Origin of the sequence: Curtobacterium sp. MCSS17_011, assembly GCF_003224275.1 — a bacterium.
GTDB lineage: Bacteria > Actinomycetota > Actinomycetes > Actinomycetales > Microbacteriaceae > Curtobacterium.
This window is the reverse complement of sequence record NZ_QKLE01000020.1, coordinates 1-55,405: the sequence shown is the minus strand read 5'-3', so window position 1 is coordinate 55,405 and position 55,405 is coordinate 1. Positions and strand designations below refer to the sequence as shown.

Genomic DNA, 55,405 nt, shown 5'->3' with positions numbered 1-55,405 from the left:
TCGGATGGGGTGGAGAACCAGCGATGTGCGGCTGGTGAGCGCTCCGGGTGTTTCCCGGTCGTTGCAGGTGATTCGGCACCCTGCGGCGAAGGGTTTGGACCGATCTGCCGTCGTTACCGCTCTGTGACCTTCGCACATCCGGACAGCGGTCACGCCCGCAAGCACTCGCCCGTCCGCTCGGGTCAGAACGCCTTGCCAGGGTTCAGGGTCCCCGCCGGGTCGAGCGCGTCCTTGACGGATCGGTGCATCGCGAGCACGCGGTCGCCGAGCTCGACCCGCAGACCCGGCAGCTTCAGCAGGCCGACGCCGTGCTCACCCGTCACGGTCCCACCGAGCGTCAGGCAGTCCGCGACGATCTGGTCGAACGCGGTCTTCGCCCGGGCCTTCGCGGCGTCGTCACCCTCGGGCGCGATGATCAGCGGGTGCAGGTTGCCGTCGCCGGCGTGCGCGATGTTGGCGATCGTGACGTCCTGCGCGTCCGCGGTCACCTGGATGCGCCGGAGCATCTCGGGCACCGCGCTCCGCGGCACGCAGATGTCCTCGGTCAGCACCGGACCGAGCCGTTCGAGTGCCGGGTAGGCGAGTCGGCGGGCCTGGAACAGTCGGTCGATGTCCTGGGGATCGGTGGCCCGCTCGACGTCCGTGCCGCCGGCCCGCGCGAAGACGTCGGCGACGTGGTCGGCGATCCCGTCGCCGGCCGCACCGCGCTCGTCGACCCGTGCGAGCAGCAGGGTGTCGACGTCCGCCGGCAGCCCGAGGTGCATCCAGGCGTCGACGGCTCGCAGGCAGGTGCGGTCGACGATCTCGAGTGCCGCGGGGATGATGCCCGCGCGCGAGATCGCGGCCACGGCGTCGCCCGCTGCGGTCAGCGAGGGGAAGTATCCGATCACCGCCCGCTCGTCACGGCCGGCCAGGGGGAGCAGCTTCACGGTGACCGACACGACGATGCCGAGCGTGCCCTCGGAACCGACCATCAGCCCGGTGAGGTCGTACCCGGCGACGCCCTTCGCCGTCCGGCGACCGAGCTCGACCACCGATCCGTCGGCCAGCACGACGGTCATGCCGAGCACGTAGTCGCGGGTGACCCCGTACTTGACGCAGCAGATGCCGCCGGCGTTCGTCGCGACGTTGCCGCCGATCGTCGAGATGGCCGAGCTCGCCGGGTCCGGCGGGTACCAGAGGCCGTGCTCGGCGACCGCGGCGCGGAGTGCGTCGTTGATGACGCCGGGTTCGGTGACCGCGTAGCGCTCGTCGGTGTTCACCTCGAGCACCCGGTTCATCCGCTCGAGCGACACGACGATCGAGTCGGCCATCGCGTTGGCGCCGCCGGACAGACCGGTGCCGGCACCGCGGGGGACGACCCGGAGACCGGCGGCGGCTGCCCAGCGGACGGCGGTGACGACGTCGTCGGTGCTGCGTGCGAGGACCACGGCGAGCGGTGCCGTGGAGTCGGCCCACTCGGCGTCGTCGTGGCGGTAGCGCTCGAGGGACTCCGGGTCGCGGAGGACCTGGTCTGACCCCAGCAGGTGTTCGAGGGCGGTGGCGTCGGCTGCGGTGTCGGATGCGGTGGTGACGGTCATTCGGGGTGGGGGCCCTTCCGTGGCGCGGCGGTGCGGTTCGGGTCCGTCGACGATACGCCGGTCAGTCCAGGCAGAACTCGTTGCCCTCGACGTCCTGCATGACGATGCACGACTCGTTGACCTGGTCCGCGGTCATGCGGCGGACCTGGGTGGCGCCGAGTCCGACCAGTCGGGCGCTCTCGGCGTCGAGGGCCGCGAGCCGTTCGGCGCCGACCATCCCGGTGCCGACCCGGACGTCCAGGTGCACCCGGTTCTTCACCGTCTTGCCCTCGGGGACGCGCTGGAAGAACAGCCGCGGCCCGGCGCCGGTCGGGTCGACGCACGCGAAGGCCGAGCCCTGGTGCTCCGGCGGCAGCGACCGGTCGAACGCGTCCCAGTCGGCGAACCCCGGTGGGGGCGGTGGCACCACGTAGCCGAGGACCTCGCACCAGAACCGGGCGACACGCTCCGGCTCGGCGCAGTCGAACGTCACCTGGACCTGTCGCACCGTTGCCATGGCGCCGAGGATACGTCGATGCGCGACCGGCGTCCGCCTCGCGTCCGCTCAGCCGAGCTGGGCCGCCGCCGCTCGCAGTTCGGCGAGCGCGGCCGCGGCGTGGTCGGCCAACCGGTCGTCGTCGGCGCGCCCCACACCGGACCACCGCTCGAAGCCCTGCTTGAACGCCAGGACGCCCATCTCGGCGGCCAGCCGAGCGGGCGCGTCGGGGACGCCCCGGCCGACCAGGGCGTCGGTCATGGCGGCGGCCATCCCGACGCTCTTCAGGGCGTCGCGCTCCTGCAGCTCGGCGCTGGCGGCGACGGCCGCTCGCAGGCGTGGCCCGAGCTCGCGGTTGAGCGGCCCCATCTCGTCCGACGCCCGTTCCAGTCCGGCGGCGACGGCGTCGAGCGGGGTGGCGGCGACCGGTGCGTCGGTGATCCCTTCGGCGAGCAGTCGGCTCAGGGTCTCCTGCCCGGCGACGAGCAGTTCGCGCTTGTCCGGGAAGTGCCGGAAGAAGGTGCTCTTCGTGACCCCGGCCCGTTCGGTGATCTGCGCGACGGTCGTCTCGTCGTAGCCCTGCTCGGAGAACAGGTCGACCGCGGCCAGGACCAGTCGTTCCCGGGCCCCGGGTTGCCATCGCACCATGAGACGATCATACGCGATGGGACAATTGTCCCATCGCGGGTGTAGGGTGACGGCACAAAGGTCCCATCACTTCTGAGGAGCACCACATGCACGTCTTCGTCACCGGCGGCACCGGCACCATCGGCACCGCAGTCGTCACCGAACTCATCACCGCCGGGCACGTCGTCACGGCCCTGGCGCGGTCGGACCGTTCCGCCGCCGCCCTCGTCGCCGCCGGGGCGACCCCGGCTCGCGGCGCGCTCACCGACCTCCACGTGCTTCGTGACGGTGCCCGCGCTGCCGACGGTGTCATCAGCCTCGCGTTCTCGAACGACTTCAGCTCGGCTGAGGCACTCGAGCGCGGCATCGCGGAAGAGGGCGCGGCGATGGCCGCACTCGGCGAAGCCCTGGTGGGCACCGACCGCCCGTTCGTCGTCGTCTCCGGCACGCCCTGGGAGCCCGGCAGGGCATCCGTCGAGACCGATCCGCTCCCGCTCGAGGGGCCGGTGGCGGGTCGTGCCCGCTCGGTCCTCGCCGCCCTCGACCTGGCGGCACAGGGTGTCCGGGTCTCGGCGATCCGGCTGCCGCGCACCGTGCACGCAGACGGCACGGGCGGGTTCGCCGGCATCCTGACGGAGACGGCCAGACAGGCGGGGGTCTCGGGCTACCCCGGTGACGGCGAGCAGCGGTGGCCCGCCGTGCACGCCGCGGACGCCGCGGTGCTGTTCCGGCTCGCGCTCGAAGGTGCTCCGGCAGGGACCGTCTGGCACGCGGTCGCCGACGAGGGGGACCGGGTCCGCGACCTGGCCGAGGTCATCGGGCGCCGGCTCGGCCTGCCCGTGGAACGGGTGGCCGACGAGACGTTCGGGGCGTTCGCACCGATCTTCGCGATGGATCAGCCGGCGTCGAGTACCCACACGCGCGAAGCGCTCGGCTGGGTCCCGACGCACCCGAGCCTGCTCGAGGACCTGGAGAACGTGCAGCGCTGAGCGCTGAGCGTGCACGGTGCGGCGTGCGCAATGCGGTGCGGCGTTGGTGGCGTGGTGCGCGCCTGTGGCGCGTCACGGGGCGGTCAGGCTCGCACCGGTCGGCGTTGGGCGCATGGTGCGCCGGACGGGAGGCGCGGTGCCGGGCCGCCCCGGGCCTCCAGGCTGTGCGGTGGGCGCTTCCAGTGCACGGTGCGGCGTGCGCGATGCGGTGCGGAATTGGCGGCGTGATGCGCGCCTGTGGCGCGTCACGGGGCGATCAGGCGCGCACCGGTCGGCGTTGAGCGCACGGTGCGCCGTGCAGCCGCGTCAGTGCTGCTTGCCGCGCAGGCGGCCGATGCCCAGCACGATGCGGACGACGACCATGCCCAGCACGAGGCCGGCCACGGCCGACACGGCCGTGTCGGCGACCCAGACGATCACGGGGCCTGCGGCCTCGAGCGCGTGCTCGATCACGTGCAGCAGGTCGTACGGCCCGTGCCAGACGGTCTCGGCGAGGTTCGCGATGACCAGGTGTCCACCGACCCAGAGCATCGCGACCGTGCCGATCACGCTGATGACGCGGAAGACCATCGGCATCGCGCGCACGATGCGGGCACCGAGCCGGCGGGTGCGGCGGACGGAGTTCTTCATCATCTGCAGGCCGATGTCGTCGACCTTCACGAGCAGTGCCACGGCGCCGTAGACGACGGCCGTCATGACCAGACCGATCACGATCAGGGCGCCGAGTGTCGGCCAGAGCCCCAGGTCGGGGTCGAGGCCGGCCAGCGCGATGAGCATGATCTCGGTGCTCAGGATGAGGTCGGTGCGGATGGCGCCGAAGACGAGCTTCGGTTCGGTGACGGTCTCGTCGGACCCGCCCTCGTGGTGGACACCGAACCACTCGGTGACCTTCTCGGCGCCCTCGAAGCACAGGTACGTCCCGCCGAGTAGCAGCAGCCACGGCAGCACCCCGGGGGCGAAGGCCGTGAGGAGCAACGCCAGCGGGATGATGATGATGAACTTGTTGAACAGGCTGCCGAGGGCGATGCGCCCGACGACCGGGAGTTCACGAGCGGGCTCGAGGCCCTGGACGTACTGGGGCGTGACGGCGGCGTCGTCGATGACGACCCCGGCGGTCTTCGCGCTGGCCTTGAGGGCTGCGGAGAGGATGTCGTCCACCACGGCGAGCAATCCGACTGACAATTCGTTCTCCACTCGTCTGACCTGTGACCGTGCACAGCGTAGTGGCCGCGGAGCATCCTGAACGCCCGCCCGCGGGCGTCCGTAGGCTCGCGGCATGGCTGACTTCACCGCATCCCAGGCCGCCGTCGTCCGGATCGAGCGTGCCGAGCAGGGGCGCTGGGACCTGTCCGTGATCAGCGACGCCGGCGTCGCGATGGGGCACGGCGTGTACCTGTTCGACGCGGACCACGACGATGCCGAGGACGAGCAGGCCGCGGCCCTCGACTTCGTGCGCGACTACGGGTTCCGGTTCGAGCGCGACGCCGTGCAGGCCGACGGTCCCGACGCCTTCTGGGCGCCGCTGCTGCCGTCCGACCAGCAGTAGGCGCTGCGGCGCGCGGGACTCAGCGCGCCGAGTCCTCGAACCCGATCAACCAGGTGACCCCGAACGCGTCCCTGACGGTGCCGTCCCAGTCGCCCCACGGGCGCTGCTGCAGCGGGTCGACGACCGTGCCGCCCTCGGCGAGCTGGTCGAACCACCGACGCAGGACGTCCGGTTCCGAGGCGCCGAGCAGTGAGAAGAGCAGCCCCGTCGCCGAGAACGGGGTGTCGCTCTCGCTCGCGTCCGCCGCGAACAGCTGCAGTTCGCCGGTGAGCTGGCCGTGGGCGACGGCGTCGGCGGGGCCGTCCGCGCGGGAGAAGTCCGCGTAGGTCGCGATCTGCACCTCGCCACCGAACACCCGCTGCCAGTGCTCGAGGGCCTGCCTGGCGGTGCCGGCGAACTGGAAGTACGGCGCGGGTCCGGTTGCGTGCATGCCCGGCAAGGTACTCCGGCGTGCGGAGTGGGGGAACCCCGGGGCTCGTCAGTCGAGCAGCGCCAGTGCGCGCTCCACGACGTCCTCCGGCCGTCCGTCGCCGTGCAGGGCCCACCAGGTGAGTGCGGCGCTCGCGGCGGCGGCCAGCGTGTGGGCGCGCACGGCGGCGGCGAGATCGTCGGCGGTGACCCCGTCCCGCTCGGCCACGTACCGCAGGATCTCGTCGGTCAGGGCCGTGACCGTGGCGGCGCCGACGTGCTCGAGCGACGGGTTCGCGCGGATGACCCGGAGTCGGTGTCGGGTGACCTCGACCGCGTCGTCCGGGAACGTCGCTCCGATCCGGTACGCCGCCCGGAGCGCCACCGCCGAGGGTTCGTCAGCAGGCCGGGACCGCAGGGCTTCGCGGAACCGTGCGGCGAACTCGTCGAGACCGCCCCACACCAGCGCCGCCTTGCTCGGGAACAGCCGGAAGAGCGACCGACGGCTCACCCCGGCCACCGCGGCGACGTCGTCCATCGACACCGCGTCGAAGCCCTGCTCGTCGAACAGCCGGAGCGCGACGAGGGACACGGCGTCCGGGTCGATGGTGCGCGGGCGCCCCGTCGGACGGTCGTTCGTCAAGCTCATGGAGACCTTTCGGCACTGAGTGCTATAACCGGTGTGGCGCAGCGAGCGCCTCTCATCGAGGAGACGACATGACCGACACCACCGCCGGACGGTTCACCGGCAGGACCATCATCGTCACCGGAGCGGGTTCCGGCATCGGACGCGCCACGGCGACGCGCATCGCGAACGAGGGCGGGCGCGTCATCGCGACCGACGTCGTGGGCGAGCGACTCGACGCACTCCGCTCGGAGCTCGAGGGCTTCGCCGTGGAGACCGTCGTCGGCGACGTCGCCGCGAGCGAGACCATCGACGCACTCATCGCCGCCGCCGGCGACCGGTTGGACGGGCTCGCCAACGTGGCCGGCATCATGGACGCGTTCCTGCCGCCGGACGAGGTCGACGACGCCACGTGGGAGCGTGTCTTCAGCGTCAACGTCACCGGCCCGATGCGCCTGACGCGTGCGGTGCTGCCGCTCATGATCGCCGCAGGCAAGGGCTCGGTCGTGAACGTCGCGTCCGAGGCGGCGCTGAAGGCCTCGGCCGCCGGTGCTGCCTACACCTCGTCGAAGCACGCCATCGCCGGGTACACCAAGAGCGTCGCGTTCTTCCACGGGCCGCAGGGCATCCGGGCGAACGCCGTCGCGCCGGGTGCGGTCGCGACGAACATCGAGGCACCGATGCGCAGCGAGTACGCGGCCCGCCGGGTCGGTCCGATCATGCAGACCACCATCCCGCCGGTCGCCCAGCCCGAGCAGCTCGCCGCCGCCATCACCTGGCTGCTGAGCGACGACTCGGCGAACGTCAACGGTGCGGTGCTGCCGAGCGACGGTGGCTGGTCCGTCGTCTGACCCGTTGCTGCGGCACGAGACGCCGTCGTCACGTCGAGACGCCTCCGGGAACGGGGGCGTCTCGACGACTTCGCGGCGTCGGGCAGACACGACGGCGTGTTCGCCACCCGGACACCTGACGGACGGGAGGCCCGTGGCGACACCGCCACGGGCCTCCCGTCCGGTACCGGGGCACGCGCACGGCGCGACGTTCCTTCCCAGAACGGGTGCACTGGAAAGCGGAATCGGGCGTACCGGGCAGGAACTTCTTGCCAGGTACGCCCGATTCGACAGGGTGACCCTGCCGGCCGGCCGTCGGGCCCGCCTCAGGAGACGAGCGCGGCCATCTCGCGCACCACGGCACGGAGCCGATCCGCGAGCTCGTCGTTGCTCTGCACGGTCTCGCGGTGTGCGACCTCGCTGAGCGCCGACATCACCAGGGTCACGGCGGTCCGGGCGGTCTGCGCGTCGGTCCGGGTACCGACGACGCTGAGCAGGGACTGGCGCGACTGGGCCATCCACTGCATCACCATCGAGGACATTTCCGGCCGCAGCACGAGCAGCTCCTTCATGCGCCGGCGGTCCTGCGAGAGCGGGACGGTGGCCGCGACCAGGGTGCACAGGTCGTCGACCAGGGCGCCGTCGGCCTCGGCGAACCAGGCGGCGGAGCGCTCCGGGACCTCGACCGAGTCGAGCCCGAGTGCGGCGTGCGCCTTCGACGAGAAGTAGTTGAAGAAGGTGCGGGGGGAGACGTCGGCGTCGGTGCAGATCTGTTCGACCGTGACGCCGTCGAGCCCGTGCGCGGACACGAGGGTCAGCGCTGCGTCGTGCAGGGCCTGCCGGGTCTGCTGCTTCTTCCGTTCACGCAGCGTGCACGGCTCCGTTGCCGTCGCCGCTGCCGGGGTGGTGATCACGTGGACTCCTGCTGGGTTGGTGTGTGTGGGAGGGGCGCCCGCCCGGAAAGGGGGCACGGACGGACGCCCCGGTCGGTCACCGACGGTGCGTCGGCGTGGATCCGGTGGAACCCGATCCGGTCGAACCCGATCCGGTCGGGACGGACCCGGTCATCGGTCCCGTGAACGAGCCGGCCTCGGCTGCGGCGGCGCCCGCCTCGGCCTCGAGCTGCGCCTCGGCGGACATGTCGGCCCGCTCCTGCAAGGCGGAACGCTGACGCAGCGGCGGCACCCGGAAGAACCAGGTGAGCACGAACGCGAGCAGGATGACGCCGAGACCGACCCAGTAGATCGTCACGGACGAGGCGTTGAAGCCCGCCATGAACGGCCGGGTCAGGCGGCTGTCCGCACCGGTCAGGAACGACGTGTCGTTCGTGCTGGTGGCGCTGTCGCTCGTGGAGTTGCCGTCGTCGATCTTCTTCGCCAGCTCCGGGGTGAGCTCGTCGACCCAGTAGGAGCGCTGTTCGGCGTTCGACCAGTCGACGGACACGGTGCCGTCCTGCACGCTGGCGTGCGCCTGGTCGGCGACCTGTTCGAGTGCGGACTGTTCGGCGGCCGGCGTTGCCGCGGCGACCTGCTGGTCGATGACGGTCTGCGCTGCTGCGGCGGGCACGGCACCGGCCGTGACCTGCTGCTGCACGGCCGCGGTGACCTGCTCGGTGACCGCGGCATCGGCGGCCTGCTTCGCCTTCGCCGAGGCGGCGTCGAGCTGCGACTGCACGGTCCTCGTCAGCGGGGTGACGACGGGCGTCCAGATCTTGTCCATGGCGCCCTGGTTCGCCTTCGCGCTGGCGACGGTCGGGTTGAGCGCGGCGTCGAGCGCCGGACCGAGGTCCTTCTGGTTCGCGGTCGCGGTCAGGATGTTCGCCGGCATCACCGAGAACAGGATGGACAGCAGCACGGCGGTGCCGAGCGTGCCACCGATCTGACGGAAGAACGTGGCCGACGACGTGGCGACGCCCATGTCACGGGCCTCGACGGAGCCCTGCGACGCCAGGGTCAGCGACTGCATGACCGAGCCGAGGCCGAGACCGATGAGGAACATGCCGATCATCAGGAACCAGAGCGGCTTGTCGATCGACATGAAGGTCAGGACGACGTAGCCGGCGGAGACGAGCGCGGTGCCGATGACCGGGAAGATCCGGTACCGGCCGACGCGGGCGACGATCTGACCCGAGGTGATCGAGGCGATCATCAGACCACCGACGAGCGGCAGCGTCGCGAAGCCGGACTCGGTCGGGGTCAGTCCGACGACGATCTGCAGGTAGAGCGGGATGGTGAGCATCGCGCCGAACATCGCGAAGCCGACCAGGAACCCGATGACGGTCGCCATCGAGAACGTGCCCGAGCGGAACAGCTTGAGCGGGATGATCGCCGCGTCGCCCATCTTCGACTCGATGAGCAGCAGACCGATCAGGCCGACGACACCGACGACGTAGCAGGCGATGGCGGCGGGGGATCCCCAGCCCCAGATGCGGCCCTGTTCGGCGACGAGCAGGAGCGGCACGAGGGTGACGATGACCGCGGTCGCGCCCCACCAGTCGACCTTCGGCTTCGCGTCGTCGGCACCGTGCACCTTGGGCAGGTGCAGGAACACGATGACCATGAGGAGCGCCGCGACGCCGATCGGCACGTTGATCAGGAGCACCCAGCGCCACCCCGTGATCCACAGGATCTCGGAGGAACCGGCGAGCAGACCGCCGATGAGCGGGCCGATGACGGACGAGATGCCGAACACGGCGAGGAAGTACCCCTGGTACTTGGCACGCTCACGCGGGGCGAGGATGTCGCCCATGATCGCCAGCGGCAGCGACATCAGCGCGCCGGCGCCGATGCCCTGCACCGCGCGGAAGGCGGCGAGCATGAGCATCGAGGTGGACATCGACGACAGGACGGCGCCGAGGATGAAGACGACGATGCCGAAGATGTACAGCGGGCGGCGACCGAAGATGTCGGAGAGCTTGCCGTAGATCGGCGTCGCGATCGTCGAGGTGATGAGGTACGCGGTCGTCACCCAGGCCTGCTGGTCGAGCCCGTGCAGGTCGTCGCCGATCGTGCGGATCGCCGTGCCGAACACCGTCTGGCCGAGCGAGGACAGGAACATGCCCGCCATCAGGCCGTAGATCACCAGGAGGATCTGACGGTGGGTCATCAGCGGCTGCTGGCCGGCGCCCCCGGAGGCCGCGGGGGCCTCGGCGGTGTGCCGACCGTGCTGCACCGGGACGGGTGCGGTGGCGGTCATCGAACTCCTTTTTCTGGCTGTGAAACTTTGCAGACCGCGCAACGATACATCTGTTGCTTCCGACAAGCAACTAAATGTGCCCGCTACGCTGAGCGCGTGACCGACGACCGGCCTGCTGCCGAGCGACTCCTGCGATCCCAGCTCGACCGGCTGTGGGTCCGGCAGACCCTGCGCTCCTCGCTCATCGAGTCCCGGGGTGGCCTCGACCCGACGGCCCGCGTGATCCTGCGTGCCGTCGCCGGGCACGGCCCGGTCCGGGCGACCGCGATCGCCGACGCGACCGGGTTGTCCCGACCGGTGATCAGCCGCCGGGTCGCCTCGCTGATCGAGGCCGAGCACCTGATCGGGTCGCCGGACCCCGCGGACGGCCGCGCCACGCTCGTCACGCTCGCGCCGTCCGGCCGACGACTGCTCGACGAGCTGGACGCCGCCGGGGCCGAGGTCTTCGACGACCTGACGGGGGAGTTCGCCTCGGACGAACTGCGCTCGCTCGCCGAGATGCTGACGCGCCTGAACGACCGGGCCGACGCGGTCCTGGGGATCGGCACCACGCGCTCCTGACGTGACCGAGGGCAGGGACGGGAGGTCCGTGGCGGCGTCGCCACGGGCCTCCCGTCCCTGCGGGGTGCGCATTCGAGATACCGTTGGTGTATGAGCACGGACACCGCCACCACCACCGAGACCACCGACGACGGGCCCGTGGTGACGTTCGCCGACCTCGGCCTGAGCGATGCTGTGCTCAAGGCCGTCAAGGACATCGGCTACGAGACCCCTTCCGCCATCCAGGAAGCCACCATCCCCACGCTGCTCGACGGCCGTGACGTCGTCGGTCTCGCGCAGACCGGAACCGGCAAGACCGCGGCCTTCGCGCTGCCGATCCTGTCCCGCATGGAGTCCGGCAGCAAGAAGCCCCAGGCGCTCGTGCTGTCCCCGACGCGGGAGCTCGCCCTGCAGGTGTGCGAGGCGTTCGAGCAGTTCGCGTCCCACATGAAGCACGTCCACGTCCTGCCCGTCTACGGCGGCCAGGCGTACGGCGTGCAGCTCTCCGCCCTGCGCCGCGGCGTCGACGTCGTCGTCGGGACCCCCGGTCGCATCATGGACCACCTGGCGAAGGGCACGCTCGACCTGTCCGAGCTGAAGTACCTGGTGCTCGACGAGGCCGACGAGATGCTCAAGATGGGCTTCGCCGAGGACGTCGAGACGATCCTCGCGGACACCCCGGACGACAAGCAGGTCGCGCTCTTCTCGGCGACCATGCCCGCGCAGATCCGCCGCATCTCGCAGCAGTACCTGACCGACCCGGCCGAGATCACCGTCAAGACCAAGACGAAGACCGCCGCGAACATCACGCAGCGCTACCTGATGGTCTCGTACCCGCAGAAGGTCGACGCGCTGACCCGCATCCTCGAGGTCGAGGACTTCGAGGGCATGATCATCTTCGTCCGCACCAAGAGCGAGACCGAGACCCTGGCCGAGAAGCTCCGTGCCCGCGGGTACGCCGCCGCCGCGATCAGCGGTGACGTCGCCCAGGCCCAGCGCGAGCGCACGGTCAACCAGCTGAAGTCGGGCAAGCTCGACATCCTGGTCGCCACCGACGTTGCCGCCCGTGGCCTCGACGTCGACCGCATCACGCACGTCGTGAACTTCGACATCCCGGTCGACATCGAGTCCTACGTGCACCGCATCGGTCGTACCGGTCGCGCCGGCCGCTCGGGTGACTCGATCAGCTTCGTCACCCCGCGCGAGCGTCGCCTGCTGTCCGCGATCGAGCGCCACACCAAGCAGCCGCTCACGCAGATGCAGCTGCCGACGATCGACGACGTCAACGAGACGCGCCTGACCCGCTTCGACGACGCCATCACCGCGGCGCTCGAGGACCAGGGCCGGATCGCGGCCTTCCGCGACGTCATCGCGCACTACGTCGAGCACCACGACGTCCCCTCGGACGACGTCGCCGCTGCCCTGGCCGTCGTGGCGCAGGGTGACTCGCCGCTGCTCCTCACCGCAGCCGACGACGCACTCCGCAGCCAGATGGAGCGCGACGCCCGTCGCAGCGAGCGCGACGAGCGCGGTGCCCGCGACGACCGTGGCGGCCGCAACGACCGCGGCGACCGTGGTGGCGACCGCGACCGTGGTGACCGTGGCGACCGTGGCGACCGCGGCCCGCGCCGTTCGCAGCCGATGTCCCCGTACCGCATCGAGGTCGGCCGTCGTCACCGCGTCGAGCCGCGCCAGATCGTCGGTGCCCTCGCGAACGAGGGCGGCCTGCGCCGCGACGACTTCGGTGCGATCCAGATCCGTCCGGACTTCTCGATCGTCGAACTGCCGGCCGACATGGACCCCGGTGTGCTCGACCGCCTGACCGACACCCGGATCAGCGGCAAGCTCATCGAGATCCGTGCGGACCGCCGTGGTGGTGGCCGCCGCGACGACCGCGACGACCGTCCGGAGCGCAGGCCGCGCTACTGAGACGCGCCGCGTCCGAGACGCGACCCCCTCCGGACGGGAGGTGGGCCCCACCAGCCGGTACCGGCGCACCGCGCCAGCGGGGTGTCGGCCGTGCCTGGAGGGACGGTGCCAGCTGGCACCGGGCCTCCCGTCCGTCGTCGGTGCGCGTCCCGGGCCCCGCGAGACGCCGTCGTGTCGGCTCCACGCCGCCGAGTCGGCGAGACGCCGCCGCATTCGGCGGCGTCTCGAGAAGACGACGGCGTGTGCGGGATCACCAGGCGGCATCTTGCGGTGCGGGGAACCGCAGATCCCGCCCGCAGCAGTTCCCCTGGAGTCCGCACGGTGCTGTGATACCGGGAGCCGTGACGCAGGGAGCCGCGGGGAAGGCAGGGGAACGATCGTGTACCGAGCACTCATCACCGCGGTGGCCGCCGCGGCGCTCGTCTTCGGAGGTGCGGTGCCGGCGACGGCGCACACCTCCTGGTCGTCGGTGCCGGGAGCACCGACCGCCGTCCGCGTCACCGGCGACGCGGACAGTGCCACGCTGACGTGGCGCGGCCCGAAGCACGGCGCGAAGGTGACCGGTTGGAAGGTCGCCGTCGCCGCCGTCGCGAACCGGCACGACCGCCAGGTCGACCGACTCCACCCGCGCGCGCGCTCCGACCGCTTCGACGAGCTCTCACCCGCGACCACGTACCGGTTCTCCGTCCGTGCCCTCGGCCACCGGGGGACCGGCCGCACGATCACGCTGCGCTGGACGGCGCCGCCCGCGCCCGCGCCCGAGCCGGAGACGACGCAGTCGCTGTTCGCCCTCGACGGCAACGGTGACGTCGTGCGGTTCCCGACTTCGGGCACGGACGCTCCCGCCACGGTCGTGACCGACGGCGCCGGCTTCACCGCGAACGCCGACGGCGACGTCTTCACCCCCTCGGCGGACCACACCGCGATCCTGCTGCACCCCGCCGACGGCGGCGTGACCGAGACCATCGCGTCCGGCCTGCACCTGACCCCGGACCTGCGCTCCGACGCCGAGGGCAACCTGTACTGGGTGGACTCCGTGACCCGGGCGGTGCAGAAGCTGTCCGTGCGCGGCGGTGCTGCTGCCAGCGTGGTCGCCTTCGCGCCGCCCGAGAGCTCGGCGACGCGCACGCTGTGGGCGGTCGGCCGTGACGGCACGGTGTCGACGTTCTCGAGCACGAGCCGCGGTGGCGTGGTGAACACCGCCAGCCCGGCAGGCACCGTCACCAAGCGGACGGTCGTCGCGCCGAACGGCAGCGGCCTCGGGTACCTGAACGGCCTGCTCGCCGACGGCCAGGGCACCCTCTACGTCAGCTTCCAGGCGTTCGGCGGGTCCGGGTACTCCGGCTGGTACGCGATCGCCGCGGCATCGACGACGATCACGCTGTTCGAACCCCGCACCGCGTTCCAGTACGCCGCGGTGAACTCGACCCACCTCACGCAGCTGCAGTCGGCGGAGTGGTGCCCGTCGGCCAGCGAGGGGAGCCCGAAGGGCTGCCACGTCGACCAGACCCTGACACACCTGGTCGCCCGCGACGCCGCGGGGACGCTCAGCGAGCACACGATGAGCGGTCCGACCGCGAACGGTCGTGGTGCGTTCGTGGGCGCCGCCGACGAGGACGGCGACGTGTTCGTCGTGATCGACGGCGGTCCGACGCCCGGGCTCTGGCGGGTGGGCGCCGACGGCGGTGCCGCCGAGCAGCTCTCGTCGGCGCAGTACTCGCGGCTCCAGGTGTCCTGAGCCGCGGCACGAGCAGGGCGGGGCGGGACACAACGGCGCGTCCCGCCCCGCCCTCATGCGGTCATCCCGGCGACCGTCCGCCGACACACCTCGTCCCACGGGGTGGGCTCGAGTCCGAAGCGGGTCCGGGTCTCGGTGTCGTCGACCACGTACGGGGCCGACCACTGGTAGCCCAGGTCGGCGAGTTCGCGCAGCATCGGTGACACCAGCCCGAGGGCACGGACTGCGCCGGCCGGCAGGCGTCGAACCCGCACCGGGGGCTTCCCGGCCGCCGACAGCACCTCGGTCAGCGCCTGCTGCTGCGTCCGTGGCGGGTTGCTCGGCACCATCCACGTCCGGCCGAGCGCGGAGTCGTCGGCCGCCGTCGTGACGAGGGTGCGGGCGACGTCGAGAACGTCGGTGAACGTGTGCGGCAGGTCGGTCCGGCCGATCATCGTCACGGGCTTCCCACGCAGAGCCGCCGGGAGCACCCGGGTGACGTGGCCGTTCGCGCCGATGCCCGGGCCGACGTAGTCCGAACCGCGGACCTCGACCGTGCGGATCCGACCAGCACGGTGGGCAGCCAGGGCGTCCGCCCACACCCGGGCACGGAGGACGCCCTTGTGGTCGGTCGCGGCATCGGGCAGGCCCGGGTGCATCGGCCCGGTGACCGGACCGTACGGGTACAGGTTGCCGGTGATCGCGTACACGGCACCGGTCCGTTCGGCTGCGGTGAGCAGCGACGCGGCGAGTGGTGGCCACGCCCGCTCCCACTCCGGGTAGGCGCCGGGGTTCGCGCAGTTGTAGAGGACGGCGGCGCCGTCGGCGGCCCGGGTGAGGGCGTCGGGGTCCGATGCGTCGAGGGCGACGTGACCCACTGCCTCCAGGCCGGTGTCGCGACCCGAGCGGGTGGCGACCGTGACCCGGTCGCCGCGCTCCGTGAGCAGGGCAGCGACGTGACGGCCCACCGGGCCTGCGCCGATCACGAGGTGGTGTGACATGGTGTCCCGCTTCCGTCGGTCGGGCCCAGCGACCGCGGTGCCCCTCAGCAGCATGCCCTGCCGGTGACCGGAAGGCGAGCGCTGCGTGCCGTGCGGCCTCCGTCCGTCCCCAGATCGGGGCAGGGGACTGACAGGAGGCCCGTGGCTGGGGTAGACAGGTCCCTACGCCGAGGTCGACACCGACGACCGGAGCGGGACCGGCACGGTGGATCAGGAGGAACGCTTGCGACGCAGCACGTCCGGCGACGCCATGGACGGGGAGACCCGATGACCGCGCTCGACGTCAGCCGACAGGACCGCCGTCGACTCACCACCGGCACGGCCCGGCGACGCCTGGTCACCGTGCGGACGGTGGCGCTCCTGGCGTCCCTCGCCGGTGTGAACTACATCGTGTGGCGCTGGGCGGCCTCGGTGAACTGGCACTCGTGGTGGATCGCGGTGCCGTTGATCCTCGCCGAGACCTACAGCGTCATCGACTCCCTGCTCTTCGCCCTCGGGGCCTGGCGGCTCCGGGAGCGCGGCGAACCACCGGCGAAACCCTCCACCGACGTCACCGTCGACGTCTTCATCACCACCTACAACGAGCCGATCGACCTGGTCGAGCGCACCGCCCGGGCGGCCAAGGCGATCACGCACCCGCACACCACCTGGATCCTCGACGACGGCAACCGCCCCGAGATGCGTGCGGCGGCCGAGGCGCTCGGCATCGGCGTCATCACGCGCGGCGCCGACTGGGTGGACCGGCCCCGGCACGCCAAGGCCGGCAACCTCAACAACGCCCTGCTCGCGACCCAGGGCGAGTTCCTGCTCATCCTCGACGCCGACCAGGTGCCCGACCCGGCGATCCTCGACCGCACCCTCGGGTACTTCAAGGACCCGCGGATGGCGCTCGTGCAGACGCCGCAGTGGTTCGAGAACGTGCCGGACGACGACCCCCTCGGCAGCCAGGCGCCGCTGTTCTACGGTCCGATCCAGCAGTCGAAGGACGGCTGGAACGCCGCGTTCTTCTGCGGGTCGAACGCCATCCTGCGGCGCGAAGCACTCATGCAGCTCGGCATCTCGCGCTACGTCGCCGAGGTCGAGGCGTCCGTGCAGCGCACCCTCGCCACCTCCCGCAAGCTCCTCGCCCGCTCGCGTGAGACCGAGACCGACCCGCGCGTGCTCGCCGCCCTCGACGACGCCGAGGTCGTGGTGGACCAGGCGCGCGACCAGGTGCGCGCCGGAGAACCCCTCGGTGACGTGACGTACGCGTTCCAGCGGGGGATCGACGCCATCGCGTTCCGGTTCGCGGCCGCCGACCTCGAGTCGGTGCGGAACGACCTGCAGGAGCTGGCGGCGATGTCCACCGACGCGAACACCTTCGCCGGTCTCGACGACGCCGCGCTCGACGTGCTCGGCCGGCGCGAGGCCTCGCCGGTCGCCGCCATCGAGTCGATCGCCGTGCTCGCCCGTGCCCTCGACGTCAACCGCGACGACGAGGCGCAGCCGATCATGCCGCTGGCGACGATCTCGGTGACCGAGGACATGGCCACCGCGATGCGTCTGCACGGGCTGGGCTGGAAGTCGGCCTACCACGACGAGATCCTGGCGAAGGGCCTGGCCCCCGAGGACCTGCCGACGATGCTCGTGCAGCGACTCCGCTGGGCGCAGGGCACCATGCAGGTGTTCTTCCGCGAGAACCCCCTGGTGCAGAAGGGGCTGTCGTGGGGGCAGCGGCTCATGTACTTCTCGACGATGTGGAGTTACCTGTCGGGGTTCGCCGCGATCGTCTACATCGCCGCCCCGGTGCTCTGCCTGTCGTTCGGGGTCATCCCCGTACAGGCCTACAGCGTCGACTTCTTCGCCCGGCTCATCCCGTTCCTGGTGTTGAACCAGCTGCTGTTCTGGGTGGTGGCCGCCGGCAGACCGACCTGGCGTGGGCAGCAGTACTCGCTCGCCCTGTTCCCGGTCTGGATCGAGTCGGTGACCAGCGCGTTCGAGAACGTCTTCCGGGGCAAGCCGCTCGGGTTCCGCGTCACCCCGAAGGTGCGCGACGAGACCGAGCAGAAGCCGCGGTGGGACCTGGTCAAGCCGCAGCTGTACGCGATGGGCGCCCTGGTCGCCGCCCTGGTCATGATCGGCATCCGCTACCTGGCCGGCCAGGCCGAGGGGGTCGCGCCGCTCGTGAACACCGCGTGGGTCGTCTTCGACCTGTTCATCTTCAGCATCGTGATCCGGGCCGTCCGGTACCGCGGCCCGGCCACCCCAGTCCAGTCCGAACACGAGTCGAGCACCGCCGGAGGACCCCTGTGAGCACCGAGACCACGTTCGAGGTCGCCGCGACGCCCGACTCGCTCGACGAGGTGCAGGACCGCTTCGCCGCGTGGTGGGACGGCCTCGGCATCGACGACGTTCGGCTCCGCTTCGCGCTCGAGACCGCCCTGGCCGAGGTCGCCGCGAACATCGTCGAGCACACCGTCCGCGCCGACCGGGGGACCGGGCGCCGGTACACCGTGCGCCTCGAGGCGACCGACCGTGCCCTGACCGCGGTGCTGACCGACAACGGGATGCCCGCCGACATCGACCTGAGTGCCGTCACCATGGCCGACGTCGAGCAGGAGAGCGGGCGCGGTCTCGCACTCGCCATCGCGGCACTCGACCGGTTGGAGCACCGGCACGAACCCGGCCACAACGTCTGGACGCTTGCGTGCGACCGGTGAAGAAGCCGGTGGCCCGCGCGGTCGCCCTCCTCGTCACGTTCGCCACCCTCCTGCTCGGTGGTGCACTGCCGGCGTCCGCAGCGTCCGTGCAGACTGCTGCCGCCGTGCAGCCGGCCGAGGGCTCGACCTGGTTCGGCCCGGACCTCGACTGGGCCAGCGACTCGCCCGAAGGGTACGAGGGGCGGCTCGGCGCGACACCGTCGATGTACGGGGTGTCCGTCGACTACCCGCTCGACCGCACGGCGAAGCAGGAGCTCCTCCGCTCGGCGCGTGCGGCGGCGACGCAGGGCGCGGTGCTCGTCGTGAGCCTCGAACCCGATCGCGAACTCAAGTCGCTCGACACCGCGGACACCCGTGCCGTCAACACCGTGTTCGAGGACCTGCACGACCAGTACGACACCCAGGTGCTCGTCCGGTTCGCACCGCAGATGAACGGCACGTGGGTCCGCTGGGGCCAGCAGCCCACGGAGTTCGTCCGGGTGTTCCGGGGGCTCGCCACGACCGTGCACGCGGGCACGTCGGATGCGCTCATGGTCTGGTCGCCGGGGTACGGCGCCGGCTACCCGTTCGGCGAGTCCGCCGGGCGGCTGCGGAACCTGTCCCCGGTCGACGTCGCGAAGGCGGACACGAACGGCGACGGACAGCTCACCGGCGCTGACGACCCGTACGGGCCGTACTGGCCGGGGGCCGAGGCCGTCGACTGGGTCGGGCTCTCGATGTTCTCGTACGGCAAGGGCGACCCGACCGAGGCTGCCGGTCGCGCCGTGCCGCTCACCCGCAGCGGTGAGGTCGAGTCGCGGTTCGACGAGGACTGGGGCTACGACCAGCCGCAGTCGGGCTCGTTCTACGACCGGTTCGCGGTGGCCGACGACCGTCCGATGCTGCTCGACACCGGTGCCCTGTACAACCGTGAGCTGCAGGGCGACGCCGAGCTCCAGGTCAAGCGGAGCTGGTGGCGGCAGGTGCTCGCGGCCGTGCAGGAGCGTCCGCTGATCCGGGGCATGACCGTGCTCGAGGCGGAGCGACGCGAGCCCGAGGCCGGCAACCGCGTGGCCGACTGGCGGCTCACCGCGGACCCGGGTGTCGCGGGGTCCTTCCGCACCGACCTCGAGCGGTCCGGAGACTTCGCCTTCGGGCCGGTCACCGACCGCGTGACCGTGCAGCAGGGCAACGCCGCGATCTCCCAGGAGTACGAGACCGGCGGCGACCAGATGGCGTGGATCGTCTGGCTGGCCGCCGGCCTGGCGATCGTGTTCCTGCTGAGCGGGGTGTTCGGTCGGCTGCTGCCGAGCTGGCGCTACCCCGACGAAGGCAAGCCCGGCCGTGACCTGCGACTCGACCTGTTCCGAGGGTTCATCATCCTCGCCGTGGTGATCACCCACATCGAGATCGGCGGGCCGTACTCGTACCTCACGCTGCACGCCGTCGGCGCGATCACCGGCGCCGAGATGTTCGTGTTCCTGTCCGGCATGGTCCTCGGCATGACGTACCCGTTCGCCGTGAAGAAGTTCGGCGAGTGGGCGGCCGCCATCGGGGCGTGGAAGCGCGCGCGCAAGCAGTACGTCGTCACGCTCGTGGTGATCCTGGTGGTCTTCGCGCTGAGCTTCGTCCCGTTCCTGAACACCGACGCCATCACCACGTTCACCGACCGCGGGACGGGCACCGGCGGTGTCGAGGCCGAGGGCCGGGTCTACGACCTGTACCCGAACGCGATGCAGCTGCTCGCCTACCCGCCGCCCTGGTACGCGATCCGGCAGTTCCTGCTGCTCGAGATGGGGCCGTGGCCGTTCAACATCATGGGCCTGTTCGTGGTGCTGAGCCTGTTCATCCCGGTGTTCATCTGGGTGATCCGCCGCGGGTTCTGGTGGGCGCTCCTCGCCGCCAGCTGGGCGCTGTACGTGTTCCAGGCGCTCAACCCCGACTTCCGTCCGCTGAACTCGCAGTTCGAGGCGGTGTTCCCCCTGTTCACCTGGCAGGTGGTGTTCACCCACGGGCTCGTGCTCGGGTACTACCGGCGGCAGATCGTCGGCGCGCTCACCGGGCGTCTCGGCAAGGTCCTGGTCGGCGTCGCCGTCGGCGGGTACGCGGCGTTCCTGGTCTACGTGTGGGCGGGCGACCACTTCGGGTTCACCCCGGTGCCGTTCCCGGCGACGATGTACGAGTCCCTGTACAACACGGCGTACCAGCGGGTGGACCTGCAGTGGGGCCGGCTGGTGGACATCGCGTTCTTCGCGATCGTGTCCTACGCGATCCTCACGGTGTTCTGGAAGCCCATCGCCGCCGCCATCGGTTGGCTCTGGATCCCGCTCGGGCAGGCCAGCCTGTACGTGTTCGTCTGGCAGGTGTTCTTCGCCCTGGCGATCGCGTCGATCCCCGGTGTGCCGTGGGGGAACTTCTGGATCGGGTTCGTGGTGCACACGGCGCTGATCCTGCTGGCCTGGTACATGGTCCGCAAGAAGTTCCTGTTCTCCGTCATCCCGCGCTGAGCGGGTGCACACCGCGCACCGCGCAGCGCGCAGCACATGGTGAGCAGGAATGGTCGGGTCCGACGTGCGGACCCGACCATTCCTGCTCACGAAGCGAGGGCAGACGGACGGGAGGCCCGTGGCGACGCCGCCACGGGCCTCCCGTCCGTCACGAACTCACGCGGTCCGCGTGACGCCCAGCGGCGTGGGGTCCACGGGGTCCGGCGGGACCGGGAGCGACCCGCGGATCTGGTTCTGTGCCTGGCAGTCGCTGGTGCAGTTCGTCGCACCCTGTGACAGCTCGACGGCGTCCTCGCCGAGCACGCCGCCCAGTCGCCCGCCGGGCTGGACCGTCCACGTGGTCGTCGTCGTGGTCTGCGAGGTCTTCGTGGCGACCTGCGGGCTGTCCTTGCCGAGGAGCATCTGGTGGGCGCCGCTGCCCGACGACACCGCGGCCGTCCCGTCGCCGAAGTTGATCTTGCCCGTGTACGGGTTCGTGAAGTAGAACAGCCCGGCCCCGAGGGTGTGGGTGAACGTCACGGGCCCGGAGAACTCCGTCTCCATCTGGAAGATGCCGCCCTGGGCGCCGTCCTTCGCCTGGATCTTGTACTTGCCGAGTCCGGTCGAGAAGATCGCGACGAGGGTGTCGTCCTTGACCTCGAGCGATGACAGCTTCGTGCTGGCGAGCTGCGCGGCGGTGAGCGACGGGACCTTCGACGCGAACACCACGGTCGGCTTCGTCACCATCCGCTGCGTGTCCGGAGCGCCGGTCAGCGTGTAGTCGTACACGCCGAGGTCGGCGATCCGGATGTCGAAGCCGTTGTGCTTGCCCCGGACCGCGATCGTGCCGGCGACCGCGGTGTCGCGCACCTTGAGTTCCTTGCCCTGGGCGGGGTTCGTGGTGACCCCGTTCACGGTGACGGCGTAGTCGCCGCCGGTCGAGGTCTTGCCGGACGCGTTCGCGGGGGAGACCCCGACGAGGGCAGCGGCGGCGACGGTGCCGAGGGCGATCGCGGCGGCGATGCCGGTGCCGCGTCGGCGTGAGCGCTGGGTGTGCATGGGTGCCTCCTGGTGGGCCTGTCTGGCCGGTACGACGATCGTCGCCGCTGGCCGGGCGCCGCACCATCGGACCTTGGTACTAGTACCCGCTCACCAACCGTGGTCGCGGGCCCAGAGTGCGGCGCTGGTCCGGTCGGCGACGCCGATCCGTCGGAACAGCGACCCCACGTGCGCCTTCACGGTGCGCTCCGCGATGCCGAGCTCCGTGCCGATCTGCCGGTTGGACATGCCCCGGGCGATGCGGACGAGCACGTCGCGCTCCCGCGGCGGCAGCTCCGGGCCGCGGTCCGCGACGGCGACGGCGACGGCGACGGCGACGGCGACGGCGACGGGCCCGGCGGCTGCTCCGGGCAGGAGCGCCCGGGCCACCCGGGGGTCGATCGGCGTCTCGTCGCGCGCTGCGGCACGGACCGCCGCGACCACGTCGTCGGGCGCGGCGTCCTTGAGCAGGTAGCCCGTGGCGCCGGCCGCCAACGCGGCCCGCACCCGGTGGTCGTCCGAGAACGTCGTGACGACGAGGACCCGGACCGACGGCAGGAGCGCCCGCACCTGCCGGGTCGCCTCCACACCGCCGGCACCGGGCATCGACAGGTCCATCACGACGACGTCGGGCCGGAGCGTCGGCACGAGCGACACCGCTGCTTCGCCGGTGGCTGCCTCGCCGACGACCTCGCAGTCGTCCGTCGTCCCGAGCACCGCGCGCAGCCCGCTCCGGACCAGCGCGTGGTCGTCGACCAGCAGGACCCTCATCGCAGGGCCTCCGCTTCGACGGGGACCTCGAGGTCCCAGGTGGTGCCGGCACCCGGAGCGGTCCGGAGCAGCAGGGAGCCGCCGGTGTCCTCGGCGACCTCGCGCAGCAGGGTCGTACCGAGGTGTCCGGTGCGGCCGCCCTCGACGACCACGGCGGGGTCGAAGCCCGCCCCGTCGTCGTGCACGACCACCCGGACCGAGCCGCCGGCCCGCGTCACCGTGACGTCCACCCGGGTCGCTTCGGCGTGCTTGACGACGTTCCAGACGGCCTCACGGACGAAGCGCACGACCGCGAGCAGCGCGGCGGGGGAGGCGTCGACGGCGGCCGGCACCCGCACGGTGGTCGCGAGCCCCGCTGCACGCGCGCGGGCACAGGCGTCGTCGAGGGCGGCACCGAGTCCCTCGGGCGTCGGAGCCGCCGGCCGGATCGTCGCCATCGAGGTCCGCAGCGACGACACCGCACCCCGGAGCACGGTGGCGGCGTCGCGCGTGGCGGGATCGGCACCGAGGGACAGTGCGAGTCCGGCGACGTCCTGCACCGGTCCGTCGTGCAGTTCGGCGGCCATCCGACGGCGTTCGGCAGCCTCGGCGTCGAGGGCGCGACCGAGCAGCCGCTCCCGCAGGCGCTGCCCGGAACGGATCCGCAGCAGCAACCCGAGCAGCAGCGGCACCAGGAGCGCGAGCACCACGGCCACCGTGCCGAACGCCAGGACTGCGAACGACCGTCGCAGGTCCGCGGCACGCGCGAGCACCTGGTCGTACGGCTGGTACGCCTCGAACAGCAGCGCCTCGCCGGACGGCGTGTGCACCGCCTGGTAGGCCTCGAGCAGCGGCCCGTGCCCGCGCTCGTAGCGGTTCTCCGGCTCGGTCAGGTCGGACACCTCGGCGTCGGACCGGTCCGACTCCAGCGCCTCCAGGTCCTCGTCGGACAGCGGGAAGCGCTCGCCGAACAGCCGACGTTCGTCCGACCAGAGCACCGTGCCGTCGGCCGCCCAGAGCTTCATCCGGACCGCCGACCCGGCACGCAGCTCACCGGCCACCGCATCGTCCAGGCGCGTCCGTGCATCGGATCGGTCGGCGTCGGACCGGGACGGGTCGGCGACCGCGTCGAGCAGCGCGGGTTCGACCACGACACGGGCGAGCGCCGCGGTGTCGCTGGTGGCGTCACGGACGGCGAACGACTCCGCGATGCGCTGCGCCACGAGGGTGCCGGCCGTCGCGACGGCGGCCCCGCCGACGACCGCGGCGAGCACGACGCCCACCAGGACCAGCCGCCAGGGCGTCCGTCCGGTCCGCCGACGCGGGTCGGCGGCGACGAGCACGACCGGCTCTGCCGCCGTGCCACTGTCCGACGACCGTTGTCCGTGCACCCGGACACCGTAACCGGCGGTGTCCCCGCCGGACGCGCGTGGGGTCCGGATCGCCGCAGAACGCAGCCCGTCCGTCACGGGGTGCGTCACACCGCACATGGTGAGCAGGAATGGTCGGGTCCGACGTGCGGACCCGACCATTCCTGCTCACGAAGCGAGGGCAGACGGACGGGAGGCCCGTGGCGGTGTCGACACGGGCCTCCCGTCCGTCCTGCGGTCGCGTCTCAGGACGCGGGCAGGCGCTCGCTCAGGGCACCGCGGACCGAGCTCCACCCGGCCAAGCGGTCCCGGATCGCGTCGTCCTGCTCGGCGGCCAGGGCGTCCCGGTGCGCCTGTTCGAGCACCTCGTCGATGACGACCCGTCGCCCGCTGCGGGCCGACGTGATCGCCGCGTCGACCATGGTCAGGCTCATCACGTTGCCGTGCACCTCGCCGTCCGGCACCCCGCCGGAGCGGACGGCCCGGACGAAGGACGCCAGCGACCCGGCGATCTCGTGCCCGACCGACGGTGCTGCGGCCGGGGACCCCGGGGTGCCGTCGAGGTCGCTCGACGGGTCGTGGTCGCCGTCCCAGAGCGCCGTGCCGGCCGCGCCGGAGGCACGCCAGTCGCCGTTCCACGAGGTCTCCGCACCCGGCGCGCACCACGAGCCGTCGTAGACGAAGCGGACGTCGTCCTCGAACGTGAAGACGGCTGCGGCAGCGGCGTCGCCCCGGTACCAGGACCACGACGGGTTCCACGACTCGCAGTACACCGACACCGGGTCGCGTTCGAGCACGTACCGGGCGGAGTCGAAGGCGTGGATGGCCATGTCGAGCAACAGGACGTCGTCCATCTCCTCACGGAAACCGCCGAAGTGCGGCGCCTTCGCGAACCGGGTGCTCAGCCCGCCCACGGCACCGAGGTCGCGGACGTGCTGCCGGAACGCGACGAGCTGGTCGTTGTAGCGGCGGGACTGCGACACCATGAACAGCTTGCCGGTGGCCTCGGCGGCGGCGGCGAGCGACAGCGCCTCGGCGACGGTCTGCGCGGCGGGCTTCTCGCCGAGCACGGGCAGTCCGGCGCGCAGCGCCTGCAGGGTGACCGGGTGGTGCGCGACCGGCACGGTGATGTCGAGGACGGCCTCGGCACCGGTCTCTGCGGCCAGGACGGTCAGGTCCGTGCCCACCGGGATCGACGGGTCACCGGCGTGCTCGGCCCCGGCGCGGGCGGCGTCGAGGTCGAGGTCCACGATGCCGACGAGTTCGACCTCCGGGTCGGCGGCGACGGTGGCGAGCCAGGCCCGTCCCATCCCGCCGGCGCCGACCTGCAGGACGCGCAGCGGGCTCACGCGTCGACCGCTTCCGGCTCGGCGTCGTCGAACGGGCCGCGGTAGTGCTGCCCGTCGAAGTACTCGCCCAGGTCGTAGCGGCGGAGCGTCGGGATCTCCCGCTCCCGCTCGGGCCGGGCCCACTCGGCACCGTTCGCGATCACGCGGCGGACGTCCGGGTGGTGGTAGACCGGGAAGTCCTGGTCACCGGGGGAGAAGTAGAAGATCTTCCCGAGGCCGCGGCGGTACGTCATGCCGCTCCGGAACACCTCGCCGCCCGTGAAGCCCGAGATGAACACGAGCTCGTCGGGCGTCGGGACGTCGAAGTACTCGCCGTACATCTCCTGCTCGGGGATGACGATCGGGTTCGGCACCCCGCGGGTGATCGGGTGCTGCGGGTTGACGGTCCAGACGAGCTCCTGGTCGTGCTCGCTGCGCCAGCGGAGGGTGCAGGTCGTGCCCATCAGCTTGCCGAAGATCTTCGACCAGTGGCCGGAGTGCAGCACGAGCAGCCCCATGCCGGAGAGCACGTGCTTGTGCACCCGGTCCACGACGGCGTCGTCGACGTCCTGGTGTGCCGCGTGCCCCCACCAGGTGAGGACGTCGGTGTTCGCGAGGACCTCTTCGGTGAGGCCGTGCTCGGGCTCCTGCATGGTGGCGGTCCGGACGACGGCCTCGGGCAGGTGCTCGCGGATGCCGTCCGCGATCGCGCCGTGCATGCCGTCGGGGTAGCGCTCGGCGACGTGCTGCTCGACCTGTTCGTGGACGTTCTCGCCCCAGACGGTGATGCGGAGCGGGGTGGTGGTCATGGTGTGCGCCTTTCGGGGGTGGTGGGACCCGGTCACTTGACTGCGCCGCCGGTGGCCCCGGCGGCGATGAACTTCTGCGCCACGAGCAGCAGCACGATGGCGGGGATCGATGCCATCACCGCAGCGGCCATGACGGTCGACCAGTCGGCGGTGAAGGTGCCGATGTAGTTGTAGATGCCGAGCGTGATCGGCCGGACGTCCTCGGTGGTGGTGAGGGTCAGGGCGAACAGGAAGTCGCTCCAGGTGAACAGGAACGTGAACAACCCGGCGGTGATCAGGGCATTGGCGCTGATCGGCACGACGACCGAGCGGAAGGCCCGGAAGTTGCCGGCGCCGTCGACCTTCGCGGCCTCGATGATGGACGGCGGGATGTTCTGCATGAACGCCCGCATGATCAGGATCGCGAACGGCACACCGGCGGTGCTGTCGGCCAGGATCAGCCCCGGCACGGTGTTGAGCAGGCCGAGGTCGTTGTACGCCGCGTACAGGGCGTTCGCGACGACGATGCCCGGGATCATCTGGGAGATGAGGATGCCGAACAGCACCGCGTTGATGCCCTTGACCTTGAACTGGGCGAGCGCGTACGACGCCGGTGTCGCGATGAGCAGGCTGACGACGACGCTGCCCAGGGCGATCACCAGGCTCGTGACCAGGGCGCCGCCCTGGTCGGCGATCGCCTGCGCGTAGCCGCCGAGCTGCGCGTTGATCGGGAACCAGGCCGCTTCGATGGCGGAGCCGGCCGGCTGCAGCGAGATGTTGATCATCCAGTAGACGGGGAACAACATCACGGCGAGGATCAGGATCCCGACGCCGGAGAGCACCCACTGCTTCGCGCTCGTGGGACGGACGGGACGCCGGGCACCTCGGGTGACCACCGCACGGGTCCGGAGGACGTCGTTCGTGGACGCTGCGTCAGTCATCGACGGCCTTCCTGTTGAGACGGAGGTAGACGATCGCGAACAGGGCGGAGATCACGATGAGGATGTTGCTCAGCGCGGCGCCCTGCCCGAAGTCGAACTGCTTGAACGACAGGTCGTAGGACTGGGTCGCGATGGTCTGGGTGGCGTTCGCCGGCCCGCCGTTCGTCAACCCGAGGATGATGTCGAGCACCTTGATCGTGTAGACGACGCCGAGCACGAGCGTGACGCTCACGACGGGTCGCAGCATCGGCCAGGTGATCGCCCAGAAGGCCTTCCACCCGGTCGCGCCGTCGAGTGCCGCTGCCTCGTACAGCTCGGTGGGGATGTCCTGCAGCCCGCCGTACAGGATCGTGGTGTTGAACGGGATCCCGATCCAGATGTTCACCGCGATGACGGTGATGAGCGCGACGGCCGGACTCGTCAGCCACGGGACCGACGGGATGCCGAAGGTGCCGAGGAACTGGTTGACGACGCCCGAGTCCTGGTCGAGCATCCACTTCCAGACCGCGCTCGAGACGATGAGCGGCAGCAGCCAGGGGAGCAGGAGCAGGGAGCGCAGGAGCCCCGACAGCGGGAAGTTCCGGCGGAAGAACAGGGCGAGCAGCAGGCCGAGGACGAACTGGCCGACGATCGACCCGATCGTGAACAGTGCCGTGTTGAGCATCGCCGTGCCGAACAGCTGGGACGACACGACCGAGGCGTAGTTCGCCAGGCCGACCCACGGTGCCTCGCCCGTGTAGAACGTCGACGTCGTGTACGCCTGGAAGCTCATGACGATGTTCTTGACCACGGGGTAGCCGAAGAACAGCAGCAGGAACAGGACGGCCGGCAGCAGGAACAGCAGCTGCGCGATCCGTTCGAAGCGCAGCGAGCGGCCCGGGCGGGGCCGCCGGGACGGAGCGGCTGCTCCGTCGCCGGCGGCCCGCCGTGGGGCGACGGGGGTCGCGGTGCTCGTCATGCTCAGTTGCTCGACTGCGCGTTCTTCAGGGCGTCGGCCGGGGAGTCCTGTCCGGTCAGCGCCGACTGCACGGCCGTGTAGATCTTCGTCGCGGCCTTGGGCCAGTCGGCGCCGAGTTCGCCGGTGCGGGCGCGGGCGTCGGCGACGAGGTCGACGAACACCTGCTCCTCGGGGACGTCCTTGCCGAACTGCTGCGCGACGTCGGTCTTCGAGGGGATCGTGTAGCGGAGCTTCGCCATCGCCAGCTGGTTCGCGTCGCTGTTCATGCAGTCGACGATCTTCGCGGCGACGGCCTGCTTCGCCTTGTCACCGGTGTTCGGGACGGTCCAGACCTCGCCACCGAGCGGGGCGACGGCCTTGTCGCTGGCGGACTGCACGGGGATCTGGGCGATCCCGTAGTCGACCTTCGAGTCCTTCAGGCCGGGGATCTGCCACGGGCCGTTGATCATCATCGCGGCCTTGCCGGCCATGAACTGGTCGTTCACGTCGGCCTGGGTCCAGTTGACGACGCTCTTCGACATCGAGCCGTCGTCGACCAGGCCCTTCCAGAGCGACAAGGCCTCTTCGGTCTCCGGGGTCGCGATGTCCTTCTCGTCGCCGCCGTTCGACCACATGAACGGCAGGAACTGCCAGGTGCCCTCGTACGTGGCGTTGGCGTCGACGGCGAAGCCGTACTGGTCGCCCTTCGTCAGCTTCGCCGCGGCGGACTGCAGCTCGTCCCACGTCTTCGGCGGGGTGACACCGGCCTCGGACAGCACCTTCTTGTTGTAGAAGAGCGCGATGGTGTTGACGGTCGGGGCGAGGCCGTAGACCTCGTCCTCGTAGGTGCCCGCCTGCAGCACGCCCTTGGCGTAGCCGTCGGTCGAGATGTCGTAGTCGGACAGCGGCGAGAGCGCACCGGTCTCGGCGATCTGCTGCAGGTCCGGGTTGTCGAGCATCAGGACGTCCGGCAGGGTCTTCGACGACGCCTGCTGCAGGACCTTCTGGATGAGCGACGAGCCGGGCACCAGGCTGCGCTTGATGGTGACGTCGTTCTCGGCCCCGCACTTGTCGAGGTACTCGCCGATGACCTTCTTGTCGTTGCCCTGGTTGTAGTAGTCGAGCACGGTGATGGAGTCCACCTTGCCGCCGGAGCTCGCGGACGAGCCGCCGGAACAGCCGGCGAGGACGAGGGGGACGGCCGCCAGCATGGCGACCGCGCTGAGGACCTGAGGCGTCCTGCGGTGTCGAGGCTTCATTGCTTCGCTCTTCTCTGGATGGTTGCCGGACACGAGTCGAACGTGTCGCTCGTGGATCGGGGACGACCGGACCAGAACCGCTCCGTCGCGTCCCGAGTGGGGTCGAAGCTAGCATCGAAGCGCTTCGATGGTAAAGCGCTTAGACAAACTTTTTCCGGCAGCGCCCCCGCTACAGTGAGCGCAACAGGGTGAGGGAGCGGCATGGCGACGATGCAGCAGGTCGCCGACCGGGCGGGCGTCTCGATCGCGACGGTGTCCTTCGTCGTGAACGGCAACAAGCGCGTGTCCGCCGACACCCGTGCCCGGGTCACGGCGGCGATGCGCGAGCTCGGCTACCGGAACAACGTGGTCGCCCGGGCGCTGGCGTCGCGCCGCACCCGGATCCTCGCGCTCGTGTTCCCGGTGCTCGAGCACCGGCTCGGCCAGACCGCGCTGCAGTTCTTCACGAGTGCCGCGAGCCGCGCCTCGGAGCTCGGGTACCACCTGGTGCTCTGGCCGGCGGTGACGACGGCGGACGACGTGCAGGACCTCATCTCCGGTGGCCTCGCCGACGGGGTCGTGGTGATGGAGGTCACGATGCACGACCCCCGGATCGGACGCCTGACCGAACTGGAGGTCCCCTTCGTCGCGATCGGCCGCACCGCCGACCCCTCGGGTATCTCGTTCGTGGACATCGACTTCGAGCGCACCGTCGAGGACGCCCTCGACCACCTCACCGGCCTCGGGCACCGTCGGATCGGCCTCGTGGTCGAGGACCTCGACGGCACGTCGATGGCCGACTACGGGCCGAAGGTCCGCTCCGAGGCGGCGTTCCGCGCCGGCATCGAGCGCCGTGGCCTGACCGGCACCGTGGTCGCCGCCGGTGCCTCCGCCGAGGGCGGGCGCCGTGCGGCGGCGGACCTGCTGGTGCACGACCCCGAGGTCACGGCCGCGGTCATCATGAAGGACGACTCGAACTTCGGGCTCGTCAGCGGGCTGCGGGCCGGCGGGCGCCGGGTGCCCGAGGACGTCTCGGTCATCGCGATCGTGTCCTCCGACGGCGCCGGGGCCGCGACCGAACCGGTGCTCACGACGCTGAACGCCCCCGGCCCGGAGCTCGGCCGCCTGGCGGTCGAGTCGCTGGTCGACCGCCTCGAGGGCGGCAGCACCGAGCGCACGCACACGCTCATCCCGTGCGCCCTGCACCTGGCCGACTCCACGGCCCCCGCCCCGGCCTGACCCCCTGTCGGTCCGGAGGCGCGGGACGGCCCCGCCACGCGCCTCCAGGCCGCCGGATGGTGAGCCGAGTCTCGGCTGGCCGGACGGGATGCGCCGCCGTGCCCCCGTGGGATGTCCGCGGAACCGAGACTCGGCTCAGCCCCCGCCGCCGCCTGCCGGACAGACCAGGCTCCGCCTGGTTGTGTGGACGTACAGGTTCGCAGCACCACACGTCGAGGAGGACGGATGGCAATCGACCGGAGGACGTTCATGCTCGGGGGAGCGGGGGTACTGCTGCTCGCCGGCTGCTCCACCCGCCCCGAGCGCACTCGGGTCGAGGACTGGCCCACCGAACCGCCCGAGGGCGAAGCGACGATCAGCTGGTGGGCCGGCCAGGTCGCCTCGAAGGACGGCGGTGACCTGCGGCGCCGGCTCATCGCGGAGTTCCAGAAGGAGCACCCGAACATCCGCGTCCGGATCGTCAGCGCCCCGAGCGACACCGACACGAACCGCACCAGCCTGACGACCCAGATCGCGGCGGGCAGCAGCACGCCGGACGTCTACCTCGGTGACGTCGCGTTGCCCGGGCAGTTCGCGAAGAACAAGCTCGCGACCCCCGTGAACCAGCTCGTCGGCGAGGACTTCTTCGACCAGTTCCCCGAGGGGCTCCGGTTGGCTGCGAGCGTCGACGGCACCTACTACATGTTCCCGCTCTACATCGACGAGTCGTTCTTCCTGTACCGGAAGGACCTGCTCGCGAAGCACTCCCTGCAGGTGCCGGGGTCGTGGGAGGAAGTGCGCGAGACCTCGGCGAAGCTCGTCGAGACCGGCGACGTTTCGTACGGGTTCGCGTTCCAGGGCGACGTGTACGAGGGGTTGACCTGCAACGTCACCGAGTTCGTCGCGGACGCGGGCGGGTCGCTGCTCAACGACGACCTGACGGCGCCTGCGACCACGAGCTCGGAGACGAAGCGCGCGTTCGAGTTCCTGCGCTCCCTGGTGACGGAGGGTGCGTCCCCGCGGGCCACGCTGACGTACCAGGAGCAGGACACCAACGACGCCTTCTCGGGTGGCCGCGCGGCGTTCCTCCGCAACTGGTCGTACGCGTGGGGGATCGCGAACGGCCCGGACAGCCGGGTCCCCGGCAAGGTCGGGCTCGCCGCCCGGCCGACGTTCGACGGCATGGACGAGCACCACTCGACGATCGGCGGGTGGGGGAACTACATCAACCCGCACACCCAGGAGCCCGCGGCTGCGCTGACCTTCGCACGCTGGATGTCGAGCGAGACCGCGCAGCAGTTCCTGACCCGAGAGGGCGGCGTCCTGCCGGCACGCAGCGCCTCGCTCGTCAGCGAGGACGCGAAGCGGCAGAAGCGCCCCACGTACGACACGGCGGCCGGCATCACGCTCGTGCCCCGCCCGACGTCGACCGCCTACTACCCGAAGGTGTCGCAGGGCGTCTACCAGAACGGCAACAGCATCCTCGGCGGACAGGCGTCCGTCGACGGTGGCACCAGCGCGATGGCCTCCGCCATCTCGCTGGCCCTGCAGGGAGCAGCGCTGTGAGCGCCGGCACGGCGACACGACCGACACGGCCTGGAGGCACGGGTCGCGTCGACCCGCCACCGCGGCCGACCGGACGGTCACGTCTCGACCGCATCCGCTCGCGGGGCGCGTGGGGCTTCGCGGCCCCGGCGCTCCTGGTGGTCGCGGCGGTGACGATCTTCCCGGTCGTGTACTCGGTCGTCCTGAGCTTCGCGGACGTCGAGGTCGGCTACGAGGGCTTCACGATCCAGTCGTTCGGGTTCGGCAACTACGCGGCCCTGCTGCAGAGCGCGGACTGGTACCGGGCGCTCGGGTTCACGGTGCTCTACACGGTGGTGACGGTCTCGGTCGAGCTCGTGCTCGGCATGCTCGTCGCCCTGGTGCTCGAGCGGCTCGGGGCCACCCGCGGCTGGATGCTCGCGCTCATGCTCATCCCGTGGTCGCTCGTCACCATCGTGAACGCGCAGCTGTGGAAGTACATCTACGACAGCACCTACGGCGTCGCGACGTGGTTCTTCGGCCTGTTCGGGGACGCCCCGGTGATCCTCGGCGAACCGGTGCCCGCGATCACCGGGCTGATGGTCGCGGACATCTGGAAGACCACGCCGTTCGTCGCGATCATCCTGCTCGCCGGGCTCGTGCAGATCTCCGAGGACCACTACGAGGCCGCCGAGCTCGACGGTGCGAGCACCTGGCAGACGTTCTGGCGCGTGGTCCTGCCGCAGCTCACGCCGACCCTGACGATCGCGGTGCTGTTCCGCATCCTGCAGGCGTTCGGCGTCTTCGACCTGCCGTTCGTGCTGACGAACGGCGGACCGGGCACCGCCACCCAGTCGCTCGCGATCATGGGGTACAAGGTGCTCTTCCAGGACATCAACATCGGACCGGGCGCGGCGATCGCGACCTCCACCGCGGTCATCGTCGCGGCCGGGTGTCTGCTGTTCCTCCGGGCGTTCCGGAACCAGGCGAAGGGAGGGGACGACTGATGCCCCGTCAACGTGTGCGCAAGGGCTGGCGCAAGTGGGTCAACACGGTCAACGTCAGCGGTGTCGTCATCGCGGTGCTCACCGCGCTGCCGCTCTACTGGCTCGTCACGACGTCGCTCAAGCCGGCGTCCGAGATCGGGCAGTCGCCGCCGACCGCGTGGCCGCACGCGATCACGTTCGACAACTTCGTGGTGGCCTTCCGCGACAACGCGCTCGGCCAGTACATGGTGAACAGCGTCATCGTGTCGGTGTCGACCACGGTGATCGTGCTCGCGCTGGCGTTCCTCGCCGGGTACGCCCTGGCCGGCCGGTTCATCCGGGGTCGCACGGCGATCATGACCTCGCTGCTCATGCTGTCGGTGTTCCCGGCGATCGCGGTGCTGACGCCGCTGTACCTGCTCGAGCGCAACCTCGGGTTGCTCAACTCGTACCCGGGCCTGATCGTGCCGTACGTGGCGTTCAACCTGCCGTTCGCCATCTGGATCATGCGGAACTACCTGCAGGGGATCCCGTCGACGATCGAGGAGGCGTCCGAGATCGACGGCGCCGGGGCATGGCGGACCGTGCTGTCGGTGATCCTGCCGATGGCGAAGCCGGGCCTGTTCACGGTCGGCGTCTTCACCTTCACGGCGTCGTGGAGCGAGTTCCTGATGGCGCTGACCTTCAACAGCGAGAACTCGTTCCGGACGATCCCGGTCGGCATCGCGCTCTTCGGGACGCAGTTCACGGTGCCGTTCGCGCAGATCTTCGCCGCGAGCGTCGCTGCGACGGTGCCGATCGTGATCCTGGTGCTGGTGTTCCGTCGCTCGATCGTCTCCGGTCTGACCTCTGGTGCCGTCAAGGGGTGACGAGTGTCCGGCATGCGGAGATAGGTAGAGAACTGACCTAGCTGCGCATGCTGGACATTCGTCAGAGCGTCGTCCTGACCGCCCGTAACCTGCCGTCAGGGGCTCGGTGCGCCGAGATCGACGGCTGCGACGATGCGGTCGATGATCCGCACGAACCTGGCCCGCTCCCGTTCCGACAAGGAGGCCATCAGGTCGTGCAGGTGCTTGTTCGTGCCGTCCATCGCGTGCGTGTAGTCGCGGCGGGCAGCATCGGTCAGCTCGATGTGTCGGCTGCGGCCGTCGTCGGGGTTCGGGACGCGACTGAGGTGTCCGCTGTGCTCGAGTCGGTCCACCATGCCGGTGACCGCCGGTCCGGTGAGCCCCAGGTGCTTCGACAGGTCCTTCACGCGCACCGTCCGGCCGGCTTCCTCGGCGCGCGAGACGAACTGCAGCAGCGTGAGGTCGCCGCCGGAGACGCCGAGCTCGTCGCGCAGACGCCCGCGCAGTTCGGCCACCGCGGCCTCGAGCCGGGTCAGCGCCGCATCGAGGTCGACATCGCTCACCACAACGCCCCCTCTGCACGGGTCTCGTCCGGGTCACGATACGCCGCACTCACAGCCCCAGCGTATCCACTTAGCGCGAAGCGTGGAACGGTGCAGGTGGCGATGACGGATTCGGGGCACCGTGGCTGACCCCGTCCCGACTCCGCAGTCCGCTTCCCGCGCCGGTGAACCCGTCCGTTTCGAGGTCTCCGGCGGGGACCCCGACTCGGCCGAGCGCGACCTCGCCGCCGTCCACGGTGCCGATCGGTGGTCCGTCCGGCGCATCGACGACGACTTCTCGTACCGGTACACGGCCGTCGGGGACTCCGACGTGAGCATCCGGCGCTCGCAGCTGCGCGGTGCCGTGCGCGGCTCGGTGCCGGTCGGTGCCGACTACGTGGTGACGTGGATCACCAGCGGGACCGCGCACCTGGACTCCGGGCGCGTCCGGATGGAGCTGCACCGGGACGTCCCCGTGCTCCTGCCGCCCGAGGACGACTTCGTGTTCAGCGCCGAGGACCACGACCAGCGGTTGGTGCACTTCGGGCGGGAGTACGTGCACCGCGTCGCGTTCGAACACCTGGAGGTCGACGCCGCACCACTGCGGTTCGACCCCACCCGCGCGCCGGAGCCCGACACGGCGGAGCGCTGGCAGGGGGCGCTCCTGGCGCTGTCCCGGGCGCTGCGCGCCGAGGGGCCCGACTCCGCCGCCTGGCACGAGGCCAAGCGGTCGGCGGCCACCGCGTTCCTGGACACCTTCCCGCCGCAGGCCGACGACCTGCCCGCGGTGCTCGGCCTGCCCCGGAACGCCCGGCTGCGGGCAGCAGTGGAGTACATCCACGCGCACGCCGCCGAGCCGGTCACCGTCCAGGAGCTGTCCGAGGTCGCCGGCCTGAGCGTGCGGTCGGTCCAGGAGTCGTTCCGCCGGGTCTTCGACGTGTCGCCGCTGACCTACCTGCGCGAGGTCCGGCTCGACCGGGTGCGCGGGGAACTGCTCGAGCTCGACCCGCAGGCCGGGGTCGTCGGCGACGTCGCCCGACGGTGGGGGTTCGCCCACCTCGGCCGGTTCTCGGCGGCCTACGCGGCCCGGTTCGGCGAGTACCCGAAGCAGACCCTGCGACGCTGACCGCCCGCGCTCAGTGGCCGGACGTGGGCCGCGGGGCCGGGCCGGTGCTCGCCCGCACCCGGAGGGTCGTGGGCAGCCGGACGTGGTCGGTGGTCGGCTCACCGCGGAGCATCGTCAGGAGCATCTGCACGGCGTGCGACCCGAGCTCGGCGAGTGGCTGGGACACCGTCGTGAGCGGCGGGGTCGTGGTGGAGGCCTGCGGGACGTCGTCGAAGCCCACGACGGACAGGTCCTGGGGCACGCGGAGCCCGACCTCGGCCGCGGCGCGGAGCACACCGATCGCCGACGAGTCGTTCGCAGCGAACACCGCGGTGGGGTGGTCGGCGAGGGTCAGGAGCTCGCGGGCGACGGCCGCGGACTGGTCCTCCTGGTAGCCGCCGTCACGCAACAGGCACTCGTCGACCGTGATGCCCGCGGCCGTCAGCGCCGAGCGGTACCCGGCGGCGCGCAGCTGGGCGGAGGCCAGGTCGGCGCGGCCCTGCAGGTGCGCGATGCGCGTGTGTCCGAGTGCGAGCAGGTGTTCGACGGCCTGCACCGCGCCGGCCTCGTTGTCGGCGTCGACGGTGGCGTGCCCTTCCGGCCCGGTGTGCGGGTCGATCGCCACGACGGGGATCGACGAGCTCGACAGGGCCGTGGTCGGGGTGACGACGATCGCGCCGTCGATCAGGGTGCCGGAGAGGCGGGACAGCGACCGGCGCTCCCACCCGGGTCGGTCGGCGCCGGTCATCAGGCCGGCGTAGGCGAGCAGCTCGTAGCCGGTGCCGGTGGCCGCCCGCGAGATGCCGCGGAGCAGCTCGGTCGAGAACGGCTCGAACTCGGGCACCAGGATGCCGACGACCCCGGTCCGCGAACTCCGCAGGCTCCGGGCGACCAGCGAGGTCTCGTACCCCAGGTCCTCGACCACCTGCTGCACGCGGAGCATCGTGGCGGGTGCGACCCCGTCCCGCTGGTTGATCACCTTGGACACCGTCGGGATCGACACCCCGGCCACCCGCGCCACGTCGCCGATCGTCACCCGGCCGGCACCGGGACGCGCGCCGAGTGCCGAGTCCATGTGCACACCGTACCGCTGCGGCACCGCGCAATCGGTAAAGAAAACGTTATCGATATCGATTGACACCGACCCGGAGCAGCAGGCATGCTCTCCGCAGCGGCAGTCGATGTCGCTGCATGTCAACGACGACACTTCAGGAGTTCCACGATGACGAGGAAGATCCGTGCCGCGGCAGCCATCGCGCTGATCGGGGCGACAGCACTGGTGGCCAGCGGCTGCTCTGCGGGCAGCGATGCCTCCGAGGACGGCGGGAAGGTCACGATGACCTTCTGGCACAACTCGACGACCGGGCCGGGCAAGGCCTACTGGGCCTCCACGGTCAAGGCGTTCGAGGAGAAGTACCCGAACGTCATCATCAAGACCCAGGCGATCCAGAACGAGGACCTGGACGGCAAGCTCCAGACCGCCCTCAACTCCGGCGACGCCCCCGACGTGTTCCTGCAGCGCGGCGGCGGCAAGATGGACGCGATGATCGCCGCGGGGCAGCTCATGGACATCTCCGACTCCATCAGCGCCGACGCGAAGAAGTCCATCAGCGCGGGCACGTTCGCCGGGTACGAGAAGGACGGCAAGACCTACGCCATGCCGGGCGCGGTGCTCCCCGAGGGCATCTGGTACTCGAAGGACCTGTTCAAGGAAGCCGGCATCGAGGGCACGCCCACGACCATGGACGAGCTGAACGACGCGATCACGAAGCTCAAGGCCAAGGACATCGACCCGGTCGCCGTCGGCGCGAAGGACGCCTGGCCGGCCGCCCACTGGTACTACAACTTCGCGCTCCGCGAGTGCAGCCAGAAGACGCTCGAGGACGCCGCGGAGTCGCTGGAGTTCGACAACGCCTGCTGGACGAAGGCGGGCGAGCAGCTCGAGGACTTCAACGCCACCGAGCCCTTCAACAACGGCTTCCTGACCACCGCCGCACAGCAGGGCGCCGGCAGCTCCGCCGGTCTCCTCGCCAACCACAAGGCCGCGATGGAGCTCATGGGTGCGTGGGACCCGGGCGTGATCGCGTCGCTGACGCCGGACGCCAAGCCGCTGCCCGACCTCGGCTGGTTCCCGTTCCCCGCGATCGACGGCGGCAAGGGTGACCCGAAGTCGATGATGGGCGGTGTCGACGGCAACTCCTGCTCGGCGCAGGCCCCGAAGAAGGCGTGCACCGACTTCCTGAACTTTATCGTGCAGAAGGACAACCAGGAGGGCTACTACAAGGCCTTCAACGCCATCCCGGTGAACAAGGAAGCCCAGTCGGTCGTCGACTCGGACTACCTGAAGTCGGCCCTGGCCGCCTACCAGGAGGCCCCGTTCGTCTCGCAGTACCTCGACACCCTGTACGGCCAGAACGTCGGCAACGCGCTGAACACCAGCGTGGTCGACCTGCTCGCCGGCAAGGGCGACGCGAAGGACATCGTCGAGACCACCAACCAGGCTGCGGCCAAGGGCTGAGCATGACCCTCGACACCTCGCTCGGTACGACTCCGACCACCGGGTCGGACACGGCCGCGGGGACGTCCCCGGCGGGGAGCGGTTCACCGCTCCCCGCCGGTCGGCGGACCAAGCGCCGCATCGCGGACTGGCGGAAGCGCGTCGAGATCGCGGTCCTCGCCGGACCAGCGGTCATCGTCTTCGTCACGTTCGTGATCCTGCCCGTGGCGCTCGCCGCGTACTACGGGTTCTTCAAGTGGCAGGGCTACGGCCCGCCGACCGACTTCGTCGGGCTGCAGAACTACCTGATCATCTTCCAGGACAAGGCGTTCCACGCGGTCCTGATGCACAACGGGTTCATCGTCGTGCTCTCCCTGGTGCTGCAGGGGCCGATCGCGATCGTGCTCGCACTGCTGCTCAACCAGAAGATGCACGGCCGCGGGCTCGTCCGCGTGCTGGTCTTCGTGCCGTACGTCATCTCCGAGGTGATCGTCGGCACCGGGTGGAGCCTGATGCTCCAGTCGAACGGCGCCGTGAACGACCTGTTCCAGAGCATCGGCCTGGGCGGACTCCGTGCGGACTGGCTGTCGAACCCCGACATCGCCATCTGGACGCTGCTCGTGATCATCTCGTGGAAGTACATCGGCTTCGCGGTGATCCTGTTCCTCGCCGGCCTGCAGAGCATCCCCGAGGAACTGTTCGAAGCCGCCGCGATCGACGGTGCCGGCTACTGGCAGATCCAGCGGCGCATCACGCTGCCGCTGCTCGGTCCGACCATCCGCATCTGGGCGTTCCTGTCCATCATCGGCTCGCTGCAGCTGTTCGACCTCGTCTACATCATCTGGGGGCAGTACATCGCGTCGACCGCGGGCACCTCGACGATGGCGACGTACATGGTCGCCAACGGCCGCACCTCGGGCAACTTCGGCTTCGGCAGCGCCGTCGCGGTCGTGATGTTCGTGATCTCGCTCGTGGTCGCCCTGATCTACCAGCGCTTCGTGCTCCGCCGCGACACCGCCGGTGCACTCACCGAGAGGAAGAACTGATGGCCACCACGAGCATCGTCGCCCCCGGGCGCCGGGCCGTGCGGGAGCGACGGTCCAGTGCCGCGATCGGACGCGCGAACCCGCTGACCTACGTCGTCGCGATCCTGTTCGTCGCCGCCAACCTGGCACCCGTGCTCTACATCGTGCTGGGCGGCTTCCGGACGAACTCGCAGATCACCACGAGCCCCGCCGGGCTGCCGGCGCCGTTCGAGTTCGGCAACTACGGGTCCGTGCTGTCGAGCGGCATCTTCTGGCAGCAGCTCGGCAACTCCACGATCAGCGCCGTCACGACCACCCTCGGGGTCGTCGTGCTCGGGCTGATGGTGAGCTTCGTGCTCGCCCGCTACCGGTTCGCCGGCCGCGGGGCGCTCTACGCCCTGTTCGCCGCGGGCCTGATGTTCCCGATCACGGTCGCGATCACCCCGCTGTACCTGCTCGTCAAGGACCTCGGTCTGACGAACAGCCTGGCCGGCGTGATCCTGCCGCAGATCGCGTTCGCGCTGCCGACCACCGTCATCATCCTGGTGCCGTTCCTGCGGGCGATCCCCGACGAGCTCGAGGAGGCCGCGTCGATCGACGGAGCGAGCCGTCTCGGGTTCTTCTTCCGGATGGTCGTGCCGCTGTCGCTGCCCGGCGTCGTCACGGTCGGCATCCTGGCGTTCATCGCCAGCTGGAACAGCTACATCCTGCCGCTGTTCATCCTGAACAACGAGGCCGCGTACACGCTGCCGCTCGGGGTCCAGTCGTTCTCGTCGCAGTACTCGGTCGACACCGCCAAGGTGCTCGCGTTCACCTCGATGTCGATGATCCCGGCGCTCGTGTTCTTCACGATCTTCCAGCGCCGCATCGTCGGTGGCCTGACCGGGGCGGTGAAGGGGTGACCGCGACCGACGCGACGCAGACCGCCGGACGCGACCCGCGCCTCCAGGCCGACAGCGCGACGGACGCGACGGACGCGACGGCCGCGACGGCCGCGACCGCGACCACCGCCGGTCCCCGCGCCGACGCCCTGCTCGCCGTGATGACCCTCGACGAGAAGGTCGCCCAGCTCGTCGGCTACTGGCTCGACCAGAACGGCGTCGTCGCCCCCATGCAGGGCGAGATGGCGGCCGTGCAGCAGGGCAGCACCCTGGCGGACATCACCCGCGACGGCATCGGGCAGTTCACCCGCGTCTACGGCACCCGCCCCGTCGAACCCGACGAGCGTGCCGCCTGGCTCTGGGCTGAACAGCGCCGCCTGCAGCGCGAGACCCGGCTCGGAATCCCGGCGCTCGTCCACGAGGAGTGCCTGACCGGCCTCGCCGCGTGGAAGGCCGCGACGTTCCCGACCCCGCTGGCGTGGGGCGCGTCGTTCGACCCGGAGCTCGTCGAGCAGGTCGGCGCCGCGATCGGTGCGTCGATGCGGCAGCTCGGCGTCCACCAGGGGCTCGCACCGGTGCTCGACGTGATCCGTGACCCTCGCTGGGGCCGGGTCGACGAGTGCATCGCCGAGGACCCGTACCTGGTCGGCACGGTCGGCACCGCGTACGTGCGCGGGTTGCAGTCCGCCGGGGTCGACGCGACCCTGAAGCACTTCCTCGGGTACTCGGCATCGCAGGCGGGGCGGAACCACGCCCCCGTGCACGCCGGTGCTCGCGAGCTCGCCGACGTCTACCTGCCGCCGTTCGAGATGGCGCTGCGCGACGGCGGTGCCCGGAGCGTCATGAACTCGTACGCCGAGATCGACGGCGTCCCCGTCGCGGCGAACGGCGAACTGCTCACCGACCTGCTCCGTGACCGGCTCGGCTTCGACGGCACGGTCGTCGCGGACTACTTCTCGGTGGCGTTCCTCGAGGTCATGCACGGCATCGCCGCCGACCGCGGTGAGGCCGCGGCGCTGGCCCTCGAGGCCGGCATCGACGTCGAGCTCCCCACGGGTGACGCGTACCTCGCGCCGCTGGTCGAGCGGGTCCGCAGCGGGCAGGTGGACGAGGCGCTCGTCGACCGCGCCGTGCTCCGGGTGCTCCGGCAGAAGGAGCGGCTCGGCCTGCTCGAGCCGGACGCGTTCGCCGAGGACGCCCCCACCGGGATCGACCTCGACACCCCGCTGCACCAGGCCCTTGCACGCGAGCTGGCGGCGAAGTCGCTCGTGCTGCTGTCGAACGAGCGCGTCGCCGCCGACGGCGCAACCGCAGCGCCCGACGGCGCCGTGCCCGTCCTCCCGCTCGCCCCGGGGGCCTCCGTCGCCGTCATCGGCCCGAACGCGGACCGCGCCGAGGCCCTGCAGGGCTGCTACTCGTTCGCCAACCACGTGCTCGCCTCGCACCCCGACCTGCCGCTCGGCTTCGCGATCCCGACCGTCCGCGAAGCCGTCGCCCAGACCCTGGGCCCAGCAGCGGTCCGCTTCGCAGCGGGCTGCGCCGTCACGGGCGACGACCGGGCCGGCTTCGCCGACGCGGTCGCCGTGGCCTCCGCCTCGGACGTCGCGGTGGTCGTCGTCGGCGACCAGGCCGGACTCTTCGGCCGCGGCACGGTCGGCGAGGGCAACGACACCGAGTCGCTCGACCTGCCCGGCGTGCAGCGCGAGCTGGTCGAGGCCGTCGTCGCGACCGGTACCCCCACCGTGATGGTGCTGCTCACCGGCCGGCCCTACGCGATCGGCTGGGCGCTCGACGGCGACCAGCCGCGTCCGGCCGCGGTCGTGCAGGCGTTCTTCCCGGGCGAGGGCGGCGGGCTGGCGATCGCCGACCTGCTCACCGGCGCGGCCTCGCCCTCCGGCCGCCTGCCGCTGTCCCTGCCCCGGTCCGCCGGTGCGCAGCCGTTCACGTACCTGCACCCGCGGCTCGGCGGTCCGTCCGACGTCACCGCCGCCGACTCGACGCCGGTGCGACCGTTCGGCTTCGGCCTCGGCTACACCGACTTCGCCTACGACGAGCTCGTCGTCGACCAGGACGTCCGCTCCGACGGCGTCTTCACCGCGTCGGTGACGGTCCGGAACACCGGGGCCCGTGACGGCGAAGACGTCGTGCAGCTCTACGGGCACGACGTGCACGGCAGCGTCACCAGGCCCGAGGTGCAGCTCCTCGGGTACGCGCGGGTCGCGCTCGCCGCGGGGGAGTCCGCGCGGGTCCGCTTCCGCGTCCCGGTGCAGCGCTTCGCGTTCACCGACCGCCGGATGCGCAAGGTGGTCGAGCCCGGCGACGTGCAGGTCTGGGTCGCGTCGCACGCGGCGGCGTCACGGCCGGGAGGCCCGGTGGCAGCGGGTGGGATCGTCGCCTCGGGCGACGGGCCGGTCCGACACCCCGTGCCCGGCACCGCCACGGAGCGCGCCACCGTCGCGGTCACCGGCGCGGTCCACGAGGTCACCCCCGACGACCCCCGCCTGGTGGAGTGCTCGCTCGTCTGACCGGGAGACGGACAGGAGGCCCGGTGCCAGAGTGCACCGGGCCTCCTGTCCGTCAGTGGGTCGTGATCACCCGACCGGTTCGATGCGGTCGGACAGGTCCAGCGACCAGACGGCGACGCCGGTCAGGCCGAGCCGGTCCGCCAGCGCGACCCGTTCGCGCAGCGAGCGTGCGTCGGACCACCAGAGCACCTCACCGCTCGGCAGGGTCGCCGTCCATTCGCCGACCGTCGCGTCCCACCGGGCGGTCGCGCCCGCCTTCCGGACCCGGAGCCGGGCCTGGGCGTCGGAGAGCTGACCGGCCGGACGCTTCCCCTTCCAGTGGTAGCCGTACCCGGCGACACCGAGCACGATCTGGTCGGCGGGAGCGAGGGTCGCGAGTGCACGGGCGGCCTTCGACGACCACGCGAGCGACCCGACCGGGCCGGACGCGTCCGGTTCCCACGGTCCGTGCTGGTCGTACGCCATGAGCGTCAGGTGGTCGAGCGGGGCGCGGAGGGCGCGCACGTCGTAGCCCAGGCGGGCGTACCCGGCGGCGGTGGTCGACGCCGACAGGGCGATGTCGAGCCGGACGTCGTCACCGACGGCGGCCCGGAGCTCCCGGGCGAAGGCGGTGAGCCCGGGCTTCTCGGCCGCGGTGAGCGCCTCGAGGTCGATCATGACCGAGTCCCAGCCACCCGTGGTCACGTCGGCGGCCAGCGAACGGACGACCCGGGCGCGGTTCGCGGGCGAGGTGAGCAGCTTCCGTGCGATCGGCTCGCTGAAGTCCCCGTCGGCCTCGGAGTAGTTGCTCACGAGCAGTTGCGCGGTGAGCCCGTTCGCGTGTGCCCGGTTGCGCTGGGCCTTGGCGGCGCGCGAGGGCGCCGACACCTTCGTCCCCGTGCGGTTCAGCAGCAGCCCGTCGACGCCGACCACGTCCATCGCGGCGGCGTTCGCGTCCACCAGGGTGGTGTCGGCGTTCTCGGGCTGGAACCCGGTCACGTCGAACCCGTCGGCACGGGCGGCCGTCGGCGCCGTGCAGCCGGCGAGAGCGAGTCCTGCGGTGAGCGCGGCGGCGAGCAGCGCGGTGCGGGGCCGACGCGGGGTGGTGGTCACGGGGAGGGGCATCCTGTCGTTCGTGCCCCGGTCGGGGCGCTTCGTCCGCGCCCCGTCAGGAGGCGCTGATGGTCGTGGTCGGTCGTGCCGGCGGGGCGCCGGCGACGTCGTCGGCGGAGACCGGGCCCTCGGCGTCCGTCGGTTCCGGGCTCAGGACGAGGCCGGAGCCGCTCGCCGCGCTGGCGTAGAGCTCGTCGAGCCAGGAGCGGTTCACGCTCGGTGACTTCCCGCCGGCGAACTTGAAGTGCAGTCCACAGTACGGGTGGATCCAGATGCTGCTGCGACCGCCGCCGACGGCGGGGTCGTCCTTCCACGAGAACACGAAGCTCTCCCCGCGGCGGATGAGGTTCACGATGACGATCTGCAGGTGCGTGAGCGCACGGTCGTCGAGGCGGAGCTCGAGGGGTTGGGAGTCGTAGATGAGCTGGCCCATGGCGCTGCCTTCCGTTGGTGGGGCCCGCCGCACGTGCCGGGCCCCCGGGTTCCATCCTCCCTCGGATCCCTGGTGCGTGGCGCATTCCGTCCATCGAGGGCGCGATCAGTCCCGTTCCGGACCGATGGCCGACGGCGGGGTGCCGGGTGCCGTCCACGGCGGGAGCTCGGCCGACGGGTACCCGCCGTGCTCGTCCGGTGCCCGCAGCATCGGGTTGACCGCACGCAGCCGGATGCCGGAAGCGTCGCCTGCGACGCTCCGGACCGCGCTGGCCAGCAGGAACGCCACGATGTCCGCGGTGCCGCCGTCCGGGTCGTAGCCGTGCCAGGGCCGATCGTCACCGTGGGCGCGACGGAGGGCGCTGGCGAGTGTCGCGTCGACGTCCTCGACCTCCACCTCGCAGTCGAGCACGATGCGGAACCGGGAGCCGTCGCCGGAGCGCCCCGCGATGGTCCTCGTGACGTGGGGGTCCGGGTCGTCCGGGTCGAACGTCCGGAGCGCCGCGGACGGGGCGGTGCCGAACGCGGCACGGTACTCGGCCGCCATCCGGCCGGCGTTGCTGAAGTGCCAGTGCTTGGCGACCTCCGCGATCGTGCGGCGGTCGGACGGGGTCATGGACAGCAGTTCGCGGCGGACCCCCTCGAGCCGCACCCCGCGCAGGTACGACGCGGGGGAGGTCTGCAACTCCCGTCGGAACGCGCTCTGCAGACCGCGGGTGGACAGGTGCGCGGCGGCGGCGATGTCCGGTACCGAGATCCCTTCGCGGGCGTGGGCGTGCACGAACCGCAGCGCCTCGTGCACGGAGCGGGACAGCCGTGCTCCGCCGTGCTCGGGACCACTCGCCGTGGTCGGTGCCTGGTCCATACGTGGAGGCTACGAGGCGGTCGGGCAGATCGGCCCCCGACGCCACGACGCAGCAGTTATCCGGGGTGCGCGGATGTGGATCGCACCCGTTCGGGGGCCATTGTGGACCCCGACGGAGGCGCTTATCGTCCAGAAGGTACTCAAACTGTCCCCCTCCGAACAGGGTCGGGGGTGCGGGGGCAGATCGGAGGATCTGATGAGTGTTTACGAGCGTGCACCGGGGGTCGCCCCGGTGCACATCACCTCCTACCGGGCGCGGGCACGGGCTGCCCGACGCGGGTGGATCGTGCAGTCCGAGGACGACGTCGATCGCGAGCGCTTCACCTTCGCGGACCTCCGCGCCCAGCGGGGGCGGAAGCCGTGAGCAGCGACACCGTCCCGCGGGCCGCGGTCGGCCACGCACCCCGGGCCGCCGAGCGGTGCGGCCGGACCCCCTCCGACGCCGTCCGGACGGTCCGTGCCGTGTACGACGGTCGCGACGTGCGGTTCGCACCCACCGACCGGTTCGCGTTCCGCCACCGGACGGTGCGCCACCACAACGTCGCGCTGCTGTCGTCGGCGGTGTCGACGGCCGCTGCCGCCTCGTTCACGCCGGACGGCACGCCGGTGCTGGCGTGGTCGACCGCGGGGTGCCTCCGGGTCGACGACGACGCGCCCACCCGGCCCGGTGTGCCGGTGCTCCTGCCGACCGACCGGCCGTTCACGCTGATCGTGCCGGCGGGGACCGTCCAGGTGCTGCGGGTCGACCGCGGCTTCCTCGACGCCGTGAACGGGGTCGTGTTCGACCACCGCTTCGCCGGGCGACTGCGATCCCGCCCGGCCGAGGCCGAGGTCTCCCACCTGCTCGCCCGCATCGACGCGGTCGCCGTCAACGCGCTGCACCCCGACCGCAACCCGGGCGGGCACCTGTCCGCACAGGTGTTGCTGGCCGAGTCCGTCCTGCGGGCCTTCGGCGGGACGGGTGCCGAAGGCGACGCACCGCCGGTGCGCCGGACGGCGAACACCGTGCAGCTCGCGCAGGCCTGGCTCGCGCAGCACTGCGACCGGCCGCTCCAGCTCGCGGACGTCTGCGGGGCCGTCGGGGTCAGCTCCCGCACACTCCAGGAGAACTTCGTGCAGCACGTCGGGGTGAGCCCCATGACGTACCTGCTGCAGGTCCGCCTCGACCGGGTGCGGATCGCGCTCCAGCTCGCCGACTGCGCGCAGACGACGGTGGCCGAGGTCGCACACCGGTGGGGCTTCCGCCACATGGGGCGGTTCTCGAGCACGTACCACCAGCGCTTCGACGAGTACCCGAAGAAGACGCTCCAGACGAGCACCTGACCCGCCCGTGCGTACCCGACAACAGCGGCTGATCGGGCTGGCGGAGCGGGTCCTGCTCCACCAGCCGGACGTCGTGCCGGACAGCATCCTGTTCGAGTGGGGCGACCACCGCGGACCCGACTGGGAGCAGACCCTCACCGTGCACTACGACGTCGGTGGAGGGAGCGCCGGCCCCCACCACCGGCACCACTACTTCATCTGACGTGGCGCTGCAGCCGGTCCGCCAGGAACGCAGCCTGACGCTCCCAGTGCCGGAAGCCGCCACCCTCATGCCCGTTGTAGGGGTACACGACGATCTCGGGGTCGGTGGATCCCAGGGCGTTGAACGCGGCGAAGGTCGTGCGCGGCGGAACGACGTCATCCATCAGCGCGACCGAGAACAGCGCCGGGGCGGTGATGCCGGCGGCGTGGTTCACCCCGTCCAGGTACGCGGCGGTCTCCCACACGCGCTCGGCCGCGTCTCGGTGGACGGCGAGGTACTGCGCGAGCTCCAGGTACGGACCGCCGACCGCGACGTCGGTGCCGTTCCGCCAGTCGGCCAGGAACGCGACGTCGGGCAGCACCGCGGCGACCGGTCCGACGTGTGCCTCGACCAGGGCCGCCGCGGCGATCGTGATGCCGCCGCCCTGGCTGCCACCGGTCAGGGCGATGCGCTCGGGGTCGATCCCGGGCAGCGTCCGCACCGCCTCGACGAGCCGCACGGCGTCGGTGTAGACGCGGCGGTAGTAGTGCTCGGCCGGTGAGCCGATGCCGCTCGTCATCCAGCCGCTGGCGTGCGGTGCGGAGCCGTGCGGGTCCGGGGTGTCGCCGCCGGCCCACCCGGAGCCCTGGCCGCGCGTGTCCATCACGACGTGCACGTAGCCGGCGAGGGCCCAGTGCACGCGCTCGCCGGGGCGACCACGGCCACCGCCGTAGCCGAGGAACTCGACGACGACCGGCAGTGCGGCGGGGTCGTCGGACACCGGGCGGTTGACCCACGCGCGCACGGGGTCGCCGGCGAACCCGGGGAACGTCAGGTCCTCGACGACGAGACCGGGTCACCGGGGTCTCGGCCGGCACGAGGGTCGACTCGACCCCCTCGCCCGCGGTCCGGGCGGCGGCGATCGTGTCCGCCCAGAAGGCGTCGAAGTCAGCGGGACGACGGACGTCCGAGCGGTGGGCGCGGAGCGCGTCGAGGGGCAGGTCGGTCAGTGGCATGGGGGTCCTCCGGGGACGATGATGCCCCCGGCGCCCTGGTGGAGGGCGCCGGGGGCGGGGAGTGTCGGATCCGGTGCGTCGGTCAGCGCGCCGCGGCGCGGTACTGCTCGAGCACCGCGGGGTGCGGGTCGGACGGCACGGTGGTCGTCGCGGTGTCCCACGTCGGCAGTGCGCCGGTGAGCGCCCACGCGGCCTGCTTCGCAGCACCCGCGGCGACGTACTCGCCGGGCTCCGGCACCAGGACGTCACGGCCGAACACCTGTGCGGCGACGGTGCGGACCGCCGGGTTCCGCGCAGCGCCACCGATGAGCAGCAGCCGCTCGACGGTCACCCCGGTGCCCTGCACCGCGGCCAGTCCGTCGGCGAGGGCGCAGAGCATCCCCTCGACGGCCGCCCGGGCCAGGTGCGCCCGGTCGGTGGTCGCCGGCGTCATGCCGAGCAGCGATGCGGTCGCGTCCGGCCGGTTGGGCGTGCGCTCGCCGACGAAGTACGGCACCAGGACGAGGCCGTCGGCCCCGGCCGGCGCCTGCAGCGCCAGTTCGCCGAGTGCGTCGTGGTCGACGCCGAGCAGGCCGCCGATCACCTCGAGCACGCGGGCCGCGTTGAGCGTCGTGACGATCGGGAGGCGCGACCCGGTCCCGTCGGCGAAGCCCGCCACGGTCCCGCTCGGGTCACGCACCTCGGCGTCGCTGACCCCGAAGACCGTGCCGCTGGTGCCGAGGGACACCGCGACGTCACCAGGGCCGAGACCCAGGCCGAGCGCTGCCCCGGCGTTGTCGCCGAGTCCGGCGCCGACGACGAGGCCGGACCGGGCGACCGCGCCGCCGGGCAGCTCGACGTCGGTGGACAGGGTGCCCATCGCCTCGTCGGGAGCGACCACGCGGGGCACGACCACGGCGTCGTCGTCACCCATCGACGCCGGTCGCATCGGCCGCCCGAACGCGAGCTCGAACAGCTCCGGGTCGTACTCGCGGCGCACCGGATCCCAGTACGCCGTGCCGCTGGCGTCCGACGCGTCGGTCGCCAGGGCGTCGAGGTCGGGACCGAGCGGGCTCTCGTCCGCCGGGCCGTAGCCGCGGAGCCGCCACGACAGCCAGTCGTGGGGGAGCGCCACGGCCGCGACGCGGGCCGCGTTCTCGGGTTCCGCGTCGCGGAGCCACCGCAGCTTGGTGCCGGTGAACGACGCGACCGGTACCAGCCCCGTCCGGGCGACCCAGGATTCCCGGCCGAGCTCGTCGACCATCTGCGCGGCTGCGTCCGCACTGCGCACGTCGTTCCAGAGCAGGGCGTCGCGCACCACGCGGCCGTCGGCGTCGAGCGCCACCATGCCGTGCTGCTGCCCGGCGACGGCGACGGCACCGACGTCGTCGAGGCCGCCGGCGTCCGCGACGGCGGCACCGAGGGCGTCCCACCAGTGGCGGGGGTCGACCGAGGTGCCGTCCGGGTGGGACGCGCGTCCCTCGCGGACGACCGCACCGGTCGCGGCGTCACGGATGGTGACCTTGCAGGACTGGGTCGACGAGTCGACCCCGGCGACGAGCTGGCGCTCGTCCGTGTTGTCAGCCCCTTCGGCGGCAGGCCGCCTCAGCGCGCGGAATGCAGCCGCTGGCGCGTCTGCCTTCAATTCCGCGCGCCCATGAGGTGCTCCATCGCGAGCTGCTGCAGGCGGACGAAGCCGAAGCCCTTGCCGCCGAAGTACGCGTCGGCGTCGAAGTCCTCGTAGGCGGAGCGGTCGGCGAGGAACGCGTCGTACGACTCGCCGTCGTTCAGCGTCGGCGTCGACAGCTCGCCGACCTTGGAGGCCTCGAGCGCCGCCTGCACCTCGGGGTCGGCGCGGAACGCCTGCGCACGCTCCTTGAGGAGCAGGTACATGCGCATGTTGGCCGACGCGGAGTCCCAGACGCCGGTGATGTCCTCGGTGCGGCTGGGCTTGTAGTCGAAGTGGCGCGGGCCGTCGTACGCCGGGCCGCCCTGCGGGGCGCCGTGCTCGAGCAGGTCGACGAGCGAGAACGCGTTCTGCAGGTCGCCGTGACCGAACACCAGGTCCTGGTCGTACTTGATGCCGCGCTGACCGTTGAGGTCGATGTGGAAGAGCTTGCCCTGGTAGAGCGCCTGGGCGATGCCGGCCGTGAAGTTCAGGCCCGCCATCTGCTCGTGGCCGACCTCGGGGTTGATGCCGAACAGCTCCGGGCGCTCGAGCGTCTCGGTGAAGGCGATCGCGTGGCCGAGGGTCGGCAGGAGGATGTCGCCGCGGGGCTCGTTCGGCTTCGGCTCAATGGCGAACCGGATGCCGTAGCCCTTGTCGGTGACGTACTGGGCGAGCAGGTTGACGGCCTCGCGGTACCGCTCGAGCGCGGCCTGCACGTCCTTGGCGCTGTCGTACTCCGAGCCTTCGCGGCCGCCCCACATCACGAACGTCGACGCGCCGAGCTCGGCGGCGAGGTCGATGTTGCGGAGCACCTTGCGGAGCGCGAAGCGGCGGACCTGCCGGTCGTTCGAGGTGAAGCCACCGTCCTTGAAGACCGGGGCGGAGAACAGGTTCGTCGTGACCATCGGCACGACGAGCCCGGTCGACTCGAGCGCGCCCTTGAGGCGGTCGATCTGGGTCTGGCGTTCGGCGTCGGTGGAACCGAACGCGAACAGGTCGTCGTCGTGGAAGGTCAGGCCGTAGGCCCCGAGCTCGTCGAGCTTCTCGACCGCCTCGACCACGTCGAGGGCGGGCCGGGTCGGTCCGCCGAAGGGGTCGGAGCCGTTGTAGCCGATGGTCCAGAGACCGAAGGAGAACTTGTCTGCACGGGTGGGCGTCGTTGCCATGGTGGTCACCGTTCGTCGTCGAAACAAAATGTTGCCGCGCCCAACATAAGCGGTAGTGTTGGCTGTGGCAAGCACGTGATCGCAAAGGAGCGAGCGGATGGCAAGTGAGTCGACGGTGCAGCAACGACTGCGGGTCGCGATGGTGGGGCACGGCTTCATGGGAGCCGCGCACTCACAGGCGTGGCGGACCGCCCCCAGGTTCTTCGACCTCGGAGCCGAGCCGGAGATGGCGGTGATCGTCGGCCGTGATCCCGAACGCACCGAGGCCGCCCGGCAGCAGTACGGCTGGCAAGCGGCGTCCACCGACTGGGGTGCCGTCGTCGCCGATCCGGACATCGACGTCGTCGACGTCGTCTCCCCGGGGTCCTCGCACGTCGAGATCGCGATCGCCGCGCTCCAGGCCGGCAAGCACGTCCTGTGCGAGAAGCCGCTCGCGAACACCGTCGCCGAGGCCGAGGCGATGACCGCCGCCGCCGATGCCGCCCGTGCACAGGGCGTCCGGGCGATGGTCGGGTTCAGCTACCGCCGGGTGCCGGCCATCGCGTTCGCCCGGCAGCTGGTGCAGGACGGCCGGATCGGCACCGTGCGCCAGGTCCGCGCGCTCTACCTGCAGGACTGGTTGGCGGACGAGGACGGCCCGATGACCTGGCGCCTGGACAAGTCGCTCGCCGGCTCCGGCGCGCTGGGTGACATCGGCGCGCACGCCATCGACCTGGTCGAGCACGTCACCGGTGCGTCGCTGGCCACCGTCTCCGGCACCCTCGAGACCTTCGTGAACGAGCGTCCGCTGATGGCCGAGGGGGTCGGGCTCTCCGGCACCGCGTCGAGCGAGCGCGGCCAGGTGACGGTCGACGACGCCGCGTTCTTCACCGCCCGCCTGGGTGGCGGCGCGGCCGACGGTGCGATCGGCACGTTCGAGGCCACGCGGTACGCGACCGGACGGAAGAACGGCCTGACGCTCGAGATCAGCGGTTCCGAGGGCGCGATCCAGTTCGACCTCGAGGCGATGAACGAGCTCCGGCTGTACGAGTCGAACGCGCCGGCCGGGGAGCAGGGGTTCCGCCGCATCCTCGTCACCGAGCCCGAGCACCCCTACATGGCCGCGTGGTGGCCGACCGGGCACCTCATCGGGTACGAGCACACCTTCAGCCACCAGGTGAAGGACTTCGTCGACGCGATCGTCGCCGGCACCGACCCGTCGCCGTCGTTCGCCGACGGCCTGCACGTGCAGCGGGTCCTCGACGCGGTCGAACGCAGCGCCGCCGCCGGCAGCACCTGGACGGCGACCTCGTGAGCGCCGCCGAGCAGACCCGCCAGGCGCTCGTCGTCCGCGGCGGGTGGGACGGCCACCAGCCCGTCGAGACCACCGACCTGTTCATCCCGTTCCTGCAGGACCACGGTTTCGTGGTCCGGGTCGAGGGATCGCCTGCCGTGTACGCCGACCAGGAGTACATGGACACGGTCGACCTGATCGTCCAGGTGAACACCATGACGACCATCGCCGCCGACGAGTTCGCCGGTCTGCAGCGCGCCGTCCTGAACGGCACCGGCCTGGCCGGCTGGCACGGCGGCATCGCGGACTCGTACCGCGACAACGCCGACTACCTGCACATGATCGGCGGGCAGTTCGCGCACCACGCGGGCAAGCACCCCGACGAACGGGTCGGGGAGCAGTCGGACAACTACATCCCGTACACGGTGCACATCACCGACCTCGGGCACCAGCACCCGATCACGCAGGGCATCGAGGACTTCGACCTCGTCACCGAGCAGTACTGGGTGCTGAGCGACGAGTACGACGACGTCCTCGCCACCACCACGCAGGAGGCCCGCTCGTGGGACCCCTGGAACCGGCCGGTCACCGCACCGGCGATCTGGACCCGGCAGTGGGGGAAGGGGCGGATCTTCGTCTCGGCGCCCGGACACCGGATCGAGGTCGTCGAGTCGCAGCCGGTCCGCACCATCATCGAACGGGGACTCCTGTGGGCAGCACGGTGAACGAAGGGGTGCTCCGCGTCGGCGTCGTCGGCGTCGGGGTCATCAGCCAGCAGTACTTCGAGCACTTCCCGGCCCTGCCCGGCCTCGAGCTCGCCGCGGTCGCCGACCTCGACGTCGCCCGTGCCCAGGACGTCGGCGCGGCGCAGGGCGTGCGCGGGACCACCGTGGACGACCTGCTCGCCGCCGACGACGTCGACGTGGTGCTCAACCTGACGATCCCGGCCGCGCACGCCGACATCGCCACCCGGGCGCTCGCCGCGGGCAAGCACGTCTACGGCGAGAAGCCGCTCGCGATGTCCACCGCCGAGGCCGCACCGGTGCTCGAAGCCGCCCGCGCCACCGGCCTGCGCGTCGGCAGCGCCCCGGACACCGTCCTCGGCACGGGCATCCAGACCGCGCGAGCCGCGCTCGACGACGGTGCGATCGGCACCCCGGTCGGTGCCGCCGTGGCCTGGAGCGCACCCGGGCACGAGCTCTGGCACCCGGCGCCGGCGTTCTACTACCAGCCGGGCGGCGGACCGCTCCTCGACATGGGGCCATACTACTTGACCAGCCTCGTCACGTTCTTCGGGCCCGTCGTCCGGGTCAGCGGCAGTGCGACCCGCTCCGCCCGGGAGCGCACCATCGCCACCGGGCCGAACGCCGGCACGTCGATCCCGGTCGACGTCGACACGCACGTCGTCGCGATCCTCGAGCACGAGAACGGCGTGGTCTCCACCATGACCGTCTCGTTCGAGGTCTGGGCCACCCGCGCCCCGCTGTTCGAGGTGTACGGCACCGCCGGCACCCTGGGCGTCCCGGACCCGAACCGGTTCTCGGACACCGTGTCGATCGCCACCGCCGACGACCGCTCGTGGCGCGACCTGCCCGTCTCCGCCGGGTACGCCGACGCCGGCCGCGGGTACGGGCTCGCCGACATGGCGCACGCGATCGCGACGGACCGGCCGCACCGTGCCTCCGGCGACCTCGCGTTCCACGTGCTCGAGGTCATGGAAGCGGCCTCCGCCGCCGCCCGAGACCACTCGGTCGTCGACGTGCACTCGCGCGTCGAGCGATCCGCCACCGTCCCCGCCGGGTCCGCACCCGGATCCTGGTGACGGAACCCGACCACCGCGAAGAAGGACGACGACGATGACGACGACGGACGCGAGCGACACGACGGAGACGACCCGGGCCTCCCGGCCGGTCACCCTGTTCACCGGACAGTGGGCCGACCTGCCCTTCGAGGAGGTCGCCCGGCTCGCCGGTGAGTGGGGGTACGACGGGCTGGAGATCGCCTGCTGGGGTGACCACCTGGACGTCCGGCGCGCCGCGACGGACCCGGAGTACGTCGCGGACCGGCTGGCGATCCTGGAACGCCACGGCCTGCGGGTCTGGACGATCGCGAACCACCTGGTCGGCCAGGCCGTCTGCGACGACCCCATCGACCAGCGGCACGAGGACATCGTCCCGCCGCACGTGTGGGGCGACGGCGACCCCGAGGGCGTGCGACAGCGCGCAGCCGAGGAACTGCAGTGGACCGCCCGTGCCGCCGCGGCACTCGGCGTGGACACCGTCACGGGCTTCTCCGGCTCGTCGATCTGGAAGACCGTCGCCGGGTTCCCGCCCGTGCCCCCGGGGATGATCGACGCCGGGTACCAGGACTTCCACGACCGCTGGTCACCGATCCTCGACGTCTTCGAGGAGGTCGGGGTCCGGTTCGCGCTCGAGGTGCACCCGTCCGAGATCGCCTACGACTACTGGACCGCCAAGCGCACGCTCGAGGTGTTCCAGGACCGGCCGGCGTTCGGGTTCAACTTCGACCCGTCGCACTTCGTCTGGCAGGACCTCGACCCCGCCGCGTTCCTGCTCGACTTCGCCGACCGGGTGTACCACGTGCACTGCAAGGAGTCGGTGAAGCAGCTCGACGGCCGCAACGGTCGGTTGTCCTCGCACCTGCCGTGGGGCGACCCCCGGCGCGGGTGGGACTTCGTCACCGCCGGCCACGGCGACGTGCCGTGGGAGCGGGTGTTCCGCGTGCTGAACCACATCGGGTACACCGGCCCGACCAGCGTCGAGTGGGAGGACGCCGGCATGGACCGGCTCGTCGGCGGCCCCGAGGCACTGGCGTTCGTCCGGCAGCTCGGCACCATCGCACCGCCGGACGCCGCGTTCGACGCCGCGTTCTCGCGGTCGCGCTGACCGGTCGACCACGATCCCCCGTCCGGGCATACCTGCTGAATCCGGGCATACCTGGTCGTTTGTTTCGACCAGGTACGCCCGATCCCGCTTCCCATCGCAGGCGTCCTGGGAAGGACCGAGCACGCGAGGATGGGTCAGCACGACGAGCACGACGAGCACGACGAGCACGACGAACACGACCGAGAGGACCCGATGGCACGCAGAGCTGCAGCACCCGGAGTCGCGCAGACCCCGGCACTGCGCAACGCCGCACGTGTCCTCCGCCTGGCGCACGAGGACGGTCCGATCACCCGCGCCGAACTCACCCGCCGCACCGGACTCAACCGATCGACCACGCTCACGCTCGTCGGCGAACTGGTCGAACTCGGGTTGGTGCACGAGGACGTGCCCGGGTCCGGCAGCGCGAGCGCTGGCGTCGGCCGCCCGAGCCCGGTGGTCCGCGCCTCGGCAGAGGTGGTCGCGGTCGCCGTCACGGTCGAGGTGGACGCCGTGACCGTCGCACTCGTCGGACTCGACGGCAGCGTGCACACCCGCGCGGTGGCGGCGAGCGAGAGCGCCCCGACCGCCGCCGAGGCGGTCGAGACCATCGCCGGACTCCTGGACGAGTTGATCGCCGGGGAAGGCCCACCCACGCGGATCGCCGGGATCGGCGTCGCGGTCCCCGGGACCGTGCGGGTCGAGGACGGCGTGGTCCGCTACGCGCCCCACCTCGGCTGGCACGACGAACCGATCGCCCGTCCCCTCGCCGAGCGCACCGGTCTGCCGGTCCGGGCCGCGAACGACGCGAACTCCGGCGCCTGGGCGGAGCGGCTGTACGGCAGTGGCCGCGGAGTCGACGACCTGATCTACCTCAACGGTGGCGCGAGCGGTATCGGCGGCGGCGTCATCAGTGCCGCTCGGCCTCTCAGCGGGGCGGACGGGTACGCTGGCGAGCTCGGTCACACCTTCGTCGCAGCGAACGGTGTCCGTTGTCACTGCGGTGCTGTCGGGTGTCTCGAGACCGAGGCGTCGCGTGATGCCCTGGTCGCTGCCGCCGGCGTCGCCTCGGACGACCCGTCAGCGCTCGCCGCGGCGCTCGCGCAGCGCCGTCCCGAGGTCGAGCGGGTGGTCGACCGCCAGGTCACGGCCCTCGCGACCGCACTCCGCAACGCGATCCACACCGTCAACCCCGAGGTGGTCGTCCTCGGCGGGTTCCTCGGAGTGCTCCTCGGCCACGTCGGGGACCGCATCGACGCCGAGGTCCGCGCCCAGTCGATGGCTGCCGTGACCGAGCGGCTGCGCATCGCGCCGGCGGCGCTCGGTGCCGACGTCCTGCTCCTGTCTCTTATACACATCT

General features: G+C 71.4%; 50 protein-coding genes and 1 pseudogene. 26 read left to right on the top strand and 25 right to left on the bottom strand.

The annotated features are described in order from the left end of the window. Positions 1–182 precede the first annotated feature (182 nt). The 3 genes from DEJ17_RS13105 to DEJ17_RS13095 form a co-directional block, all read right to left on the bottom strand. On the bottom strand, positions 183–1,580 hold the full coding sequence (locus tag DEJ17_RS13105; RefSeq protein WP_110894523.1) for an FAD-binding oxidoreductase: 1,398 nt from the start codon (positions 1,578–1,580) through the stop codon (positions 183–185). Between the two features lie 61 nt (positions 1,581–1,641). Beyond that, complete coding sequence (locus DEJ17_RS13100; protein WP_110894521.1) at positions 1,642–2,076, bottom strand: VOC family protein; 435 nt, start codon at positions 2,074–2,076, stop codon at positions 1,642–1,644. 48 nt (positions 2,077–2,124) lie between these two features. After that, positions 2,125–2,703 (bottom strand): TetR/AcrR family transcriptional regulator, encoded by a 579-nt coding sequence (locus tag DEJ17_RS13095; protein WP_110894519.1) that lies wholly within the window; start codon positions 2,701–2,703, stop codon positions 2,125–2,127. Positions 2,704–2,789: 86 nt separating this feature from the next. On the opposite strand from DEJ17_RS13095, the gene DEJ17_RS13090 reads away from it, so the two are divergent. Next, positions 2,790–3,671 (top strand): SDR family oxidoreductase, encoded by an 882-nt coding sequence (locus DEJ17_RS13090; protein WP_110894517.1) that lies wholly within the window; start codon positions 2,790–2,792, stop codon positions 3,669–3,671. A 306-nt stretch (positions 3,672–3,977) separates the two neighbouring features. Here DEJ17_RS13090 and DEJ17_RS13085 read toward each other — a convergent pair whose 3' ends face one another. Beyond that, positions 3,978–4,853, bottom strand: coding sequence for a DUF808 domain-containing protein (locus tag DEJ17_RS13085; protein ID WP_110894548.1), 876 nt, complete (start codon positions 4,851–4,853; stop codon positions 3,978–3,980). 94 nt (positions 4,854–4,947) lie between these two features. Between DEJ17_RS13085 and DEJ17_RS13080 the strand changes: the two genes are divergently transcribed. Continuing rightward, on the top strand, positions 4,948–5,217 hold the full coding sequence (locus tag DEJ17_RS13080) for a hypothetical protein (protein WP_110894515.1): 270 nt from the start codon (positions 4,948–4,950) through the stop codon (positions 5,215–5,217). Positions 5,218–5,236: 19 nt separating this feature from the next. Here DEJ17_RS13080 and DEJ17_RS13075 read toward each other — a convergent pair whose 3' ends face one another. Both DEJ17_RS13075 and DEJ17_RS13070 read right to left on the bottom strand, forming a co-directional pair. Beyond that, positions 5,237–5,647 (bottom strand): VOC family protein, encoded by a 411-nt coding sequence (locus tag DEJ17_RS13075; RefSeq protein WP_110894514.1) that lies wholly within the window; start codon positions 5,645–5,647, stop codon positions 5,237–5,239. 48 nt (positions 5,648–5,695) lie between these two features. Then, entirely contained in the window at positions 5,696–6,274 is a 579-nt protein-coding gene (locus DEJ17_RS13070; protein WP_110894511.1) for a TetR family transcriptional regulator, read from the bottom strand. Positions 6,275–6,342: 68 nt separating this feature from the next. On the opposite strand from DEJ17_RS13070, the gene DEJ17_RS13065 reads away from it, so the two are divergent. After that, complete coding sequence (locus tag DEJ17_RS13065) at positions 6,343–7,101, top strand: SDR family NAD(P)-dependent oxidoreductase (RefSeq protein ID WP_110894509.1); 759 nt, start codon at positions 6,343–6,345, stop codon at positions 7,099–7,101. Positions 7,102–7,406: 305 nt separating this feature from the next. Here the strand turns inward: DEJ17_RS13065 and DEJ17_RS13060 are convergent, their stop codons facing one another. Continuing rightward, a complete protein-coding gene (locus DEJ17_RS13060; protein WP_110894507.1) occupies positions 7,407–7,994 on the bottom strand; it encodes a TetR/AcrR family transcriptional regulator in 588 nt (195 codons plus the stop codon). Positions 7,995–8,070: 76 nt separating this feature from the next. Beyond that, positions 8,071–10,275 (bottom strand): MDR family MFS transporter, encoded by a 2,205-nt coding sequence (locus DEJ17_RS13055; protein WP_110894505.1) that lies wholly within the window; start codon positions 10,273–10,275, stop codon positions 8,071–8,073. Positions 10,276–10,371: 96 nt separating this feature from the next. On the opposite strand from DEJ17_RS13055, the gene DEJ17_RS17835 reads away from it, so the two are divergent. From DEJ17_RS17835 to DEJ17_RS13040, 3 genes are all read left to right on the top strand, one after another. Further along, on the top strand, positions 10,372–10,836 hold the full coding sequence (locus DEJ17_RS17835) for a MarR family winged helix-turn-helix transcriptional regulator (RefSeq protein ID WP_181421186.1): 465 nt from the start codon (positions 10,372–10,374) through the stop codon (positions 10,834–10,836). Positions 10,837–10,926: 90 nt separating this feature from the next. Then, positions 10,927–12,744: a DEAD/DEAH box helicase gene (locus tag DEJ17_RS13045; protein WP_110894503.1), complete on the top strand. Its 1,818-nt coding sequence runs from the start codon at positions 10,927–10,929 to the stop codon at positions 12,742–12,744. 379 nt (positions 12,745–13,123) lie between these two features. Then, the gene (locus tag DEJ17_RS13040; RefSeq protein WP_181421184.1) at positions 13,124–14,482 is read left to right on the top strand and encodes a fibronectin type III domain-containing protein; all 1,359 of its coding nucleotides are present in this window, start codon (positions 13,124–13,126) and stop codon (positions 14,480–14,482) included. Between the two features lie 53 nt (positions 14,483–14,535). Here the strand turns inward: DEJ17_RS13040 and DEJ17_RS13035 are convergent, their stop codons facing one another. Then, on the bottom strand, positions 14,536–15,462 hold the full coding sequence (locus DEJ17_RS13035) for an NAD-dependent epimerase/dehydratase family protein (RefSeq protein ID WP_110894544.1): 927 nt from the start codon (positions 15,460–15,462) through the stop codon (positions 14,536–14,538). Positions 15,463–15,729: 267 nt separating this feature from the next. Here DEJ17_RS13035 and DEJ17_RS13030 point away from each other — a divergent pair, with 267 nt between their 5' ends. The 3 genes from DEJ17_RS13030 to opgC are packed head-to-tail and all read left to right on the top strand — an operon-like array spanning position 15,730 to position 20,647. Further along, complete coding sequence (locus DEJ17_RS13030; RefSeq protein ID WP_258366807.1) at positions 15,730–17,754, top strand: glycosyltransferase; 2,025 nt, start codon at positions 15,730–15,732, stop codon at positions 17,752–17,754. After that, positions 17,751–18,161 carry an ATP-binding protein gene (locus DEJ17_RS13025; protein WP_110894499.1) on the top strand — a complete coding sequence of 137 codons (411 nt, stop codon included), beginning with the start codon at positions 17,751–17,753 and terminating at the stop codon, positions 18,159–18,161. The genes DEJ17_RS13030 and DEJ17_RS13025 overlap by 4 nt, the downstream gene beginning before the upstream one ends. Continuing rightward, positions 18,158–20,647, top strand: a complete 2,490-nt coding sequence (opgC, locus tag DEJ17_RS13020; RefSeq protein WP_146239718.1) for an OpgC domain-containing protein — start codon at positions 18,158–18,160, stop codon at positions 20,645–20,647. Before DEJ17_RS13025 ends, opgC begins: the two co-directional genes overlap by 4 nt. Before the next feature lie 156 nt (positions 20,648–20,803). Here opgC and DEJ17_RS13015 read toward each other — a convergent pair whose 3' ends face one another. The 8 genes from DEJ17_RS13015 to DEJ17_RS12980 form a co-directional block, all read right to left on the bottom strand. After that, complete coding sequence (locus tag DEJ17_RS13015) at positions 20,804–21,685, bottom strand: hypothetical protein (RefSeq protein WP_110894495.1); 882 nt, start codon at positions 21,683–21,685, stop codon at positions 20,804–20,806. A 90-nt stretch (positions 21,686–21,775) separates the two neighbouring features. Continuing rightward, a complete protein-coding gene (locus DEJ17_RS13010) occupies positions 21,776–22,435 on the bottom strand; it encodes a response regulator transcription factor (protein WP_110894493.1) in 660 nt (219 codons plus the stop codon). Further along, entirely contained in the window at positions 22,432–23,805 is a 1,374-nt protein-coding gene (locus DEJ17_RS13005) for an ATP-binding protein (protein ID WP_146239717.1), read from the bottom strand. The genes DEJ17_RS13010 and DEJ17_RS13005 overlap by 4 nt, the downstream gene beginning before the upstream one ends. Before the next feature lie 224 nt (positions 23,806–24,029). After that, complete coding sequence (locus DEJ17_RS13000; RefSeq protein WP_110894540.1) at positions 24,030–25,124, bottom strand: Gfo/Idh/MocA family protein; 1,095 nt, start codon at positions 25,122–25,124, stop codon at positions 24,030–24,032. Positions 25,125–25,129: 5 nt separating this feature from the next. Beyond that, entirely contained in the window at positions 25,130–25,921 is a 792-nt protein-coding gene (locus DEJ17_RS12995; protein ID WP_110894488.1) for a ThuA domain-containing protein, read from the bottom strand. A 32-nt stretch (positions 25,922–25,953) separates the two neighbouring features. Continuing rightward, positions 25,954–26,841, bottom strand: coding sequence for a carbohydrate ABC transporter permease (locus DEJ17_RS12990; protein ID WP_110894486.1), 888 nt, complete (start codon positions 26,839–26,841; stop codon positions 25,954–25,956). Next, positions 26,834–27,799 carry a carbohydrate ABC transporter permease gene (locus tag DEJ17_RS12985; protein WP_110894484.1) on the bottom strand — a complete coding sequence of 322 codons (966 nt, stop codon included), beginning with the start codon at positions 27,797–27,799 and terminating at the stop codon, positions 26,834–26,836. Before DEJ17_RS12985 ends, DEJ17_RS12990 begins: the two co-directional genes overlap by 8 nt. 2 nt (positions 27,800–27,801) lie before the next feature. Next, entirely contained in the window at positions 27,802–29,037 is a 1,236-nt protein-coding gene (locus DEJ17_RS12980) for an ABC transporter substrate-binding protein (RefSeq protein ID WP_110894482.1), read from the bottom strand. 201 nt (positions 29,038–29,238) lie between these two features. Here DEJ17_RS12980 and DEJ17_RS12975 point away from each other — a divergent pair, with 201 nt between their 5' ends. From DEJ17_RS12975 to DEJ17_RS12960, 4 genes are all read left to right on the top strand, one after another. Then, positions 29,239–30,255: a LacI family DNA-binding transcriptional regulator gene (locus tag DEJ17_RS12975; protein WP_258366806.1), complete on the top strand. Its 1,017-nt coding sequence runs from the start codon at positions 29,239–29,241 to the stop codon at positions 30,253–30,255. Between the two features lie 225 nt (positions 30,256–30,480). Further along, on the top strand, positions 30,481–31,800 hold the full coding sequence (locus DEJ17_RS12970; RefSeq protein ID WP_181421183.1) for an ABC transporter substrate-binding protein: 1,320 nt from the start codon (positions 30,481–30,483) through the stop codon (positions 31,798–31,800). After that, a complete protein-coding gene (locus DEJ17_RS12965; protein WP_181421181.1) occupies positions 31,797–32,765 on the top strand; it encodes a carbohydrate ABC transporter permease in 969 nt (322 codons plus the stop codon). The genes DEJ17_RS12970 and DEJ17_RS12965 overlap by 4 nt, the downstream gene beginning before the upstream one ends. Continuing rightward, entirely contained in the window at positions 32,765–33,613 is an 849-nt protein-coding gene (locus tag DEJ17_RS12960; RefSeq protein WP_258366805.1) for a carbohydrate ABC transporter permease, read from the top strand. Before DEJ17_RS12965 ends, DEJ17_RS12960 begins: the two co-directional genes overlap by 1 nt. Before the next feature lie 95 nt (positions 33,614–33,708). On the opposite strand, the gene DEJ17_RS12955 is transcribed toward DEJ17_RS12960, so the two are convergent. After that, positions 33,709–34,155: a MarR family winged helix-turn-helix transcriptional regulator gene (locus tag DEJ17_RS12955; RefSeq protein WP_181421179.1), complete on the bottom strand. Its 447-nt coding sequence runs from the start codon at positions 34,153–34,155 to the stop codon at positions 33,709–33,711. A gap of 121 nt (positions 34,156–34,276) precedes the next feature. Here DEJ17_RS12955 and DEJ17_RS12950 point away from each other — a divergent pair, with 121 nt between their 5' ends. Beyond that, positions 34,277–35,260, top strand: a complete 984-nt coding sequence (locus DEJ17_RS12950; protein ID WP_110894474.1) for a helix-turn-helix domain-containing protein — start codon at positions 34,277–34,279, stop codon at positions 35,258–35,260. Between the two features lie 10 nt (positions 35,261–35,270). Here the strand turns inward: DEJ17_RS12950 and DEJ17_RS12945 are convergent, their stop codons facing one another. Further along, complete coding sequence (locus DEJ17_RS12945; RefSeq protein WP_181421178.1) at positions 35,271–36,314, bottom strand: LacI family DNA-binding transcriptional regulator; 1,044 nt, start codon at positions 36,312–36,314, stop codon at positions 35,271–35,273. Positions 36,315–36,461: 147 nt separating this feature from the next. Between DEJ17_RS12945 and DEJ17_RS12940 the strand changes: the two genes are divergently transcribed. The 4 genes from DEJ17_RS12940 to DEJ17_RS12925 all read left to right on the top strand — a co-directional run bounded on the left by DEJ17_RS12940 (position 36,462) and on the right by DEJ17_RS12925 (position 42,167). After that, positions 36,462–37,757, top strand: coding sequence for an ABC transporter substrate-binding protein (locus DEJ17_RS12940; protein ID WP_110894470.1), 1,296 nt, complete (start codon positions 36,462–36,464; stop codon positions 37,755–37,757). A gap of 2 nt (positions 37,758–37,759) precedes the next feature. Further along, entirely contained in the window at positions 37,760–38,782 is a 1,023-nt protein-coding gene (locus tag DEJ17_RS12935) for a carbohydrate ABC transporter permease (protein ID WP_027464452.1), read from the top strand. Then, positions 38,782–39,663 (top strand): carbohydrate ABC transporter permease, encoded by an 882-nt coding sequence (locus DEJ17_RS12930; protein WP_017886791.1) that lies wholly within the window; start codon positions 38,782–38,784, stop codon positions 39,661–39,663. Before DEJ17_RS12935 ends, DEJ17_RS12930 begins: the two co-directional genes overlap by 1 nt. Before the next feature lie 140 nt (positions 39,664–39,803). Then, positions 39,804–42,167: a glycoside hydrolase family 3 N-terminal domain-containing protein gene (locus DEJ17_RS12925; RefSeq protein WP_375342573.1), complete on the top strand. Its 2,364-nt coding sequence runs from the start codon at positions 39,804–39,806 to the stop codon at positions 42,165–42,167. Positions 42,168–42,233: 66 nt separating this feature from the next. On the opposite strand, the gene DEJ17_RS12920 is transcribed toward DEJ17_RS12925, so the two are convergent. The 3 genes from DEJ17_RS12920 to DEJ17_RS12910 form a co-directional block, all read right to left on the bottom strand. Continuing rightward, positions 42,234–43,259, bottom strand: coding sequence for a glycosyl hydrolase family 18 protein (locus DEJ17_RS12920; protein WP_110894468.1), 1,026 nt, complete (start codon positions 43,257–43,259; stop codon positions 42,234–42,236). Positions 43,260–43,314: 55 nt separating this feature from the next. Then, the gene (locus DEJ17_RS12915; RefSeq protein ID WP_071245963.1) at positions 43,315–43,692 is read right to left on the bottom strand and encodes an ATP-dependent DNA ligase; all 378 of its coding nucleotides are present in this window, start codon (positions 43,690–43,692) and stop codon (positions 43,315–43,317) included. Positions 43,693–43,797: 105 nt separating this feature from the next. Further along, positions 43,798–44,556, bottom strand: coding sequence for an AraC family transcriptional regulator (locus DEJ17_RS12910; protein ID WP_110894466.1), 759 nt, complete (start codon positions 44,554–44,556; stop codon positions 43,798–43,800). Between the two features lie 196 nt (positions 44,557–44,752). Here DEJ17_RS12910 and DEJ17_RS17830 point away from each other — a divergent pair, with 196 nt between their 5' ends. From DEJ17_RS17830 to DEJ17_RS12890, 3 genes are read left to right on the top strand one after another with little or no spacing between them, the layout of a single operon-like run. After that, positions 44,753–44,920 (top strand): hypothetical protein, encoded by a 168-nt coding sequence (locus DEJ17_RS17830; protein WP_181421175.1) that lies wholly within the window; start codon positions 44,753–44,755, stop codon positions 44,918–44,920. Continuing rightward, entirely contained in the window at positions 44,917–45,879 is a 963-nt protein-coding gene (locus DEJ17_RS17975) for a helix-turn-helix transcriptional regulator (protein ID WP_220033653.1), read from the top strand. Before DEJ17_RS17830 ends, DEJ17_RS17975 begins: the two co-directional genes overlap by 4 nt. Before the next feature lie 7 nt (positions 45,880–45,886). Further along, positions 45,887–46,081: a hypothetical protein gene (locus tag DEJ17_RS12890; protein ID WP_110894462.1), complete on the top strand. Its 195-nt coding sequence runs from the start codon at positions 45,887–45,889 to the stop codon at positions 46,079–46,081. On the opposite strand, the pseudogene DEJ17_RS12885 reads toward DEJ17_RS12890, so the two are convergent. From DEJ17_RS12885 to xylA, 3 genes and pseudogenes are all read right to left on the bottom strand, one after another. Then, positions 46,074–47,076 (bottom strand): annotated as a pseudogene (locus DEJ17_RS12885) (acetylxylan esterase). The gene DEJ17_RS12890 and the pseudogene DEJ17_RS12885 overlap by 8 nt on opposite strands. 82 nt (positions 47,077–47,158) lie before the next feature. Beyond that, complete coding sequence (locus DEJ17_RS12880) at positions 47,159–48,664, bottom strand: FGGY family carbohydrate kinase (protein WP_110894529.1); 1,506 nt, start codon at positions 48,662–48,664, stop codon at positions 47,159–47,161. A gap of 32 nt (positions 48,665–48,696) precedes the next feature. Next, complete coding sequence (gene xylA / locus DEJ17_RS12875) at positions 48,697–49,890, bottom strand: xylose isomerase (protein WP_110894460.1); 1,194 nt, start codon at positions 49,888–49,890, stop codon at positions 48,697–48,699. A 97-nt stretch (positions 49,891–49,987) separates the two neighbouring features. On the opposite strand from xylA, the gene DEJ17_RS12870 reads away from it, so the two are divergent. From DEJ17_RS12870 to DEJ17_RS12850, 5 genes are all read left to right on the top strand, one after another. After that, positions 49,988–51,184: a Gfo/Idh/MocA family protein gene (locus DEJ17_RS12870; protein WP_258366804.1), complete on the top strand. Its 1,197-nt coding sequence runs from the start codon at positions 49,988–49,990 to the stop codon at positions 51,182–51,184. Then, positions 51,181–51,888, top strand: coding sequence for a ThuA domain-containing protein (locus DEJ17_RS12865; RefSeq protein ID WP_110894458.1), 708 nt, complete (start codon positions 51,181–51,183; stop codon positions 51,886–51,888). Before DEJ17_RS12870 ends, DEJ17_RS12865 begins: the two co-directional genes overlap by 4 nt. After that, positions 51,873–52,985, top strand: a complete 1,113-nt coding sequence (locus tag DEJ17_RS12860) for a Gfo/Idh/MocA family protein (RefSeq protein ID WP_110894456.1) — start codon at positions 51,873–51,875, stop codon at positions 52,983–52,985. Before DEJ17_RS12865 ends, DEJ17_RS12860 begins: the two co-directional genes overlap by 16 nt. 34 nt (positions 52,986–53,019) lie before the next feature. Continuing rightward, the gene (locus tag DEJ17_RS12855) at positions 53,020–54,069 is read left to right on the top strand and encodes a sugar phosphate isomerase/epimerase (RefSeq protein ID WP_110894454.1); all 1,050 of its coding nucleotides are present in this window, start codon (positions 53,020–53,022) and stop codon (positions 54,067–54,069) included. Positions 54,070–54,198: 129 nt separating this feature from the next. Further along, the coding region (locus DEJ17_RS12850; protein WP_258366803.1) for an ROK family protein at positions 54,199–55,405 on the top strand (1,207 nt) is incomplete at its 3' end.

What these genes read in the sequence shown, in the direction of transcription:
- DEJ17_RS13105 (WP_110894523.1), bottom strand. Translation starts at nt 1,580, where the DNA reads ATGACCGTCACCACCGCATCCGACACCGCAGCCGACGCCACCGCCCTC.
- DEJ17_RS13100 (WP_110894521.1), bottom strand. Translation starts at nt 2,076, where the DNA reads ATGGCAACGGTGCGACAGGTCCAGGTGACGTTCGACTGCGCCGAGCCG.
- DEJ17_RS13095 (WP_110894519.1), bottom strand. Translation starts at nt 2,703, where the DNA reads ATGGTGCGATGGCAACCCGGGGCCCGGGAACGACTGGTCCTGGCCGCG.
- DEJ17_RS13090 (WP_110894517.1), top strand. Translation starts at nt 2,790, where the DNA reads ATGCACGTCTTCGTCACCGGCGGCACCGGCACCATCGGCACCGCAGTC.
- DEJ17_RS13080 (WP_110894515.1), top strand. Translation starts at nt 4,948, where the DNA reads ATGGCTGACTTCACCGCATCCCAGGCCGCCGTCGTCCGGATCGAGCGT.
- DEJ17_RS13075 (WP_110894514.1), bottom strand. Translation starts at nt 5,647, where the DNA reads ATGCACGCAACCGGACCCGCGCCGTACTTCCAGTTCGCCGGCACCGCC.
- DEJ17_RS13070 (WP_110894511.1), bottom strand. Translation starts at nt 6,274, where the DNA reads ATGAGCTTGACGAACGACCGTCCGACGGGGCGCCCGCGCACCATCGAC.
- DEJ17_RS13065 (WP_110894509.1), top strand. Translation starts at nt 6,343, where the DNA reads ATGACCGACACCACCGCCGGACGGTTCACCGGCAGGACCATCATCGTC.
- DEJ17_RS13055 (WP_110894505.1), bottom strand. Translation starts at nt 10,275, where the DNA reads ATGACCGCCACCGCACCCGTCCCGGTGCAGCACGGTCGGCACACCGCC.
- DEJ17_RS13045 (WP_110894503.1), top strand. Translation starts at nt 10,927, where the DNA reads ATGAGCACGGACACCGCCACCACCACCGAGACCACCGACGACGGGCCC.
- DEJ17_RS13035 (WP_110894544.1), bottom strand. Translation starts at nt 15,462, where the DNA reads ATGTCACACCACCTCGTGATCGGCGCAGGCCCGGTGGGCCGTCACGTC.
- DEJ17_RS13030 (WP_258366807.1), top strand. Translation starts at nt 15,730, where the DNA reads ATGACCGCGCTCGACGTCAGCCGACAGGACCGCCGTCGACTCACCACC.
- DEJ17_RS13015 (WP_110894495.1), bottom strand. Translation starts at nt 21,685, where the DNA reads ATGCACACCCAGCGCTCACGCCGACGCGGCACCGGCATCGCCGCCGCG.
- DEJ17_RS13010 (WP_110894493.1), bottom strand. Translation starts at nt 22,435, where the DNA reads ATGAGGGTCCTGCTGGTCGACGACCACGCGCTGGTCCGGAGCGGGCTG.
- DEJ17_RS12995 (WP_110894488.1), bottom strand. Translation starts at nt 25,921, where the DNA reads ATGACCACCACCCCGCTCCGCATCACCGTCTGGGGCGAGAACGTCCAC.
- DEJ17_RS12990 (WP_110894486.1), bottom strand. Translation starts at nt 26,841, where the DNA reads ATGACTGACGCAGCGTCCACGAACGACGTCCTCCGGACCCGTGCGGTG.
- DEJ17_RS12985 (WP_110894484.1), bottom strand. Translation starts at nt 27,799, where the DNA reads ATGACGAGCACCGCGACCCCCGTCGCCCCACGGCGGGCCGCCGGCGAC.
- DEJ17_RS12980 (WP_110894482.1), bottom strand. Translation starts at nt 29,037, where the DNA reads ATGAAGCCTCGACACCGCAGGACGCCTCAGGTCCTCAGCGCGGTCGCC.
- DEJ17_RS12975 (WP_258366806.1), top strand. Translation starts at nt 29,239, where the DNA reads ATGGCGACGATGCAGCAGGTCGCCGACCGGGCGGGCGTCTCGATCGCG.
- DEJ17_RS12970 (WP_181421183.1), top strand. Translation starts at nt 30,481, where the DNA reads ATGGCAATCGACCGGAGGACGTTCATGCTCGGGGGAGCGGGGGTACTG.
- DEJ17_RS12960 (WP_258366805.1), top strand. Translation starts at nt 32,765, where the DNA reads ATGCCCCGTCAACGTGTGCGCAAGGGCTGGCGCAAGTGGGTCAACACG.
- DEJ17_RS12945 (WP_181421178.1), bottom strand. Translation starts at nt 36,314, where the DNA reads ATGGACTCGGCACTCGGCGCGCGTCCCGGTGCCGGCCGGGTGACGATC.
- DEJ17_RS12940 (WP_110894470.1), top strand. Translation starts at nt 36,462, where the DNA reads ATGACGAGGAAGATCCGTGCCGCGGCAGCCATCGCGCTGATCGGGGCG.
- DEJ17_RS12935 (WP_027464452.1), top strand. Translation starts at nt 37,760, where the DNA reads ATGACCCTCGACACCTCGCTCGGTACGACTCCGACCACCGGGTCGGAC.
- DEJ17_RS12930 (WP_017886791.1), top strand. Translation starts at nt 38,782, where the DNA reads ATGGCCACCACGAGCATCGTCGCCCCCGGGCGCCGGGCCGTGCGGGAG.
- DEJ17_RS12925 (WP_375342573.1), top strand. Translation starts at nt 39,804, where the DNA reads ATGACCCTCGACGAGAAGGTCGCCCAGCTCGTCGGCTACTGGCTCGAC.
- DEJ17_RS12915 (WP_071245963.1), bottom strand. Translation starts at nt 43,692, where the DNA reads ATGGGCCAGCTCATCTACGACTCCCAACCCCTCGAGCTCCGCCTCGAC.
- DEJ17_RS12910 (WP_110894466.1), bottom strand. Translation starts at nt 44,556, where the DNA reads ATGGACCAGGCACCGACCACGGCGAGTGGTCCCGAGCACGGCGGAGCA.
- DEJ17_RS17830 (WP_181421175.1), top strand. Translation starts at nt 44,753, where the DNA reads ATGAGTGTTTACGAGCGTGCACCGGGGGTCGCCCCGGTGCACATCACC.
- xylA (WP_110894460.1), bottom strand. Translation starts at nt 49,890, where the DNA reads ATGGCAACGACGCCCACCCGTGCAGACAAGTTCTCCTTCGGTCTCTGG.
- DEJ17_RS12870 (WP_258366804.1), top strand. Translation starts at nt 49,988, where the DNA reads ATGGCAAGTGAGTCGACGGTGCAGCAACGACTGCGGGTCGCGATGGTG.
- DEJ17_RS12855 (WP_110894454.1), top strand. Translation starts at nt 53,020, where the DNA reads ATGACGACGACGGACGCGAGCGACACGACGGAGACGACCCGGGCCTCC.